Genomic DNA, 57,407 nt, shown 5'->3' with positions numbered 1-57,407 from the left:
TAAGGGAGGTGATCAGTGCTTTACGTGCTGATTCAAAGAAAGCAGCTGTATTTATAGATTCATAGGGGTTTTTATAGAGGTGTGAGTAAGCGTTTACAAAAAACCGAAGGGGGAAACAGGGATGAAGAAATCATTAGCAGTATTGGTGGCTGGCGCCTTAACATTGACTGGACTTGCCGGGTGCAGCAGTGAGGGAACTTCAGGGGATGGAAAGGTAAAAATTGAGTTTTTCCAATATAAATCAGAAGCAAAAGGAACATTTGACAAGCTAATCGCGAAGTTTGAAAAAGAAAATCCAAAAATTGATGTCGTTCAGTCCAATCCGCCTGATGCAGAGACAGTGCTGAAAACACGTATGGCGAAACGCGATCTTCCCGATGTTGTCGCAATGGGAGGAAATTCTTCCTTCTCAGAGCTTTCTCATGCGGGTGCTTTCCAGGATATGTCTAAGGACGAGAACTTAAAGGACATTAAACCTGCCTATGTGCAAATGCTGAAGGATATTACGGGTTTGAAAGAAGTATACGGCATTCCGTATGCAGCGAATGCGGATGCAGTTATTTACAATAAAACCATCTTTAAAGAACTGGGACTTGAAGTGCCGAAAACATGGGATGAGTTTATCGCAGCAGCTGAGAAAGTGAAAGCTGCCGGAAAAATTCCGTTCTACTTCACCTTTAAGGATGCATGGACAACGCTTCCATCCTACAACGTTCTTTCTGCAAACACAGAAGGAGACAGCTTCTTTAAAGATCTGAACAGTGGAAGTACAACCTTTAAAGAGGGCCATAAAGAAGCGGTTGATAAGTTTTTGACATTAATGAATTACGGGCATAAAGACCAAAACGGTAAAGCGTACAACGACGGAAACACCGCGTTTGCAAAAGGCGGATCAGCGATGTATCTGCAGGGAATCTGGGCTATTCCGGAAATCAAAAAGGCGAATCCGAACATTGATCTCGGCGTTTTCCCATACCCTGTGACCAATACTCCTGGTGAATCCAAAGTTGTTTCAGGTGTAGACGTGCTGATTGCGTTATCTTCTACAACAAAGCATAAAGCAGAAGCGCAAAAGTGGATCAATTACCTGACATCTGATGCAACAGCAAAAGAATACTTAAAAGAGCAAAATGCGTTCTCTGCCAAAAATGGCATCACACAGGAGGATCCTTCTCTTGAAGGCTTAAAAGAAGCGTTCGCGAAAGGCGCTGTGACGGACTTCCCTGATCACTATGTACCAATTGCGGTAGGCCTTGAAAAGCAGCTTCAAGTGCTCGCTATGAATAAGAATGCGGATCAATACTTGACGAAGCTTGATACAGAATGGGCAAAAGTGAAAGACCGGAAGTAAAGATCAAGAGGAGAAATGGGGGCTCCCCGGTTTCTCCTTTTTTAAAACGGTACCATGTATAACCTTTCTGCACCTTAAGTATGAATCCAGCCTAGGTAATAAGCCAAGCCACACTTGTGCTTGCCGCAGACAATCTGCCGCCTAGCGCTTTTTAACAAAGGGAGTGAACACAGTTGAAGAAAGAACCTCTTGTCCTGCAGACACCAGGCAGCATACCGGCAGTGAAAATAAAAGAAAAGCGGAGGAGGGTAAAAAGCAAAAATCTGGCTTTCTATTTAATGACCCTGCCAGCGGTCCTCCTGTTTTTTGCTTTTCATACCTTCCCGGCCCTGCAGGGGGTATTCTATTCCTTTACAAATTGGGATGGACTAAGCTTGAAATATGACTTTGTCGGTTTGAAAAATTACCTCAATCTCTTTAAAGATTTCAATATCTTAAACTCTTATTTGTTTACCTTCAAATTTGCAATTGTCTCAACCATTTTGGTCAATGTGTTAAGTCTCCTGATCGCCATGGGGCTGAATGCCAGGATTAAATTCAAAAATTTCTTCCGTGCGGTTTACTTTTTGCCGAATGTTCTTGGCGTACTGATTGTCGGCTTTATTTTTAACTACATTTTCGCCAATGTTGTGCCTCAAATGGGAGATAAGCTTCATATTGGTTTTCTGTCCGTTAACATTCTCGGAAGTGAAAACCTTGCTTGGATCGGGATTGTCATTGTGGCAGTATGGCAAGCTTGTGCATTGAACGTCATTTTGTACTTATCTGGACTGCAGACGGTGCCGCAGGAGCTGTACGAGGCGTCAGCACTTGACGGAGCAAACAAATGGCAGGAATTCTGGAAGGTGACGTTCCCAATGATTGCCCCGTTTTTCACTATCAATATGGTGCTTGCGATGAAGAACTTTCTAATGGTCTTTGATCACGTTATCGCATTAACAGGCGGCGGACCTGGCGACTCAACTCAGTCTATTTCCCTTCTTATTTATAAGGGAGGCTTCCAGGGTGGAGAATTTGCCTATCAGTCAGCTAACTCTGTTATTTACTTTATTGTCATCATGCTTGTTTCTGTCTTTCAGATCAAAGTACTGCAAAAAAGGGAGATTGATATGTAATGAAACTGAGAATAAATTGGCCAGTGACGACCCTGATTGCATTAGGCTCCTTATGTATCCTTTTTCCTCTTTATATTGCAATTTCGATAGCTCTGAAAACCCCTGAAGAAACAGCGAATTCCGTTCTTTCGATTCCCCTGGGGCTTCATTTTGAAAACTTTGCGAAAGCGATCGAGGTTACAAACTTTTTCTCTGCTTTTAAGAACAGTGCCTTCATTACAGTCGTTACTGTTGTTTTTACAGTCCTGACAAATTCTATGGTGGCGTATGCTATAGCACGAAACCTTCACAAGAAGTTTTTCAAAGGACTTTACTATTATTTTATCGGTGCCCTGTTCATTCCGTTTCCAATTATCATGCTGCCGGTTGTAAAGCTGACATCTGGTCTCGGCATGACAAATCCCGGCGGCCTGATCTTTCTTTACATTGTGTATGGTATGGCGTTTAATACCTTCATTTATGTAGGTTATATCCGCTCCATTCCAATAGAGCTTGAGGAAGCAGCCATTGTCGATGGCTGCAGCACATGGGGTGTTTTCTGGAGAGTCATCTTTCCGCTCCTGACACCGATTAATGCGACTATTGCAATTCTGACGTGTCTTTGGTCATGGAACGACTTTATGCTGCCGCTCATCATATTGAATGATCCTGCAGATTCGACTTTGCCGCTTGTGCAGTATATTTTCCAGTCAGAATTCGGAACAGATTACAATCTTGCGTTTGCATCTTATATCCTAGCCCTCTCTCCAATGGTCATCGTTTATGTTTTTGCCCAAAAGTGGATTATCGGCGGTGTATTAAGAGGAGCTATCAAATAAGAGATCCAATCAAGACGACAGCAATTTTAAAGTAATGGGGTTGAAACAGCATGGGAATTTATTTTGATGAAAAACAGCAGCTTTTTCACCTGCAGGGAAAAAACACAAGCTACGTCCTGCAGGTATATGGAGAGGGATATCTGGCTCACCTATACTGGGGAAGAAAAACAAAAAATTACCGGCATTCGAACGAACTGCAATTTGCAGACAGAGCTTTTTCAGGAAATCCGTCAACAGCAAAGGACCGCACCTTTTCGCTTGATACACTTCCTCAGGAATATCCTGGGTACGGAAATACAGACTTCAGAACGCCTGCCTATCAGGTACAGCTTGATAATGGCACAACGGTAACGGATTTAAGGTATGCTTCCCATATGATCCGAAATGGAAAGCCTAAGCTTGATGGTCTTCCGGCTGTTTACACCGAAGAAGACAATGAAGCGGAAACGCTCGAAATTACATTAAGAGATCAGATAGCTGGTATTGCAGCAGTTCTTTCCTACACGGTTTTTCATGAAAGAAATGTGATCACCCGTTCCGTGCGCTTAATCAATGAAGGAAAACATCCGGTTCGTCTTCTGAGAGCATTAAGTACAAATGTTGATTTCCGGGATTCTGACTTTGATTTACTTCAGTTGTCAGGTGCGTGGGGAAGAGAACGCCATGTTGAAAGGCATGTTCTTCGTCCTGGTCTTCAGGCTGTAGAAAGCAGAAGGGGAGCAAGCAGCCACCAGCAAAATCCGTTTATGGCGCTTCTTCGAAAGGGCGCGAATGAAACAAGCGGGGAAGTATTCGGATTTAATCTCGTCTACAGCGGGAATTTCACCGCACAGGCTGAAGTGGATCAATTCAGCAATACCCGTGTTTCAATCGGCATAAATCCATTTGATTTCAGCTGGCTGCTTGAAGAAGGAGAAGCCTTTCAGTGTCCGGAAACAGTTATGGTCTATTCTCATGAAGGGCTTGGCGGCATGTCGAGGACATTTCATGATTTATACAGAACAAGGCTTGTCCGCGGCAGCTTCAGAGATCAAGTAAGGCCGATCCTGGTCAACAACTGGGAAGCCACTTATTTTGACTTTACTGCTGAAAAAATAACAGAAATTGCAAAGGCAGGGAAAGAGCTTGGCATCGAGCTGTTTGTGCTGGATGACGGCTGGTTTGGAAAGAGGAACAATGACAAAACCTCACTCGGAGACTGGTTCGTCAACAAAGAAAAGCTTCCTAAAGGGCTTGATGACTTAGCTCACAGTGTTCAGGAGCTTGGCATGCAATTCGGACTATGGGTAGAACCGGAGATGGTTTCTGCAGAAAGCGAGCTGTATAAAAAGCACCCGGACTGGTGTCTTCATGTACCTGACAGAACATGCTCGGAAAGCAGAAATCAGCTTGTCCTTGATTTTGCGAGAAAAGAAGTCCGCGATGCGGTGACAAAGATGATTTCTGATGTTTTATCAAGTGCGCCTGTTCAGTATGTCAAATGGGATATGAACCGCCACATGACAGAAATCGGATCTGCCGCTCTTCCGGCTGAACGCCAAAGAGAAACAGCGCACCGGTATATGCTGGGGCTTTACGAAATATTGGAAACACTCACTTCTGCTTTCTCAGATATCCTTTTCGAAAGCTGTTCAGGTGGAGGAGGCCGCTTTGATCCTGGTATCCTTTACTATATGCCGCAGACATGGGCAAGTGATAATACAGATGCTATCTCCCGCTTGAAGATTCAATATGGCACAAGTCTTGTATACCCGATCATTTCAATGGGAGCTCATGTATCAGATGTTCCGAATCACCAGGTTCACCGTTTCACTTCTCTTGATATCAGGGGCGATGCTGCGATGTCAGGAAACTTCGGCTATGAACTTGACTTAACAAAACTGACAGAAGTTGAAAAAGAGATAGTCAAAAAGCAGGTTGCTGCTTATAAAGAAATCAGGCACCTTGTGCAATTCGGAGACTTTTACAGGCTGAAAAGCCCGTTCGAGGGAAATGAAACGGCATGGCTTTTCGTAAATATGGAAAAATCCGAAGCAGCTGTCTTTTACTTCAGAGTGCTTGCAGAACCGAATGCATCTTTTGGTAAGCTGCGGCTTGAGGGGCTTGATCCAGAAAGAACTTATGAGGTTTTAGGAACAGATGAGATATACGGCGGGGATGAACTGGCTTACTCAGGATTAAGCATTCCTGCTTCCTTGAATGGAGATTTTCAAAGTCTTTTTTGGCGATTTAAAGGAATATAGATCCAAAAAAAAAGCTGCACATGGGGCTGTTGACAATCTAATAGGAATTCCTAAAACCGATGTCGAATGATTATTCGACATCGGTTTTTATTTAGGGGGTTTTTTTATGATGGGACGTAAAGAAAAGACACAAGGAAAACTGACGGGAGAAGTCATCGTGACCGACTCTACTCATATAAAAGCAAGCGCCGCAAAAGATCAAGTACAAAAAGTGGAAGTAACCCAGACTCCTTCCCAATACCTGAATACGCTTGAAGAAGCAGATGACAAACGAACAGGTCAATCGGGGAGCACTTATTGGAAAAGGATTCGCAGGTTCAAGCTAGGCCTTTGCTTTGGTGAATCAGGGGATTCTTTTTTAAACCTTCCAAGACTTCTCCAGGTATTTCCCTAATCTTGAGATCCCCGCCTAGGAAAAGCAGCCAATTTGTTATTTCGGCCAATTCTTCGGGGTTATGAACATCAATAAATGCCTTTAGAATGGCTGTGGATTGGTAAGGATTCGTATAAGAAATGGAAATTTTTAAAGGGTGGTGTTTTTTGAACTGGGCAATGGCTTTAGGGCCCAGCTCAAGGACAAGGTTGATTTCTTCTTCCTGCTTGCTTAGTTTTTCTAAAATCTTTTTTGAACTTAATCTTTTTTTCGCAGGGTAGGACTTTACATCGGTCAGATTGTCGACACTGAAAACTTTTTTCTTTTCTTCCTTTAAGTCAAAGCCTTCAATCAGCCAAAGGTTTTTTTCATGATAAAGGTGCAGGAGATAAATTGGATAAGTCTTTATTTCCTTCGCTTCTTCAATGGTAATCAATAAATAGCGATCCAAAAGCAGGATTTGAATGAGTTTTTCCAATATGGGGTGTGGGAGATCCGACAGCTCAAGCAGGTCAGGATTATTCGGATTCGTCCCTGCAAAAAGCAAGAGCTGATTTAGCAGAACAAGGTCATCCTGCTGGTTTTCCGAGATGAGTCCAAGTAATTTTTCAGCTAAAGACTGACGGCTTTTCAGATAGGGAAGCTGCTGGTTTCTTGTGGCCATAAAAGCAATAAAAAGAGCTTTGACCTCATTATCAGTAAACCGGACATTGGGAAGGATAGAGTTAGTCATAACAAAATAACCCCCATCCCTTCCGGCTTCAGCAGTAAGCGGCATGCCCATGGCTTCTATTTCTCTAATATCCCGAATGGCGGTCGAACGCGAGATGTTAAATTCCCGCATGATTTCAGAAATGGTAAAGTGAGAGCGGTTGTTGATATACCGCATCATCACATTAATCCGTTCAACTTTTTTCATATAAGCTCCTAAACAGGTTCATTTTTTGACATGATTTAAGACTATAATATACTTAGAAAGTGAAAAATACAAAAGAAGGAAGGGTTTAAAATGGCGAATTATACGCTTGAAGAAAAAGACAGTTTTACCGTTTTAGGGATTGGTACGGAGCTTAAGAGCGACTACACAGACTATGCCGGCATCAACAAGGAAAAGGCAGCGTTTTGGGAGGCTGTCAAACAAGATGGAAGGCTTGACGCTTTAAAAGCCATCGCTGAAAATCAGTATATCTTTGTCGTCAATGAAGCAGTGAACAACAAGCTGATGCATTATGCCGGTGTCATGACAAAGGCCTCTGTGCCGGGAGAGTCCAGACTGATCCAATTTCCTAAAGGAGAATACCTGGTTGTGAAAGGGGAAGGCGAGACGGCTGAAGAGCTGAGTAACACGCTTACTGGGATTGCCTTCGGTCAAGCCTTGCCGGAAGCAAAGGAAGTTGCCTATGTTGGCGGGCCGAATGCGGCAGTTGAGATGGGGGAGCGAGACGGAGCAGCTTTTGGTGAAATGTGGATCCCGGTAGTTCGGAAATAAAGAGGAGGAATGAAAATGTCCTATGTGGTTGATTTTAAAAATGTATCAACAGCTGGTTTAGAGTCTTCACCTGCTGCAGAAGCGCTTGCTGGTTTGCGTGCGCATGAAGCCCGCTACTTTATGAACAAATACAAGCATGAATTCACCGTTGTGCCGGCCAGCGAAAGCCAGGAAACACTCGATTATGTGAACCAGATTTTGAAAGAACGTGATATTGAATTTGCGGCCAAACCTTTAGAAACGTCGCGTTTTCAAGTGGAAAATATCAAATTTGCCTATGTCTTTTACGAGGACGGTCTTGCGGTTAACGTCATGTATACCGTTGACGACCCTAAAAAGCGGGCAGTCGGCTTTAAGCTTTCCGAAGGGATGGAAATACCGAAGGAGCTGGAAGGGAAGTTTAAGTTTGCCAGGCAGAAGTCGAAGCTGGCTGGAACGATTCGCGGTTCATTTTTTGTGATTAAAGGGGAATATTGATTGGAAAAGCATTTTTGATAAGGAGAGCAATACAAACTGTGAATTTTTCTAAAGTCCCGTCCGGCAACGGATTTGGGGCTTTTTTTATGTAAAAAACCATATGCATAAAATAGGTGTTTTTATCAAATTAATATATTTAAAATATTACCTTGACAGTCATAGTAATGTATTGCATAATATTGGTAAGGAGGTGATGAGATGAGCAAGAGCAAAATCACATCCGACCTGCTTCGCGGCCATACGGATACGATGATTTTACGGATCTTATCTGAAGCTGATCGCTATGGGTATGAGATTGTTAAGCTGATTGCCGAACGCTCGGGAGGTGAGTATGAATTAAAGGAAGCCACGATGTACTCCAGCGTCCGAAGGCTTGAGGCAGACGGTGATATCGAGTGGTATTGGGGTGATGAATCACAGGGCGGAAGGCGTAAATATTTCAGGATTACCGAAAAGGGCAAGTCCGCTTATGCCAGCAACATAGAAAATTGGGAGAATGCGAAGCGAGTACTAGAAAAATTATTATAAGGAGAAGTGATGGTATGAACGAGAAATTAACCCAATATGTACAAAGCGTTTTTGCACCATACAATGGAGTGAAAAGTGTTGACGAGCTAAAGGCTGATCTGCTCTCTGATCTGCAGGAGCGTTTCAGTGAATTGAAAAAAGAAGGGAAGGACGATGAAACAGCCTTAGAGATGACGATTGACAGCATTGGCGACATCGAGCAAACGGTACTGGAGGTTGCCAACCTCTCCCGCTCACTGGAACGTCAGGTCATCACAAACTTCAGCTCGAGCAACTTATCAAATAGTGACTTCGCGGGTGTTACCGCACATAAAGGAAAATTTGTGTCAACCGCATTGCGCGGCTCCGACTTTTCCGGAGCGGATCTGACCGGCAGCACTTTTAAGTCAAGCGATGTGCGTGAAGCTAATTTTGACAGCGCAAATTTGACAGACTGCAACTTCTCCACCCTTGATCTTACGAATTCAAGCTTCAGAAAATCCATCCTTGTGCGCACAAACTTCAGTAAGTCGGGGCTTGTCGGAGTGAAATTCAAAGATGTCACACTGACTGATGTCATGCTGACCACGACCGATATTAGAAAGAGCATCTTTGAAAACTGTATCTTTGACGGTGTGGACTTCACATATTCCGACCTGACGGGACTATCTCTGGACGGTCAGACGTTTATCGGCGTAAAGTTTGACAAGGCAGGCCTAAAGGATGTTTCGTTCAAAGGCGCCACACTCAAAAATGTATCTTTCAAGGGCGGTGTCTTTTCTAAGAAATATTACCGTGCCATTAAGTCCATCCGCTTTGATGGCGCATTGATGGATAAACTGACTTACGCCGCGCTAAAAGGCATAGAAGCTGATTTATCAAAAGTTACGATCATATAAGGAGGGGAAGAGTATGCAAAACCAATCCATTCAAGTAAGCGGTTTGCAAAAGTCCTATAAAGATCTTCATGTCTTAAAGGATGTGGATTTCGTGGTCGAAAAGGGGAGTATTTTCGCCCTGCTTGGTTCCAACGAAGCGGGCAAGACAACAGTTGTCAGAATCCTCACTACGCTGCTCAAACCGGACAGTGGAACGGCTTCCGTAAACAGCTTCGATGTCGTATCAAAGCCTGACAATGTGCGGCAATCGATTAGCCTGACGGGACAATTCACCGCCGTGGATGAGGTTTTGACCGGGCGGGAGAATCTGATCATGATTGCCAAACTGCGGCACCTTGATCACCCGCGTCAGGTTGCGGATGATTTGCTGAAGCGCTTCGGTTTGACAGAGGCCGCTGAACGGAGGACGTCCACTTATTCAGGCGGTATGCGCCGCAGGCTCGATATTGCTATGAGTTTAGTCGGAAAACCACAGATTATTTTCCTCGACGAACCAACCACTGGGCTTGACCCCGAGGCGCGCATCGAGGTTTGGAAGCTCGTCAAAGAGCTTGCTGACAGCGGTACGACGGTATTCTTGACTACTCAGTATTTGGATGAGGCTGAACAGCTTGCTGATCGAATAGCCATTCTGCATGAGGGCAGGGTTATTGCCAACGGCACGCTTGAGGAACTGAAAAAGCTATTTCCGCCGGCAAAGGTGGAGTATGTGGAAAAACAGCCTTCATTGGAGGAGATCTTCCTCACAATCATCAATAAAAAGGAGCAAAAATAATGAATAAATATTTTTTCAGTGACATGGGGGTTATGCTTGGACGTTCCATGCGCCATATTTTGCGAAGCATGGACACCATCATTACGGTCACCATCACGCCGATTGCCTTATTGCTGCTGTTCGTCTATGTGTTTGGCGGTGCCATTAAAACCGGTTCGGATCATTATGTGAACTACTTGATGCCTGGCATATTGCTGATCGCGATTGCGAGTGGGATATCTTATACGGCTTACCGTCTGTTTTTGGATAAGTCAAAGGGGATATTTGAGAGGTTCCACTCCATGCCGATTGCGCGTTCCACCGTGCTGTGGGGGCATGTGCTGACTTCGCTTGTATCCAATGCCATTTCTGTCGTCATCATTATTCTCGTAGCGCTCATTATAGGCTTTCGCTCATCGGCAGGGGTGCTGTCATGGCTCGCCGTAGCCGGTATACTCTTGCTGTTTACACTCGCTTTGACCTGGATCGCGGCGATTGCCGGACTGTCTGCAAAATCGGTCGACGGTGTAAGCGCGTTTTCCTACCCCCTCATCTTCCTGCCGTTTATCAGCTCAGCGTTTGTTCCAACCGAGTCAATGCCGTGGGCAGTACGCGCCTTTGCCGAAAATCAGCCGGTAACCTCGATCGTAGAATCCATTCGATCGCTGCTGTCAAATCAGCCAGTGGGTAATGAAATATGGGTTGCTCTTGCATGGTGCGTTGGCATCATCATGGTCGCTTATATCTTTGCCATGATGGCGTACAAGAAGCGCGTATAAGGAATCTAACAGAAAAATAGTCTTGCGTCTAAGTGCATTTGCAGGGAACCGAAAATTTCGAATCTTAATAATGTATAGAAAACATAGCGGACTGTATGAAATGATCATTCAGTGGATGAAAGCGGCTGGGCAGCCATGAAGCATAAACCTTTGCCGGCTAACATACTTCTATTGGTAAGAAAGGGGTGTGCCGGTTGACGAACTTTGAATCGATCTGTGCCCAGTTTGCAGCAATCCTGAAAGGAAAAAGTACGGTAAATCAAGGCAGCTGTTCCGTTTCCTTGCACCGGAATTTTACCGTGTCTGTTCAAGGACGAAAGAGTACCAGTGTGCTGCCGGCTGGCGTCGTATTTGAATCTCTGGATCCAAGAGGCCATGCATTAAACCTCGCTGAAATTGCTCTTCTGCAAGAAGAAATCCCCGCCTTTATGTCATCAGTTGTCCAGCAGAATTTGATCGTGAGCGCCCTGCATAATCATTGGCTGTTTATGAATCCACAAATCATGTATATCCATATCCAGTCAGTCGAGTCCCCTATAAGCTTTGCCGAGAAGATGGCCAGAGCTTTTTCTTATTTGCGGAGCTGGCTGGTGGCAGAGTGAGTTTCTGTATACCTGTTTTTCTTGTTCCTTCCGTTTAAACGAAATAGCCTTTCTTTTTTGTATTCTGCTTGCTTTCCTTCAGTCTAGCGGTTTTTTTGCATGCAAGGAATAGATTGCGGAAGGCATGAAGGATTTTTAGAAAAGGAAAAGAATAGCAATGTAAGCTTGAAATTTTTACATAAGAGAGAGTATTGAGATATGAAGAGAAATGAAAGGGGATATGACATGTTAGACAAATATTCCTATTCATTAAAAGCAGGTGTCTCACCCATTGTCACGGTCTAAAAGAACAGGACGGAAAAATCATGCAGCTCTTTCTGCCGGGTACTGACTGGAATTATTATTATATAAAAATAATCTTGAAAGCGTTCTCTAGGTAGTGTACAGTAAGACTTGTAAGATAATCCAAAACGTTTTGGAGTTGGGTTTTATTGACAACAATCAAGGATATTGCTAAAGTAGCAGGCTGTTCTGTTACGACTGTTTCAAGAGCTCTAAACGGCTACTCTGACGTAAGTGCAGAAACACGGAAGAAAATCATGGAGATTTCAAAACAGCTGAATTACAGCCCAAATATTTTGGCAAGGAGACTTGTCATGAAAAAGTCTAAAACCATCGGGCTCCTTGTTTCTGGCATGAATCGGGATGATGTAAAGGACAACTTTACGTTTCGGGTGTTATGCGGGATTAATGATTGTGTTTCATCTAGAGAGTATGATCTGATTTTATTTAACACCGATTCTTCCAGGCAGCGGGAAAAAACATATACACAACTTTGCCAAGAACGAAGAGTGGATGGTGTGATTGTTCAAGGGATTAAATTAGATGACCCATATCTGAAAGAAGTGATGGAAAGTGATATACCGTGTGTGCTCGTTGATATCCCTGTAGAGACGAGTACAGTTGGTTATGTTACGACCGATAATGTTTTAGGAGCTAACAAAGCAGTGGAACATCTTATTAAACTTGGCCATCGTAACATCGCCATGGTAAATGGATACCCGCAAGCTTTTGTGAGCCAGCAGCGTTTAAAAGGCTATAAAAATACATTAGAAAAACACGATATAGCTGCAAACAGCAAATGGATTCTAGATGGAAAATTTGATGAGAAGAAGGCAGAGAAAGCTGTATCATCCCTGTTATCTTCTTCACCAGAAATTACAGCCATTTTCTGTGCGAGTGATGTCATGGCAATAGGTGCAATAAAAGCTTGTCAAAATCAGGGTTTGTCCGTTCCAAAAGATATTTCGATTGTCGGTTACGATGATATTTTACTTGCCTCCTATGTAACGCCATCATTGACAACTGTGGGTCAAAAGGTTTTTGATATGGGATATGAAGCAGCTGACTTATTAATTGAGATACTAGAAGGGGAAGCTAAGCAAAATTACCGCATGCTGGAAACACAGCTAATACAACGGGAGTCAAGTGCTCCAGTTTGCCATGTTTAATTTCTCCACTTTAAATGGAGAAAAATTTTTTGATCACTACCCGAAACGTTTTGGATAACTTAAAAGTGGAGGTTCAAAAAATGGATTACCGTGTAATAAAAGAAAATGAATTGTTCTTACTAACAGATCAGAGTGGTGACATTCCTGAAAACAACACTTACGGACTAGGATTATACACGAAGGACACAAGGTTTTTAAGCAAATGGAATGTGAAGATAAACGGAGAAAATCCAGTTTTATTAGCCTCTAATGCTGATGAAAATCATATCACAAGCATCATTTTGACAAATCCCCACATTGAAAAGGACGGGAAACAAATCTTATGGAGGGAATCCATCCAGCTTCTGCGTAAGCGCTTTATCTACGATGATGTCTTGTATGAATCTTTATCCGTTAAAAACTACCACCCAAAACCAGTGAACTTTGAATTGGAAATAGAGTTTGATGCCGATTTTCAGGATATGTTTATCGTTCGCGGCTTTCAGACAGGCAGCGTCGGAGAGCGTACTGGACAGCATGCAGAAAAAAATAGGATGACGTTTGGTTATAAAGGTGAAGACCAAATTAATCGTTATACCAATATCACATGGGATAAAGATGCAGTTCGGACGGCAGATAATAAAGCTGCTTTCCATTTTTCTCTTAATCACAATGAAGAAGACCAAGTGATTTTAACGGTTATACCACAAATTGGAGAAAAAAGAAAAGAAATGATTCTACCATTTAAAAAAGCATTACATAGCTTAGAAGCGACTTGTAAAAACTGGGAAGATAAAATGCCTATTATTCAAACGGATTATAAGCCTCTTGAGCATCTTGTAACTCGCGGGATCGCGGACCTTGGGGTTTTATTGACTGATTTAGGGTATGGACAATTCCCAGTAGCTGGACTTCCTTGGTTTGGGGTTCCGTTCGGACGTGATAGCTTAATTGCGGCACTTCAAATGCTTCCTTTTAATCCGGAAGTAGCAAAAGGAACATTGGTAACAATGGCTCACTATCAAGGGAAAAATGTAGATCCATGGCGTGATGAACAACCAGGGAAAATCATGCATGAAATTCGTTTTGGGGAATTAGCGAACACCAATCAAATTCCGTTTACACCATATTATGGAACAATTGATGCAACGCCACTATTCTTAATTTTACTTGTGGAATATGTGAAATGGACAGGAGACCTGACTCTATTCAAAGAGCTTGAAGAAAATATCGAAAACGCACTCAAATGGATTAAAAGGTATGGTGACCGTGATGGGGATTTGTTTGTTGAATACCACCAGGAGTCAAGTAGAGGCATTTCAAATCAAGGATGGAAAGATTCCGATGATTCAAACGTTCACAGGAACGGTGAATATGCAAAATCGCCGATTGCTCTATCAGAAGTACAGGGGTACGTTTATCAGGCAAAAGTCGGATTGGCAGAGATTTACGAATCCCTCAATGAGCTGAATAAAGCAGAAATTTTACATCAGGAAGCACAAGCATTGCGGCAAAAATTTGATGAAGCTTTTTGGATGGATGATGTCTCTTTCTATGCCATTGCACTAGATAGAAACAAGCAGCAAGTTGGGACGATTACTTCTAATCCAGGTCATCTTTTCATGTCAGGTATGCTGACTAAAGAACGAATAGAAGAAGTTTCTGATATGCTTCTTTCTCCTAAAATGTTTTCCGGTTATGGAATCCGTACAATGGGGGAAGGAGAAACAGGCTATAACCCAATGAGCTATCATGACGGAAGTGTATGGCCCCATGATAACAGTTTAATTGTACTCGGGCTAAGTAAGGTTGGAAAACAAGATCAAGCGAACAAGATCATCCAAGGATTAATAGATGCTTCTTTGCATTTCGAATACAATCGTCTTCCGGAATTGTTTTGTGGATACTCCATGTCAAGTGGTAAGCCGGTAAAATATCCAATTGCATGTTCTCCTCAAGCATGGGCGGCAGGTACGCCACTTATTTTTATACAGGCCCTGCTCGGTTTGACCCCAAATAGTTTAGAAAAGGAAATCCATCTCTCTCCTGTGCTTCTTGATCGAATGACATATTTAGAGATTGAAAGGCTTCCTATTGGGAAAGGGACTTTATCTTTGAAAGTTACTCGTCAAAAACAAAACACTTTTGAGGTAATGATCGTTGAGAATACAACCGGATATAAAGTGGTCGTCAAGAATCAATTGCAGACAGTAACACAATAAAAAGGGGCGATTATTAAAATGAAGATTAATTCAACCTATTGGATGTTAAGCGGCTTCATATTCTTCTACTTTTTTGCACAAATTTCAACATTGTCCTTATTTTCCATTTGGTTAGGCCAAACGTTAAATTTAAGTGGGGCTGAAGTTGGTCTCGTTTTTTCCCTTAACGCGATTGCTACACTTTTTATTCAACCTTTGTATGGATTCGTTTCTGATAAAGTCGGTTTAAAAAAACATGTGTTGTGGATTATTGTATTTTTATTAATGTTTGTAGGTCCGTTTTTCATTTATGTGTATAGTCCTCTATTAAAATATAATATCTTTATAGGGGCAATTGCTGGAAGTATTTATGTTAGTGCAACCTTTTTAGCGGGACTCGGTGCAGTTGAATCATATGCGGAAAGAACCGGTAAGAAATATAATTTTGAATACGGGAAAGCACGGATGTGGGGTTCGCTAGGAGCTGCATCTGCTGCTTTATTCGCTGGACAGTTATTTAATATCGATCCTAATATTAATTTTTGGATTGCATCCGTTTGCAGCCTCTTATTGATTGTTTTTCTGTTATTTACAAAAATCGTTATAACAGAGGAAGAACAGCAAAAATCAGAATCATTAAAATTAACAGATGGTTTGATCTTATTAAAGAATAAAACTTTTTGGTCATTTGTCATATATGTATTGGGAGTTGCTTGTGTTTACTCGGTTTATGATCAACAGTTTCCCGTTTACTATGCCTCAATGTTTTCATCAAAGGAATTAGGAAATCAGATGTTTGGTTATTTAAACTCCGTTCAGATTTTTGTAGAGGCAGGAATGATGTTTCTTTCCCCTATTATTGTCAATAAGATTGGGGCTAAAAAAGGCTTGGTTTTAGCAGGTTTAATCATGGCCATTAGAATATTGGGATCTGGCCTGGTAACAGAACCTATAGGCATATCCATAATGAAAATGATGCATTCCTTTGAGCTGCCTATAATGCTAGTAGCCATATTTAAATTTATTGCTTCTAATTTTGATGCAAGGTTATCTTCCACCATGTATATTGTTGGCTACTATTTTATTTCCCAAGTGGGTCAGGCAATTTTGTCTCCATTAGTTGGTTATTGGTATGATACGATAGGCTTTTCAAAAACTTATTTGATATTGGGTCCGAGTGTATTCCTATTTGTAATCGTTTTCTCAATTGCGATATCAAATAATCAATTTAGTAAAGTAGTGTATAAGGAGAATATTAGATAAAGGTGTTAGCTTTGGAAAGGCAAAAGTGGAAATAATGGGGATAACTTCATCTTCTATTCTTTAAGTAAAATAGAAGTATTCGGTAAGGTTAGCCCTGACCATATATATAAAGCTTTTCAACTTAGACAGAGTACGAACAGCGTATAGTGCCAGAATAAAAAAAGTTCATACTTATAGAAATATGGACTATATTTTGATTAATATTTTTTACCCGCATACCGACTGCGATTTAGGGAAGTCGCTCCTATCCCCAAAGACAGTTAGTCTGTCAGCTCAATTATTTTTTGGTCATTCTTATTAAGTATTTTAAAAGCATAATTTCATACAATAAATAGTTCTAAAGCGTGCTGATAAAAAGCAAAAAATCCTTTATGATAACTGAAAGACCCCCTATTTTTTATAGAAGGCCATGAGCATTTTTAGTCATGGCTTTTTTTAATTCGTTATTCATAGCAAATGCTGCTTATTCAGTTGCTGCTTTTATATAGGGGTATTTGTAGCCCAATGGCTTTCGCATTGCTTAACCTAGGGAAAAAGCAAAGGATCTTAGGACGAATTATCCTGAAAGAAAAAGTGAAACACTTTGAGTAATTAAGCATCCTTCGGGGTGCTTATTTTAAAAAATGGACACATACATCTCCTACAGAAATGACCGGCATCGGTCTTTTTTTCTTATAAAAAACACCAGTTTCTTATTCGTTAAAATCGGTTAAAATAGGAACATATATTCTATTTATGAGGGGGAGATTCCGTTGATTCGAGATCGGGAAATATTAAATGGACTTCCATGATGCTTCCTGAACACGTGCAAATGGCCAAGAAAGTGTTTCGGGAAGATCTTAAAACACCCCGGCCATTTTTAAATGAAGATCAAATACTCGAAATGGAACAGCTCTTATTAGAAAGCCTTCAAAACAAGCATTACCTTCATTTTCACGATTTTGGCATGATGGCTTATTTAGCGAAAAGACGGGAATGGTCTTGAAAATGAATCAGCTGGAGAAAACCATTCAGTTAATGGATGAATGGAAAAACAAATTTACGATTTCCTTTTATCCTTTAACAGATGTCAGGCACTTATAGATAAGGAACTTGAAAGGATGGAAGCATCATGAAAGCTCCAATTCCTGTTGCGGAAGAGGACCTTATTTATGAATATATTTACAGGGTCTACCTCATTTCAGAGCTGGAAGAGAATCGCGTAAGCTTCGAGAGGCTGCCATTTAAAATTCCCGAGCCTTATGTGGCCATGATTGATGGGATCTTAAAAGCCCTTCGCTTGGAAGCCAGGGAGATGAAAAAGGAAATGAGGAATTTGAAGATCAAGGTTTTGGAGGAACCGCAAGGCGATGAAATCTTCTTTGATTATTTATACTTCGCCCATGGATATGAGGGCAGTTTTCGCTTCTGGGAAGCAGCTATGCGGCTTGAAGGTTCGCGGAGAATGAAAAAATATATTAATCAATACATGATTTCTTCTTATACACATTAATAAAGACAATTCCCTTTGGTGAAATCCCTTATTTAATCGCTTTCAAATGGATGAAAAGAATGATGTCCATATTGTTACTATGGCGAATAATACGAGAGTCAGATAACCGAGCTTTTTAAGTCTTTTGTTTGGAGAAAAAAACGAGTAGATCACGCCAATGAATAAGAGTGTTACCGCAAGGAACCATCCTAAACTAATTTGAGGATTAGCCCTTTCAGTAAAAACAATAAGAACGAAGAATGGCCAGGCTAAATTTTGAATCAAGTTCCATTTTGTTAGCTTTTTGGTATCTTCCATTTCAGCCCACCTCCTGACTTATTTACTTCCATTATATAGCAATATTTTTTTTGAAGTCCATAAAAAAAAGAAGAGCATGGAAATTGGTCGGTTATGTATCCCTTGGGTTATGCCTTGTAACAACAATATGGACCATAAATGCAAACTAAAAGAGCCAGCTAATTAACCAAAATAAATACTTTTTGTAACTCCCCGATTAGCTCTGACATTCGTTTGAAACTTTCCCATCCTAAAGCAGTCAAATTGCTACACATTAATATAGAAGTGCCCCACTGAATTACCATCATAATTATCACCGTTTTTCAGATTTATTGTTACCATTGTCGCCTGTCGGCACATTTTTAATCGGTGAAGGGCTATTAATTACTTGAATGAAAAACCAATTCTTTAGTAAAGGAGCATAACCTAATTTAAAGTGCAAGGCCAAAAGTACCATTTTATTCAATATAGCTTGAATGTTCGTTTTTCAATGGTATACTGATGAAAAAATATCCATTCTTTGCTAGGGGAGCCGGCAGGCCGGCTGAGATTAAAACACCAGTTTTTAAACCCTTAAAACCTGATCTAGTTTGTACTAGCGTAGGGAAGCGATACGGGGACAGCTGTCTTTCATTGTGCATTCAAGCCCATTTCGCCAACACGCGGAATGGGCTTTTTTGGCTTATTGGAGGGATTCGCAGATGGAGTTTCATGTGATTACAAACGGAAAGCTGTCTTTTAGTGAAATGCTTCCTAAAGTAAAAGAGTTCCATCCATTTATTGATTTTTTGCATATAAGGGAGAAGGAAAAATCATCTAAAGAGCTCTACGAAGGAATTCAGGTTTTCCTGAATGAAGGTATTCCTGCAGCAAAGCTGATTATAAACGACCGGGTTGATCTGGCAATGATAACTGGAATAAAACGAGTTCAGCTTGGCACTCAAGGCATTCCGGTATCAGCTGTAAAATCGAGTTTTCCTGCATTGTATGCAGGCTCTTCAGTGCATTCCTTAAAAGAGGCAAGAGCTGCAATTATCGGAAGAGCTGATATGCTCCTTTATGGACATGTTTTTGAAACAGATAGCAAAAAGGGAAGAGAGCCCCGCGGCTTAGCCGAGCTCTGTGAAGTGGCAGAGCAGTCGCCTGTACCGGTTATTGCAATTGGCGGCATCCGGCCTGATTATGTGCCGGAAATTCTTCTTGCAGGAGCAGCCGGCTTTGCTGTTATGTCAGGAATCTGGGATAGCCAAGATACGTTAAAAGCGGCTTCTGATTACAGATCAGCTGTCGGAAAAGGAGGATTGCTAATATGATAAAGGTTTATGATTGCATTGTCATCGGGGGAGGAGCAATTGGCGGTTCGGTTGCCTATGAGCTTTCAAAAAGAGACCACACAGTGGCAATTGTTGAAAAGGGTGAAGGCGGGAAAGAAGCATCCAGCGCTGCAGCCGGACTGCTTGGCGTTCAGGCGGAATGGGATGAATATGATCCGCTATTTGAGCTAGCAAGAGAAAGCAGAGCGCTTTTTCCTGACCTTTCGCTACAGCTTAAAGAATTGACAGGCATTGATATTGGGTATGAAGAAAAAGGAATTTATAAAATTGCTGAAACTGATGAGGAATTGGAAAAGCTGAAAAAAACGGCACGCTGGCAGGAGGAAACAGGCGAAGAAACGGTTTTTCTTACCGGCGATAAACTAAGAGAAAACGAAAGCAGCCTTTCCAAAGATTTAGCAGGAGCGGTTTTTTATCCAAAAGACGGTCATGTGATGGCCCCCGCCCTGACGAAGGCATATTTGCATGCTGCTGCTGCTTGCGGAGCAGATTTGTACGAATATACAAAAGCCGAAAACATTCTTATCGAGAATCAAAGTGTGAAAGGTATTCAAACGAAAAGCGGCATGATATTCGGCCAAAATGCTGTAATTTGCGCAGGCGCCTGGAGCACGCCGCTTCTTTCGGAGTTTCGGGACCTGAAAACTTATCCAGTTAAAGGGGAAATGATCTGCTTAAAAACAGATAAGCCGCTGCTCCAAGCCCCTGTTTTTAAAAACGGTTTTTATATAGTCCCAAAAAGAGAAGGCCGGTTATTGATCGGTGCAACGGTAGTAGCCCATGATTTTTCCAAAAAGGTAAAAGCCAAAAGTGTAAAGGCACTGCTTGAAAAAGCCCAAAAGATTCTGCCTGCCATTGAAAACGCCTCTATGGAAAGTGTTTGGGCTGGTCTTCGGCCTCAGTCAGTCCACGGTGCTCCCTATATGAAAAAGCATGGGAAAATTGATGGCTTATACGCCTGTACAGGCCACTTTAGGAACGGTATCTTGCTTAGCCCGGCTGCCGGCAGATACATGGCTGATCTGTTTGAAGGAAAAGAAAGCAGCCTTTCTTTTGCTGAAGAGGGGGTAAGACATGCAGGTGTGTATTAATGGGAACTGGACGGATTTAACGGCAGAAATACATACTGTGCAAGAACTTATTCAACATCTCGATCTATCTGAGAGAACCATTGTTATCGAGCAAAATGGAGAGATCCTTGAAAAAAGTGATCATATAAAAAGAATTTTAAAAAATGAGGACAAACTTGAAATCGTAACTTTTGTGGGAGGCGGATAATATGCTGAAAATAGGCCCTTATTCTTTTCAATCAAGGCTGCTTTTAGGAACAGGCAAATACAGTGACTTTGACACTCAGAAAAAAGCAATTGACGCTTCTGAAACTGAAATTCTCACTTTTGCCGTACGGAGAATGGATATATTTGACCAGAGCCAGCCAAATCTTTTGGAAAAGCTTGATTTATCCAGATACTCGCTGCTGCCGAATACTGCCGGTGCCAAAAACGCAGAAGAGGCTGTCCGAATTGCCAGACTTGCCAAAGCATCGGGTCTTTGTACTATGATAAAGGTAGAAGTTATCGGGGATAATCAAACGCTTCTACCGGATCCAGTGGAAACTTTAAAAGCAAGCGAAAGGCTGCTGGAGGAAGGCTTTATCGTTCTTCCCTACACGTCCGATGATGTAGTGCTGGCTAAACGGCTGCAGGAGCTTGGCGTTCATGCCATTATGCCTGGGGCTTCACCGATCGGATCAGGAATGGGAATTATCAATCCGCTGAACCTCAGTTTTATCATTGAACAGGCGAAAGTTCCGGTTATTGTTGATGCAGGGATAGGAAGCCCTTCTGATGCAGCGCTTGCGATGCAAATGGGTGCAGACGGTGTTTTATTAAATACAGCTGTATCAAGTGCCGAAGATCCTGTCAAAATGGCAGAAGCGATGAAGCTTGCCATTGAGGCGGGCAGGCTAGGCTATGAAGCAGGCATCATTCAACGTAAACGCTATGCCAGTGCAAGCAGTCCGAAAGAAGGAATGAGTGTTGTTGACTAACCGCTATTCAAGACAAATTTTTTCTCCCATTGGGGAAAAAGTGTGGATTTAAAATAAAGTTGCGATGTTTATAAAAAAGATGCGAAGCTTTGCCCCTTTGGATATGATTATCTTTTGTGTCGAAAAGAAAAAGAACATCTAAAATCGATAAGTGGATTAAAGAGGGTCGAGGTACTGGCAGTGGGGCAGATTATCAGCCTTGGCTTAAAATTTAAGATGTTTCCTCATTAGGTCGGTCAACAAGATTAAAAAGGTATTAAAAACCGGCAGACAACATGAGTTTTTATCGGATTTGAAACTACTTTTATTTGACTGAATTTTCTGATGTTATTTTGGATATTCGTGAACAATTTCCTTTATTACCACAATAAGAGACGATTATCATGGAGGTTTTTTGTCCTTTATTTCGGTTCTATACCGTTCTAGCAGCATGCTAGATCGGTGATTTGAAATGTTGCCTTCTCGCCTTATTGGTGGGCATGGAGCCCCCATAAGCCGATCAATTCATCAGCTTCGCTTGAAAAGCCCCTACAAGTTCTGCTGCGCTTCAGCCGCGACTGTAGGGGCTTTTTAGTGGAATTAGTCAGCATCGGGCCGGCTATTCTAATCCGGTGCTGATCCCTTGGGGGATCGCGTTCGAACGGGTCACAATACTAATAATTTAAATCTGGTAATTGAAGAAAGGACAGAACCTTATTTTTTTCGTTTAATTAGATAAAAACCAAACAATATGACGAAAATAACAGCTACCCAAATATACCAATTCTTACAAATGCCCCTTTTGCTAATGTGAATGCCGCTGGTCTACAGGGGCTTTCGTCGGCGTTTGGCAGCACCTTTCTACTGATTGCGGGCATCGCTGCAGCCGGTGCCTTATTGAGCATTGCTTTGCGCGAGCCAAGTACCCATATTTAAGTTCACGGAGGGACATGAGGCTCTTTTTCGAGTATACTGGAATTAAATGTGGGTTATATTGCAAATACTGGAGGTTTAAAACTTGTCCATCGAATCAGAACACGATCTCATCGCTCTGCAGAGGATCGGCCGTATCGTCGCAATGGCCCGTGAAGAGATGCTGTCCTCTGTCCGGGCGGGAGTTACAACGGCAGAGCTCGACCGTATCGGCAAAAGGGTGCTGGATGAGCATGGAGCTATCTCCGCGCCTGATATCACCTACGGTTTTCCGGGAACAACCTGTATCTCCGTGAATGAGGTGGCTGCGCATGGCATTCCAGGCCCTCGGGTACTGGAGGAAGGGGACGTCGTTAATATTGATGTGTCGGCGGAGCTGGGCGGATATTATGCTGACACCGGGGCAACGATAGTGGTAGGAACCCGTTCGCCGCACAAGGAAAAGCTGTGTCAGAGCTCGCTTCGCGCGCTGCATCAGGGGCTTCAGAAGGCCAGGGCGGGTGCGAAGATCAGCGGCATTGGACGGGCGATTCACAACGAAGCCCGCAAGGACGGCTTCACCGTGATCCGCAATTTGTCCGGGCACGGCATTGGCCGGGAACTGCATGAGATGCCGGACAGTATTCTGAATTACTATGATCCGCGAGACAGCAGGCTGCTCACGAACGGACTGGTGCTCGCGGTGGAAACCTTTGTATCGGACGGAGCGGAATTTGTAGAAGAGAGCGCTGACGGTTGGGGGATGCTGCTGCCGGACCATCACTACGCCGCACAGTTTGAGCACACGATTGTCATTACCAAAGATAAGCCGCTCATTTTAACAGTGGTGTAAGAAAGCCATTGACGTTCGCAACGTCTTTGGCTTATTTTAGTTTTTAAACAAAGGCGTATGAGGGATGAGGTCTTACACGAACAAGCAGGGAGATAAGATTGAAGTAAAAAGAGCATTTAGAAACTGCAATTCGAATAAAAAAAGAATTACAGAAAATGTCGCCAGCTGACTGTATAAAAATCTATGAACAAAGGTGGGCAGGAAACAAATCCAGCCCCTTTGTTCACTTTATTGGTCAACATCTTTTGTATGAAGCTGTCACTTAACTTTTTGAAAATCCTGGTTCATCTTGTACAGTTCGCAATTTATTCCATTTCTATCGTTAGTTCGGTATTCTGCTTTACCGCTATTTGTGGTAAGGTTCTTCGTCATTCATTAAAATAAGGTTTTTCATTATCACTCTTTTATCGATAAATACTCGATCCCTTTTTAACAAATTCATCTGCCTTTTGTTTCATTCCTTCTTCTATTGAGATTTCCTCGCTTGTTCCTTTTTCAGCAGCTGTTCCCCGAATATCATGTGAAATTCTCATTGAACAGAATTTAGGCCCGCACATTGAACAAAAATGAGCTGTTTTTGCACCTTCTGCAGGAAGCGTTTCATCATGAAACTCTCTTGCACGTTCTGGATCAAGTGATAAATTAAATTGATCGTTCCAGCGAAACTCGAAGCGTGCTTTAGATAAAGAATTATCTCTAACTTGAGCACCTGGGTGGCCCTTCGCTAAATCGGCTGCATGCGATGCAATTTTATAAGCAATGACCCCATCGCGGACATCATCTTTATTTGGTAAGCCTAAATGCTCCTTTGGTGTCACATAACAAAGCATAGCCGTTCCAAACCAACCGATCATTGCAGCCCCAATAGCAGAGGTGATATGGTCATACCCGGGTGCAATATCCGTTGTTAAAGGTCCTAATGTATAAAATGGCGCTTCTTTACAAATCTCCATTTGCTTATCAACATTTTCTTTAATCATATGCATCGGCACATGCCCAGGGCCTTCGATCATAACCTGCACATCATGCTTCCACGCAATGGAAGTCAATTCTCCTAACGTTTCAAGCTCAGCAAATTGGGCTTCATCATTTGCATCCGCTATTGAACCTGGCCGCAGTCCATCTCCAAGTGAAACAGAAATGTCATATTGATTCAGGATTTCACATATTTCTTCAAAGTGAGTAAATAAAAAATTTTCTTTATGGTGAGCCAAACACCATTGGGCCATAATAGAACCGCCACGGGATACTATCCCAGTCGTACGTTTGACCGTTAATGGAATATACCGTAATAAAACACCAGCATGAATTGTAAAATAATCTACTCCTTGTTCAGCCTGTTCAATTAAGGTATCACGATACACTTCCCACGTTAAATCTTCAGCAATTCCATTCACCTTTTCAAGTGCCTGATAGATAGGTACTGTGCCAACAGGTACTGGGGAGTTTCGAATGATCCATTCTCTTGTTGTGTGGATATTTTTCCCTGTTGAAAGATCCATTATTGTGTCTGTTCCCCACCGAGCAGCCCATGTCATCTTTTCAACCTCTTGCTCAATAGAAGAAGTTACAGCTGAATTACCAATATTCGCATTTATTTTAACGTGAAAATTACGTCCAATAATCATTGGTTCACTTTCCGGATGATTAATATTCGCGGGAATGATCGCTCTTCCCCTTGCTACCTCTTCACGAACAAACTCCGGATTCATCTTCTCACGAATAGCAATGAATTCCATTTCAGGTGTAATAATTCCTTTTTTAGCGTAATGCATTTGTGTGACATTACATCTTTTTTTGGCACGTAATGGTGCTTTATTTATATTTGGGAACCATTCAAGATTGGCACGTACATCTCCTTCAAGGAATCCATTATCTTCTGGTTTTATCTCTCTTCCTTGATACTCCTCAACATCATCGCGTTCTAAAATCCAATTTTTGCGCAAAGGCGGCAGTCCTTTTCGAATATCTACTTTGTAATCTTGGTCTGTGTAAGGGCCACTCGTATCATATACATGAAGGGGAGCATTTTCTTCCTCTCCAAATGAAGTTTTTGTTCTACTGAGCTCGATTTCTCTCATAGGGACCTTTATATCAGGTTTGGAACCCTCGACATAAATTTTTTTACTTCCTGTAAATTGGGATTTTAATTCAATGTTCATTTCAGTTGGCTTTTTTTGCATGTAACTTCCTCCCTAAAATTGATAGATAAACGATCCTAGGAGCTACAGCATAGTCATTACAAGTTACCATTAGCTGGGTAAACAAGTAAATGAAAGGCAACAAAAAAGGTTCTGTATACACAGAACCTGAATATCGCCAAAAAGTAGCAGCGTACAAAAGACATTTGACGCCTTCACACCTACTTCCCTACGCTGGTATAATCCAGATCAGGTTCAAAGGGTCAAAGAATTTAAGTGCATTCTTTTCTCAGCCCAAGCCATTGGACACCCCTAGTAGAGCAATTAAACAAAGATATTATGCTTTGTTGTTAAAAATAACATAGTTTTTAGTAATAAGAAAGCCTATTTAAAAATTCCTTTATTCATGAAAATTCACCAGCATAATGCGTGTAGAAAATGGGAGGTGCTTATTTCTTTTCCGCTAGACAATTTTTTTGCCTAAATCAAAAAAGAAGAATTGAAGAAATATCATTATGTTGTTTACTGGCTTTGGAAGAAAATTGAGGATGAAGAAACTAGGGAAATTAAGAAATTCGCCAAACCGTTTAATGGGAAATCAATAAACAGTGCACAGGCCTTACCAGCAAGCGCAATGACGAAATTTACAATCATAATCCAATTGAAAAAATGGAAAAAAACTAAAGTTTTTATTTATTAAAAGGCAGGCATCGAGCCTGCCAAAAAAGTTGCTAAAGCAGCCCTCAAGCATTTGCTTAAGCAAATGCTTTATAGAAAAAAGGCTCAACCGCAGATACGATTGAACCTTAATAAAAATTTTGTCGACGAATTGGTTAAGAAGACACCGTAATCTTCTGTGAACTGTTTGCAGGAATAGTAATTTGTACATCCATGCCTTGTTTGTCATCATTCATATCAATTTGTTGCAGCGACCCCGCTGTCGTTGTGTAAGTACCCTTTTTCATATAAAACGGTACGTGTAAAGTTATTGGACGGTTAAGGCGATTGGAAACAGTTGCGGTTTGGGTGGTAGCCGTTCCATCATTAGGAGAGCTGTACTCTGTCTCAAACGACATAACACCGTCGGTCGTATTTCCATTCTGATAAATAGGCTGCGAACGGTCAGGACTCTCGTATATATAGGAAGAATCAAGGCTGCCGTTGTTCATCTGGAAAGTCCGATATCCTATCCATGGTTTCCCGGTTAATTCAACTGCAGTCGTCGTAGCATATAAAATATTGTCCTGCTTGGTAATATTATCAACATGCGTATGTCCATGCAGGCCAACCTGCATATTATATTGCTTCATTAAATCGATAACCTGCTGGGCACCTTCACCATGCCACAATTGATCGTATTTCAGTCCGAGTTTCTCACCCAAAGCCAGATTTGCAGGTGTCTGAGGATCGTGCTGGAGGTCATATTCTTTCCAGTACTGCTGTACTTCGGGATCAGTGTCTGGCCACTTATCACGATCACGGAAGATCGGGTTATTGTGTGCCAGCAATCCTCGCAGCTGTCCTGCCTGTGCAGTTTGTGCATTATTCGCCAGATCTTCTTTCATCCACTGCAGCTGTTCGCTTCTCACTTGACCGCCCCACGTTGGAACAGATACTGTTCCGGTACCGCTGCGGTCAACTTTATCCCAGTCAAAGGTATTAAGCCCAACAAAATGAGCATATGGTCCATAATCAAATGAAAAATATTGCGGTCCAAAATAATTGTGCCAATATTTCAATCCATCTGTTAGGGTAGCGTCTTGTGCGTATCCATCATGGTTGCCTGGAACGATATAAACAGGTACATTCAGCTGCTTCAGCATCCGGTACACTTCTTCATATTCATATTGATACTCTTTCGGATTCATCTGTCCGAACATTAAATCTCCTGTAAGCACAACAAAATCTGGTTTTTGTAAATTAACTTCGCGAATTGTTTTTTGTAGATACAGCCATCGCTTATTCGGATCGGGATCCCAGAAACCAGCTTCCGTAGCATTTGCCGGATCATTTTCGTTACGCGGTGAACCTACATGAATATCAGTAAGGTCAAGAAAGGAAAAATTCTTTTTTAAATCTTTTACCACTTTTACTGAATGAGCCTGATTATCTGTCACTGTCGAACCGCCAGCGGTATATGCAACTTTAAGATCGTAAAGCTCCTCCGGTACATTTGTAGGGATGTTTACTGTTACATCATAAACAGTGCCGTCTTTTTCCCAATAGGAAGAACTCGGCTTAGAAGAAACAACAGGAAGAGAATATTCATTTTTAACCGGGGTTTGCTCCAGGCTGCCCAGGTTAATTTTCCATCCACTTGGAGACTTGCCATGTGTATCTACTTTAATAGTAAGTTGTGTTCCCTGCTTTTTAATGGCAGGTGTCGATAAAAGAGGATAAATAATATTATTTATTTTTTTACCTCCTGTAAATGAAGACTGGAACTGTGAATAATGAGTAGTGTTCCCGATTCCTCCATCCTGTGAACCTGCGACAGCACCATGAGTAATTTGAGGGAATACAAGATAAAAAGCCAAGGACGAAAGAACCAAGAAACGTAAATACCTAAATCGATTCTGATTGTGCATTTGCTATCACCCTTTCTTAGTTGCTACAACCAGTGTATCTTGCTTTTATGTAGCCTCTATTAAAAAAGGATTTCATATTTTAACAATTCTATTAATATTGTTATTTTTTTGTGCAAACAGACTAACCGAAAATTCATCATTTCTTTCATCAAGAAAAATGCGTAGAGTCTTTCTATTTGTAGATCAACTAATCGGTGAAGGGCTATTAATTACTTGAATGAAAAACCAATTCTTTAGTAAAAAAAAGGCGATATAAAAATTAACGGGTTCCGTTATCTATCGCAAACATTAAAAATGTAAGGAAAATGACTATCAAAATGTATATTAATTTGATAGTCATTTTTTATTGATATAGAGCCATTTCTATATAATTTGCACTGAAATTTTCATAGGAAAATGTATATCAAATTGTCAGGGTACAATGGATAGTGTACCTATACAAGTACGTATACATTTTTATTTACAAAATAACGGTACAATTTTGATTAAGAAGGAATATTGGAATATGAGAACAAATGTTTTATAATGAATTTTGAGTAATATATTGTAAAATAATTGAAAATGGAGGATTATTTATGTATGTAACAATTTCCGATTTTATCAAAGAATGGAATAAAGAAGCCATACTTACTCAAAAAGTTTTAGATGGCTTGACAGATGATTCATTAAAACAACAAGTTTATCCTGAAGGACGTACTTTGGGTAGAATTTTGTGGCATTTCACCACAAATGTTCCAAATTATTTAAACAAATTTGTTGTTAAAATGGATAAGGTTGAAAATGCTGAAAATGTTCCGACAACAGCAAAAGAAATCGCTGAAACTTTCAAAAAGGTAAGTGCTCAAGCAGCCGAGGCTATTGAACAACAATGGACAGATGGCTCTTTGAAACAAATTCAAATTGCGTTCGGAAGAGAAGAAACAAATGCTTCAATTCTGATGGGCTTAATTAAACATATTGTTCATCATCGTGGACAAGCTACAATTCTTATTAGACAAGCAGGATTAAAACCATTCGGGGTATACGGACCACCGAAAGAGGATTGGATTCCTTTAGGAATGGGCAATCCACCACTTTAATATTATTGTGTTATAAAGCTTTTGGAAATAAATAAAAAGCAATGGATCTTGTTCAATGAGAACGGAGCTTTATTTAATTTACAAAATAGAGTACAAAATGTGGTACAAATAGTCGTATAAATTTGATTACATTTTTGTAATTAATTGAAGCTTTTGCGATAGGAAACGGAACCTGTTAGGGTTAACCCCTTCTCTTTTTCCTTACGTTATTGGGTATTAGCCTTATTGGGGGCATCGAGCCCCCATAAGCCGACCAATTCAGCAGCTTCGCCCTGAATTGAAAAGCACCTACAAGTCTGCTGCGCTTCAGCCGCGACTGTAGGGGCTTTCTAGTGGAATAGTCGGCATCGAGCCGGCTATTCTAATCCGGTGCTGATCCCTTGGGGGATCGCGTTCGAACGGGTCACAATACTAACAATTAAAATCTGGTAAGTGAAGAAAGGACAGAACCTTATTTTTTTCGTTTAGTTAGATAAAAACCAAACAATATGACGAAAATAACAGCTACCCAAATGTACCAATTCATACAAATGCCCCTCTTGCTAATTATTTTTGTATGACTCCTAATGACCGTTCATACCAAAGATCGGTTCATTATGTTATGTGCCCCACTCCGTATTAAATAATTAAATTTTATAGACGACTAATATCTTTGTATTTGATGCATCATTGGTAAACTGAATGTCCACAACCATTGTGTTGTTTTGCTTAAACCAAAGGTTAGCCTCTTCTTCACTGTTGAAAATTATCATTTGATGAAGGATATTTCAGAAAAATGTGGAATCTCTTCTCTTAATCTATCATTTTACATCTGGTGGTGTGTGGAAAAGTTAGAAGGAGGCCCAAATGAACGAAACTGCACTGGAGCATGCTCTAGAACTTCAGTTATTTGACCGATTGAAGCCGGAGTTAACATCGTTCTGTTATAGAATGCTAGGATCGATCGAAGACGCAGACGATGCCGTTCAGGAAACCTTTATTCGTGTTTGGCAAAGTTGGAACTCATTCAGACAGGAATCCTCTTACAAAACATGGGTCTATCGGATTGCTTCAAATATATGCCTGGACAAGCTAAGACAAGCTAAACGCCGCACTCGTCCCGTTGACTTTTCCGACCCCGAGGCATCAATTATCGCACCCAGCGAAACGTTGCCTGACTCATCCTGGATCTGGCCTGCGCCCGCATTTTCGGAAAATCCGGAAGAAATACTCATTCGAAAAGATACCCTTCAACTCTGTTTTATTACACTCTTGCAAATCTTGCCTCTACGTCAACGTGCAGTTCTCATATTGAAGGACGTATTTGAGTGGTCCTCCAAACAGATTGCAGAAACGTTAGGATTGTCACCAGCAGCAGTTAACAGCGCCTTGCAAAGAGCCACAGAAACGATGGATCGAGCGAAACTCCGTTCCGAAGAATACAGCTTGATGGATGTCGAGCCTGATCAAGAACTGCTCTCACGGTATGTGGAAGCTTTTGAACGATTTGATATCCATGCACTTGTAGCCTTGTTTCATGAAGAAGGCCATATGTCTATGCCGCCTTTTCCTATGTGGGTATGCGGCAAGGACGATTTGTTCAAGTTTTTTTCGCTTACACGCTGGCATTGTGACGGGTCCCGGTTTTTGCCGACTACGGTGAATGGCGGTTACCCTGCTTTTGCGCAATATGTGCCGAGCAGCGACAAAACCTGCTTGGTTCCCTGGGGAATTCACGTCATTGTAATGAAAGACAAGAAGATATTCCACATCCAAAATTTTATCAACACAAAATTATTTTCCCGATTTGGACTTCCTGAACAATTAGACCGATGAATATTGCAATCGGATTTCGTCTAAATAAATGAGAATCAAAAACAATAATTGAGTGAGGTGCTTCAAAATGGAAACAAGTAATCAAAAAACGAGAGTAACCGTCCAGGCAGTCATTCAAGCGCCAGTAGAAAAAGTATGGAGGTATTGGTCTGAACCGGAACACATCGCGAAGTGGAATCAGGCTTCAGAGACATGGCACTCGCCAAGAGTGGAAAATGATTTGCGGGTTGGCGGCAAGTTTCTTACAAGGATGGAAGCGAAAGACGGCAGCATGGGCTTTGATTTCGGCGGGGTATATGATGTAGTGAAGCAGCATGAGCAAATTTCATACACACTGGGAGATGGGAGAAAAGTGGATATCACCTTCGTCAATCAAGGAAATGAAACGAAGGTCGTTGAAATTTTTGATGCTGAAAGCACCCATTCCATTGAAATGCAGCAGGCGGGCTGGCAAGCGATTATGGACAATTTCAAAAGATATTCAGAAGTATTTTAATTATCAATCCAAATTCTGAGATGATTGAAATGGTATTGACCTGTTTTACGATTCGGAAGACAAAGGGAAAAATAATTGAAATAAAAGGGGCTTATTGGACAGCCCCTTTCCTTATTAAAGTACAGTTTCTTCATCCTTGTTTCCTTCTTCACCTAAAGTTTCTCCACGCCAATGGGGTAAAATAACCGAATATAAGAGGGAGGCAGCCGTTTTGGCTGCCTTTTTCATGGATCACCACACAAAAAAAGATAGGAGAGGCATCAGGCCTGTTCCTATCTTTTGTACTTAAAACGGGATAACGGATAAACCGAGAGCTACGAGTATCATTACACCCGTTGCACCACAGGCCCATTTCAGAAAGCCTCTCTGAAGGTCTCCGAAGTCTTCGCCCACCATTCCGACTAATAGATAAGTAGATGGTACCAAAGGGCTTAATAGATGGACCGGCAATCCTAAAAGGGAAGCACGTCCGATCATGGCTGGATCAATGCCGTATCCGGCAGCGGCTTTAGCGAGCAGTGGAAGCATCCCGTAATAAAAGGCATCATTGGACATGAAAAAGGTAAAAGGTGCAGAGATTATGGCTGTAATAAGCGCAAAATGGGAGCCTAGTCCATCAGGTATGTGAGTAATCATGGAGTTTGCCATCGCATCCACCATTTTTGTACCGGAAAGGATACCTGTGAAAATACCTGCAGCAAATACCATCGTGACAACAGATAAAGCATTATCAGCATAGTTCGCAAGTCGTTCTTTTTGGTCACGGAGTTTAGGATAGTTCATTGTAATCGCGATTGCAAAGCCTACCATAAATAATACTGTTGTCGGCAAAAGTTCTTTGATCAAGGCAACAAGAAGCAGGATGGTCAACAGATAGTTCACCAAGATCAGTTTTGGACGCTTTAAGCTGACCGCGTCAGCATCAATGGCAGCCGCCTGCATGGCCATCGTGCTGTAATCAATTTCCGCTATACCGATGCGTTTGCGCTCTTTTTTTCCCAGAACATAGGACATGAACAGGACAAATATGACTCCTCCGATCATGGATGGGATGACGGGAGTAAAGATATCAGACATTTCCAGTTTTAAGGCGGTCATGGCTCTGGCTGTAGGTCCGCCCCAAGGCAGGAGGTTCATGACCCCTGAAGCGGAAACAGCGATTCCTGCCAGGATGAGCGGCCTCATCCCGATTCTTTTGTACAAAGGGAGCATGGCTGAGATGGTAATCATGTACGTTGTTGTACCGTCGCCGTCTAAAGAAATCAATAGAGCGAGCACTGCGGTACCGATGGCGATCTTTACAGGATCTCCTTTTGCAACTTTTAAAATGCTTGAGATAATGGGATCAAATACACCGGCATCAATCATAATGCCAAAGAAAAGAATGGCAAACAGGATCATGATCCCTGTAGGCGCTACACTTTTTATGCCCTCAAGCGCCATCGTTCCGATCTCTTTGCCGAATCCGATCGCCTGTACTTTCGTATCTCTTATTTGGTTAAAGACAACGGAATTCTGAACATGGAGGATCTGCGTTTCGCTTTTGACCATCTCAATGGCCTGTTGATATTCCCCAAGCTGCAAGAGACCATAAAGCACGTATAGTTTATTGGTAAACTCATGGGTTTGCGAGCGAAGATCTTCGGAATACCGTTTTACTTCAGAGAGGGTAATGATAAAGACAACAACAATGTTAATGGGGATAATAATAATGAAAAATCGAATTAAACTGAGGGAGTTAAATTGGATAAATCATCATAATGATATGTAAACCCATTGTTCAATGAAAAAGAGCTGCTCTACAGCAACTCTAAAAAATTTTAGTTTCGATTTACTTCTTAACCACATTTTCTTTTGGTATTTCTTCAGTCATTTTTTGATCATTTTCTTTTTCCGGCAGTTCTCTTCTTATGGGAAATCCCCAAGGATTAAACTGACGTCTCCTGGCATTCTCTTCTATATTAATATTTGCATCTCTTTTTTCAGTTTTAATGTTTGTATCCTTATTTTCTTCTTTTACTTCACCAATCAGCTTCTCATCATTTGCTTCAATTGGGAGTTGTCTTCGAATTGGAAATCCCCAAGGGTCACGCTCCTGTTTTTGTTCAGGGTCACGCTCCTGTTTTTGTTCATCTGCAAAAATAACCTGATTGGCTTTTACAATTAATTTGTCAACGTTGAGTACCTGTTCTTTCCGTTTTTTAGATGGCATAAAAGAATTTGCCCTCCTTTCCTATAAACGTCTAGTCTTTTTTATCGTATGTAGCGGAATTTTAGAAGTATAGACTAATTCATTACATATCTTATTTTTTTGGGTTTTGGATATTCCAGCTTAGATGAAGTTGAGTTACATTTGAAAACTGTAATTTCTTTTTGTATCATTTTTCATTCTCCATAAAAGTCAAATTGAAAAACAAAACCTGGAAAGTCCTGTGTCTGTAAAGGTTAAATTCTTCCTGTACTTCTTAGGCGAGTATTTTGATATTGCGCCTACAAACATTCATGCGTACATCATAGGAGAACATGGCGACAGTGAGCCTCCTTTATACAGTTCAGCTATGCTGGCGGAGTGCCGGTCTTAACGAGAATAGAACGTGATACGCAATATTCCCTTCAGGATCCTGATGAACTTTTTGTGAGTGTCAGAGATGCGGCCTATCAGATTATTAAAGCCAAAGGAGCCACATATTACGGCATTGCAATGGGGCTTGTCCGGATAACAAAAGCCATTTTGCATAATGAAAATGCTGTATTAACGGTGTCTGCCCATTTAAGCGGGGAGTACGGGGAAGAAGATGTGTATATTGGTGTTCCTGCTGTCATCAACAGGAGAGGGATCAGGGAAGTTGTGGAGCTAATCTTGAATGATGAAATGAAGAACAGGGTAAGTTTGCGGAAAGTGCAGCCGTATTGAAAGGGACGCTTACTCCGCATTTTGGGGAAGTGGCTCAGTGAACCTTAAAGGGTGTTTAAATAGAAAAATTTCTGTTAAAAAGCTGCAAAATGCAGCTTTTTCATTTGTTCCATTATGCTAAACCAGGTGTATTAATAGAAGTCGAATAAGTTAATTGGTAGTCCCTTTTGTGCATTTCTTCAATAAAATTCGTGAGGTTATTTACATGCTGGAAGGTAAGAGGATATTTGTTGATGGAGTTTAGCTGGCTGATTTTATCGTATTTGGTGAGAAAATCATCCAATGATTGAATAAAGGCACCTGATTGGGCAGTAAGGTGTCCTTTTGCAAGGCAAACTGTTTCTGTCGCTTGTTTATTTTGCTCCAGCAAATGTTTGACGTGATTGGCGCATTCCTTTTGAAAATTTTCATCTTTAAAGGGAAACATATAAGTCCCATTTTCAGCCGTCATTTGTTACGCACCCCGCAATTCGGATTTCATCCCGTTGATGAGTGAAGCCAGCTCGTCATCTTTTTCGAACATTTTTTCTACATTAGCTACATACTTTGTCAATAAGCTTCTGAGATGCTTGACTTCGTTTTCAATGCCTGCGATAAGGTCCTCAATTGGCTGAGTAACGCTTGCAGGCACCTTATCAAATAGCATATCAAATTGCACACTTTCTGCCGTTCTTTCTTCACCAATAAATGACCAGAATCCCTTATCTTTCCCGACTTCAACCATAAAAGCACCAGGATTTGATTCTTTGTCAATGATTTTTTGAAGAAGTTTCTTTTTGTATTCATCCTGAATATCCGGAATTCCCTCATTAAGGTACTGTTTCAAACTTTTAAGAACCTTTTCTTTATCACTTAAACCTAGCTGGCATTGAGCCAAAAACGAATAGAGCATAGCAGGATTAAGCTTTATTTCTTCTCCTGAAATGACATCGGTGGCTACATAAACGGTGTTCAGGTTATAGGCTTCTTGTGAATACAATTCAGCTAATAACTCCAAACTGTGCAACCCCACTTGCCCTTTGCTTCCATAAATGGAACCTGTTTGATAGGCTAATCCAGGACTGGTCAGAAGCATGCCTAATACACCGGCTCCTGATATAAGTCCTGCACTCCCAGCCAAAATTTTTCCGTCAGCAGTTGATGTGATGATACCAAAAGCTTCTTTCGTATTGGCAATCGCATTTTCCACCCCGGATAACCCCATATTTTGATCTGCCCATTTCAAGCTGTTTAAAAGACCTGAAACCCCTAAATTATAACGAAGTTCATCTAACTTAAGAGGCAGAAAATAATCAGCTATTGACGCTAGGGGGTAGGTTCCTGCATCGGGAAAATCAGGTGTGTTTGGGTCGCCCAAAACAGTGATTTTGTGTCCAATGTATAACTTGCCCATAAAGTTTTGTTGTGGAGAGGTTCACCTTTTACACGGGTATGGCTGATTTTTGGGATTTCTGAACCGTAGTATTCTTTGGCGTATTTGATTAGGTTTTTTTCTGAAATAGTTTCGATATCATTTAAACCTGTATGCTTAAAGATAAACCCTGCAAAATTCCGATCAAACTTATACATCTGATAAACATTTATAGGAGCATCATTTAAACCTCTAATATTATCAAAACCCTTTGTATAAAGAGCCAAGCCAACCACATTTCCGCCGCCTAAGGAATATCCATCTCCATATTTTTTTATTTCGATGTTACCATTAATAGTTCTATTTTTTATGTCTTTTTGTACATTCTTATACATTTTTTTGGCATCATTTAATTGATCAAAAGAAGAACCTGCTCCAATTCCAGCAGCATCTGCCCAAACGTCGTTAAAATCTTGAGGTTCAGTTCCTTTAAATAAATAGTAAACTTCATTAATTTTTTTTATCATAGAAATGGATAGCAGCACCATCAAAACCGGATTTTTTTCCAATATTTAGTTCTGTATTTTTGTAAAGTTTAAAATTAGGTATTTCTGAATCATGCAATTTTAGTTCTTTTGTAATAACATCCTTTATTGATTTTTCGGTAATTCCTTCTTTGCTGTCTAATTTTGTATTTTGCACCAATATCATTAGTTTGTTTCTTACATTATCATTCAAGTAGGGTTTACTTTTCATATCTTATCTCCTAATTTTATTTTTGGGAGAATTTAATACTTTGAGCAAGTTTTTCTACAAAGTTCATTTGATCAGAATAGTCGTAACTGCATTTTTTCCCTTCAAAGCAGACTGTTGAATAGTCTATTTTTATAGTTCGGTTTGAATTTTTATCAATTATAAAAGCAGCAATCATATTTGGCCCATTTTTTTGAGGATCTTTTCTTTTTTCATTTATTTCAAAATCTGTGTTCGTTGCTGCTGTATAAATTAATTTATCTGAGAATTCTTTCTTTATTATTTGCTGATTATACGCTACATCTCTTAGTGTTTCTTTTGCTTTTTCATCATTAATTTTCTCATCATTGTAATATAGAATTTGTAAAGTATTCACATAATCTTTGGAAACACTCTTATCAGTAGTTGCATTCCAAAGTTCCATATAATTTTTGTGAACCTCATAAGAACTAGGGCTATTATTAATATGGAATTTTTCGGGGAATAGCATCGTATACTGATCAATCTTCGAAGTAAACTTATAAAATCCATCCTCCGTCTTACTCTTCTCATCAATAAATTCCCGTGTAAATTTACTTTGTTCTGCAGCGGATTTTCCTTGGTTCATGGCATTCACGACGACAAACCCTCCTACTCCAATAAACAAAATAATGGCCAAACCAAAAAGGGCTCTTTTCAAGAAGCTCACACCTTTACGTTTACTTATTCCAGTTCAAATTATATCACCTGGCCTCCTCCGTAAATGTCTTTTATGTAAATCAATACCATTTCCTTACAGCATTTACCCTTTTGGCACAGGGGGGAACGGGTTTAAAGAACTATTTTACAGAAACCTTCCATCTTATAACCTATAATAGGGGGGTCCAAGATCTAAAAAATTGATTCATTCAATTTTGAACTTAAAAAAGACAGGTCTCAGCCTGTCCCTATATCCCATATGAAATTACCTTACAGGTTCCTTTTCATTCCTTCTTTTAAAGAAATCATTCACAAACATAAGTGGAAGTGAAATTGCTGTCCCAATAAGAAGTACCTGAAATCCTTGAGGATTTGCATGCACGAGAGAATACAATAGACTAACCCAGACCATGACGAGAAGCAGCATATGAAAGTAATGATATTTTGTCATTTTCTGCACCGCCTTCATGTAATATTTCTTGCTGGTTTTAGTTCCGTTAGTTTTTCATTTCCTGTTTAATACCTTATTTCCTTCAGAATTATGTTAATAAACCTGAAAAGTCAGATATATGAAATTCGCACGATTGTTGTACAAAAATATCCAGTAAAGCAGGGAATAGGAACGTCAAGTCAAATAAAAAAGAAGGACTATAACCCGAAGGAGTTAAGTGAATGATCAAAAATACGAAAACAAAACGGTTCTGCTTCCTGACAATGACAGGGATAATGAAAAAGAGATGGAACAGATGATCAGCATTTTATTTAATGGATTAAACCATTCTAAATAAACTTTATGATGAAGGAGAATGCGAGATGAAACCTCAAGTATTAATTGTCGGTGCCGGACCAACTGGACTTGTTTTAGCGCTTCGCCTTGCAAGGCACAGAGTGCCATTCCGGATTATTGAAAAACACTCAGGGCCGGGTGAAGCATCACGGGCGCTTGTCGTGCATGCTCGTACACTTGAATTTTATCAGCAGATGGGCTTTGCGGAGGAAATAGTCAATAGAGGGATTAAAATCAATGCGATTCATTATCGTAAGGGGATTGATGAAAAGGCTGAAATTAACTTTTTGGATCTCGGAAAAGGTTTGAGCCCTTTCCCTTTTGCACTCAGCTATCCGCAGGATGATCATGAAAAGCTGCTCACTGAAAAACTCGCAGCCGCGGGAGTAGAAATTGAGTGGAATACAGAACTGATTTCCTATAAAGATGATGGTGAGCGGATTCAAGCGGTTATTAAGAAAAACGGAAAGGAAGAGACTTCTGAATTTGCGTACCTGTGCGGATGTGATGGAGCTCACAGTACGGTTCGGAAGGGACTTGATTTAAAGTTTCCAGGCGGGACATACGAGCAGTTATTCTTCGTAGCTGACGTAGAAGCTGATATAGGCAATGCTTCTCAAAACACGCTGAATGTCTATTTGGATTCTGAAGTATTTTATCTGTACATGCCTGTGAGAAGCTCCGGAATGGAGCGGATTGTCGGTATAATACCAGCTGAGCTGAGCGGCAGGGAGTCTATTCAGTTTACTGATTTTCAGACGTTGATTGAAAAAAGGACAGGAATAAAAGTAAAGCATGTCAACTGGTTTTCTACCTATAAAGTGCATCATCGGGTAAGCGAGCATTTTAGCAGAGGACGGGTTTTTATTGCGGGCGATGCAGGGCACATTCACAGCCCGGCAGGCGGTCAGGGGATGAACACAGGTATTGGCGATGCGGTCAACTTATCCTGGAAGCTTGCAGCGGTGCTGCTTGGGAAAGCGGATGAATCGATTCTGCCATCCTATGAAGAAGAGAGACTTGCTTTTGCAAAAACACTCATTTCTTCGACAGATAAAGCATTCACAAATATTATTGGCAATGACCCGACAAGCCGGCTGCTGCGGACAGTCGTCATTCCTCATATTGCGCCCTTTTTGCTCAATCATTCTTCTGCTGCAAGGAAGGCAGCCTTTAATGCTGTTTCTCAAACACGGATCAATTACCGGGACAGTGAAATAAGTGAAGGGACCTCAAACAAAATTCATGGAGGAGACCGGCTTCCTTGGACTAAAACAAAGCACGGGGATAATTTCGAGCCGCTTCAGTCGATGGACTGGCAAATTCATGTATATGGCGAAGCGAAGGAGTCACTGAAGGAATGTGCAGCGGATTCTAACATTTCGCTTCATGAATTTCCTTGGGCTGAAGGAATGGGAGATACAGGATTGAAACGAAATTCGCTTTACTTAATTCGTCCTGATGGATATATTGCATTGACTGAAGCGGGGCAGGATGTTGGGAAACTGAGGCAATACCTTTCTAAATTTAAGATTTCTTCTATTAAATAAAGTAAAGCCAGGGCATTAGCCTGGCTTTTTTGTCATTTAATAGAGGTAATCACCTTCAAGGCGCTGACAGGATCCTCTGTCTGCGGCTTCGCTTCATATACTTCTTCGCTGCTTTGCCAAATAGCTGAATTTGCTTTTTTCTTAAAGTCTGCGAGGATTCTTCCAAACTGATGAGGAATTGGAAGAGAATTGAACTCCAGGTAAGTCACCATCTTTTTAGCGTTCGATTGCAAATCTACCTGATCCTGGGTGCTTGCTTCCATGCTCATGTACCATCTGCCTTCATTCCACGTTAAGTACTGGGAACCTGCTGCTCCTTCCATTAATCCTTTAATGCTGTGTCCTAAATCTGTATTTTGCTGAGATACTTTTTGGTAGCCGATTTTCGGCTCAGCCGTTTTGGATGAATCGTATTTCGTGCCTGTTAAGATGACGAGACGGCTGCTTGAGCCAAGCTTATTTAATGCCTTATCGTTTAGCTGGAGAGGTTTATCGGCTTCGAAGATGATTACACTGTATCCTCCAGGTTTATAATCGATGGCAGCACTATAATATTTCTTCGTTTTTGGCAAATAAGAAGGCATTTTGTAAGGAATATTAGATTTTATTTTTGCTGTAATGTCTTTTTTCAGTTTTGCTAAAGAGGTGTATCCCTGCATATTTTGATTGGATTGGGAAGCGCCAGAAGAAGAATGGTTGTTTTCCGATCCAGATTGAGAAGTCTGATCTTCAGGCTGATTGGCAGCGGGCTTTGAAGTGTTATTTTCCGAAGGCTTTTGTTCGGATGAATTTGCATTCTGCCCCGAACTCGTTTTGTTATCATTTGAAGTACAGCCGCCTAGGATCAATGCCGGAACAAGAAGCAAGGAGGCAGCTACCTTTTTATTCATTATTAAAACTCCTTTTTTTGGTATTTGTTTATCTATACCCAATGGGCTGAAGAAAAGAACCAGAATCATCCATTGTATTAATTTCTAACTTTTTGACCTTGACTGCTGGAACATTTACAAGATACAATTGATAAAGATTATCATTATCACCATAATTGGAGTCGATACATATGACCAGAAATATAATAAATCTAAAGAACAGTCTGATCGCCATCGGCATACTTATTGTGCTAGGGGTTATCGTTTGGCAGGGGATCTATTTTCAAGGTAATCCCGATCCGGAAGCGAAGAATATTTCCCCGGGAGCAGCGATCATTAATACTTCCATTCTTGTCTTCAGAGAAGGTTTGGAAGCAGTTTTAGTCTTATCCGCTATCATTTCCGGTTTGGTACGCAAAAAACAGGATAGTTATTGGAAGCCGATTTCTGCGGGTGCAGGAGTATCTTTTTTAGCAACAATTTTGACCTGGTTTATCGTAGTTGGTATCATTTCAGCTGTTAATACGTCGCAGCTTAATATCCAGGCAGCTACAGGGATTTTGGCTGTCGTGGTTCTCATGATCATTATGAACTGGTTCTTTCATAAAATTTATTGGACGGGCTGGATCAGTCTGCATAATCGAAAAAAGCAGAAGCTGACAGGAAACAAAAAGGAGAACGTCCAAACCACTGCTTTTTGGTCACTGTTCTTATTAGGTCTAACCTCTGTTTACCGGGAAGGATTTGAGGTTGTTCTTTTTCTTCAAAACTTAAGGTTAAAGGCAGGTTCACTTGTTGTCTTGCAGGGAGCATTAATTGGGCTTGGATTAACGTTGATTGTAGGAGTTCTGACGTTCCTGGCACAGCGGAAGCTGCCTCATAAAAAAATGCTGGTATTTACTGGGGGACTTCTGGTAGTTGTTTTAGCTGTAATGGTTGGTGAAACTGTCCAGGAAATGCAGCTGGCTGGCTGGATTAGCACAACGGAAATAAATGTACATATACCTGATTGGGCAAGCGTATGGTTCTGTATTTTCCCTAATGTAGAATCACTGGCATCGCAGGCCGTTTCTGTCATTTATGTACTGGGCTCCTATTATGCCGCACGTTATCTTACGAAAAAGAAAGCAATGAAACAGCTTTCTACAACAGCATAAAAATAGAAAAGAGAGCAGGCGATTATGTCTGCTCTCTTTTCTATTTCGATAATTTACACAGAAACCTTTAATACGCCCTGGCTTTGAAACCGGGGCATTTCTTATTTTTAGAAAAGCTTTATCTTCTCTTTCTTCCCCCCCAATGAGTCGAAATGACTCAAATGTTTCCTTTTTAAATCTAATCTTTCTTACAAATAATTTTCGATAATTTTCCTATTCATACCCTCTAATAACAATATATTGTAAGTTTTATAAGTCTATTTCATTACATTTAACAACTACTTAAAACCTATATCATTTATACTGCAGTATCTATTTTCCTATTTTTCTTTTTGGAGATATAAATAGCTTTTTATCCGTTTTCTTTGGTGATATGCTAGTACGAGATTACGAAATTATTAATAATATTACAGAAGTATTACGGAGGGAAATTCCTTGAGAAAAATCAGTACCATCCTTTTATCTGTTTTAACCTTAGTCCTTATGCTCGCTGTGTCAGATGCAAAGGCATCCGCAGCCTCAGAACCTTTCTTCGGCAGAACACTTTCAACTGAGAACATTTACAAAGGTGCTACCGATAAATATCCTGTAGCAGGCTCTGCAAAAAGCAGCGAGGAGCTTCTTGTTCTTTCTTCATTCACAAACAGTGCCGGAGAAAGCTGGTACCGTGTGCGTTCCAAAAACGTTACAGGCTGGGTTCTATCTTCAAAGGTAAAAAGCTATGGCATCAATGGGGTTGAAGTAACCTCTTCAGGAACAAGCGCCGCTGTTCGTAAAGGTGCTGAGGATTCCTATTCAGGAAACAGCACACTGTCCTCTTTTGAAACGGCTTTTGTCATTGATTCCATTGTAAATAAAAAAGGCGAAAAATGGGTTCGCGTAACAAACTTTTTAACAGGCAGTATTGAAACAGGATGGCTAAGGCTTGATAATATTAAACCTGTATCAATCAAAACAAATATCAGCACAAAGATCGTTTATCCTAATATGGGTGTCTCTTCAACATCAACGCTTAATGACGCTAAGGACTACCTGAAATATGGGGCTCCGGTCCGTATTATCGGAGCGTTTGACAATACGGGCAACGAATTCCCGAATGTGAAAATTGCCTATGGAACCAATTTCTCTAAAACAGGCTGGATCGGCTATGTGTTCACCCAGCACGCTTACCGCGATGCCATTGGTGAATCATTTGATTTGCCAGCTGCCTCAATGATCAAATCAAGTGCTGCTGATTCTTCCCGCACTGCAGCTTCCTTGAAAGAAGGCAGCAAGGTTACTGTTCTTGATGTTTACGTTAATGAGTCTTCCTTCTGGCTTAGAGTACAAGCCTCTTCTGGAGTAAAAGGCTGGCTGAAAATTCCTAATGAATATTTAAACTAATTGAGACGTTTCAAAAAAAGCAGCGGGCTTCCGCTGCTTTTTTTGAATTCTGTATCAGGTCTATCTCACCAATTGTCCATCAGCAAGAATCTATTGCTACGTAAACAGCCGAACCAAATAAGAAAGCAATATCCCGACAATGCCAAAGTCAGAATCTCCAAATGTAGTGCCCTCAAAACCAAGCGAACCTAAAACTGGAAGCAGTAAGGCAGGCAGGAAGGAGATTAATAGTCCGTTTACAAATGCTCCTATCACGGCACCTCTTCTTCCACCCGTAGCGTTTCCAAATACTCCTGCAGCGGCGCCTGTGAAAAAGTGAGGGATTAGTCCAGGAATAATAATTTTTAAACCGAGTGCCGGAAGGATAAACATGGACACTATGCCTGCGATAAAGCTAGATAAAAAGCCGATGATGACAGCATTTGGAGCAAACGGAAAGACAGCTGGCACATCAAGTGCAGGCTTTGCTTCTTTTACTACTTTGTCCGCAATTCCTTTGAAGGCAGGAACAATCTCCGCAATTAACATCCGAACCCCTGCTAAGATGATGTATACCCCTGCTGCAAATGTAATGGCCTGCATAAAGGAAAAGACAAGGAAGTTCGTTCCTCCGCTAAGCTTTGCTTCCACAAAGCTTTTGCCTGCCAAAGGAGAGACAATTAAAAAGAGGATTGTCATGGTTAAACTCATGGCTACAGATGTATCCCGCAAAAAGCCAAGGGATTTTGGCACCTTAATATCCTCGGTTGACTTCGATTTGTTTCCCGCTCTTTTAGCGACAAAGGCTGAAGCGAAGTAGCCAAAGGATCCGAAATGGCCGACTGCAATGGTGTCATTTCCTGTAATTTTCCTCACATACGGCTGAAGGATGGCTGGCATCAGAACCATAAGAGCCCCTAAAATGAGAGAGCCGATGATGACGAGCGGAATTCCCGTAATCCCGCCGGTTGAAAATACGGCAGAAAGCAGGCATGCCATAAACAGGGTATGATGACCAGTCAGGAAAATATATTTGAACGGAGTAAATCTTGCAATCAGAATGTTTACAATCATCCCAAACAGCATGATCATGGCTGTTTCTGTTCCAAGGGTTTTTTGGGCTATGGCAACAATCGCTTCATTATTCGGGATAATCCCCTGAATACTGAAAGCTTTCTCAAACATTTTTCCGAAGATATCGAGTGAACCAATGAGGATTGTTGCACCAGATCCAAGAATGACAAACCCCATAATTGTTTTCAGCGTTCCTGAAATGGTGTCTGCTATATTTTTCTTCTGAAGAAGCAGTCCGGCTAAAGCAAATAAACCTACTAGTATGGCTGGGGTCCCCAGCACATCTTTCATAATAAAATCGATCATCCTAATCCATCCCCTTTATATAACTGCCCTTTTATTGAAGATGTTTCTCCAGTACAATTCTAAGCTCGTTATTATCAAGAATATTGGTCAATCCTTCAACTGTTCTGGTACCATCATCCAATGATTCGACCAAATCCTTTGAGCCTAAATACAAATCTGCCTTTTCTGATTTGCTGGTTGTTAAATCAGTATGAGAGACTTCTGCCTGAACACCTAATTCATTCAGGATCGACTTTACGTTCATTTCAACAATAAAACTGCTTCCAAGTCCATTTCCGCAAACTACTAATATCTTTTTCATCTCTTATTTCCTCCTATTTGGTTGAATATTTTTGAATGACCTGTAAAACCTCATCTGCCGTTTCAGCCTGAATCAGCCTGTCAATATTGCCAGGTTCTGAAAGCATGGATGAGAATTGCGACAATGCTTTTAAATGGGTATCGTTGTCAATGGCTGCCAGCACAAACAAAAGATTAACCTTGTGCTCTGGTTTTTCTGAAAAGGCACAGCCTTCCTTTATCCGCAGAAAACTCATCCCGATTTTTTTTACTCCGTCTTCCGGGCGGGCATGCGGCAATGCGATTTTTGGAGCAATGACAACATAGGGGCCGAGTTTTTCTACATTTTCTATCATGGCATCAACATAGCTTTCTTCAACACTTCCGCTTTCTAAAAGAGGCGCAGCTCCAAGCCGGATAGCATCCTTCCAGTTATCTACACAATCGCAAAACTGGATGGTTTCCTGAGTTAAAATTTCATGTAACATTGGTTTCTTCCTCTTCTCTTTTTTGGCATTCTGATTTGTTCTTAAGTAACGGGCCAGCTCTTCCTGCAGTCCTTTTTCATCGGTAATGACGGAATGTTTTTTAATGATGGTCATCAATGCTCCGATTTTATCCAGTTCTAGATTATCTGAAGATGGCTTAATGTGAGAAAGGAGGTTTGTTTTATCTTCATGGCTTAAAATAGGACTTACAGTGAAAACAGGGACGTTGTGTTCCTCAATTTGGGTCGTGGTGATGACAAGATCGATTTGATTAAGGCTGCTGGTTTCATATTCTCTTTTTGTCATTACCTTGACGATATCAAGGGAAGGAATCAAACCTTCCAGCTGCTTTTGAAGGATTCGGGATGTTCCGACTCCGCTGGCACAAACAACAGCTGCTTTTTTCCGTGTATCTACTGTAACGCCTTCTTCTTCAATCCAGCCCCCGAAGTGCATCGCCATATAGGCTATTTCGTCCTTTGAAATTTCTTTCCCAAGAATTTGTTCAAAGTGATGGACCACCTTTTCTGTCAGCACGTATATGTCTTGGTATTTCGTTTTAATGAGAGAAGACAGCGGGTTCTTCATCTCAATCCCATACTTGATCCGATAGTAAGCAGGCTTTAAATGGAGAAATAAGTTTTTCTCCAGTTCAGTTCTTTTTTCAAAAAGAACACATGCATAGGCTTCAAAGTCATCAACCATTTGGCTGATCACTCTCTTTAAATTAACAGTCTCTTGATCATTTTCCGGATCGCTTTCGTACCTGCTGATATTGCTGCCAAGAAGGTAGGTAGCCATGTAATAAATTTCATCTTCCGGAATCTTTAATGAGTAAACGCTTTCAAATTTATGGCAGATCGTTTTAGCTGCTGAAAATTCTCTCGATTGGCCAATGACCTCTTTTTCAACTGTATCCATAGATACAAATTTACCTTGAGAAATACGTTTCATAAGGGAAACAATGTGAACGCTCAAGCTGCTGATCACATCATCCGTATATCTGACACCAATGACTTGTTCTGCTTCATTCAAAAGGTGCGTAATCTCTGCCGTATTTAACGCAGGAAAGATCGTTTGGGCAGTCTGACCGGTCTCCTTCATGCTTGGCTGATTTTCTCCTATTAACTGCTTCCAGCCAGGATGGTTCATCAGCTCTGTCAAACAGGATGCCAGCAAGGCTCGTTTTTCTTGCTCTGAACCTGAGATACTGTATCCATTCTGCTTATGAAAAGTAAGTTTTACGTTGTAATTCTCAAGCAATTTCTTAATTTGCCTAATATCCATTAGCATTGTACTTCGGCTGACCTGGAACCTTTCCAGAAATGTCTCCAAACAAATCCGGGTGTCCCTCGTCAGAATCATGACCGCTGCCAAAATCCGTCTCTCTTCTGGAGAGTATTCATAGGCATGCAACATGGCGTTTTGTTCAAATGTGTTTCGAATTTTTGCCCGTGTTTCATCATCCAAATAAAAGCCTGCAGAACGCACATAAATCAGAGGTTCAAAACCATTGGCTTGTAACCAGTCATTAATTTTCTCTACATCGTAATAAACGGTCCGCTTTGAAATATTTAAATCCTCCATAATTTCAGAAGCGGGAATATAACGTGGTGCTAAGGCTATTTTTCTCAAAATCTGCGATGAACGATAATCCAATGGAATAGGTGCCCTCCTTCCCAGCAGCAGAACTTTGCAAATTATCATACTCATAAGATGAATTTCACAGCTTATGTCTTTATTATACTTTGATTTATTGGAATGATAAGTCCGGATGTTGAAAGGTCAAGTTTGCAAAGATTGGACATTTGCAATCCGTTAGTTTTGAAGCATTGCCTGCAGGGCAGGTTATTGGAAGGAAGAAATAGAATATTTATAGAGAGAAATGCATGACCTTATAGAAAGAAATGATAGGGGGTTTTCATTTGGACAAAAACAAATATTCAGCGATTGCGCATCAGCATCATTCTATTTTTAATCCTCTTCCTGCATCAAAAATAGACAAAATAATCAAACTTCTTTCTTTGCATGCCAGTGACAATGTGATTGATATTGGGTCTGGAAAGGGCGAAATCCTTCTTCGTATTATTGAAAGATATAAAGCGAAGTGTACAGCCATTGAACAGTTTGAGGGATATGCAGAGAAACTGAGACTGTGTGCAGGTAAAAGAGGGATTTTAAAGAAAATTGATATCATACAAGAAGATGCCAAAGAGGCCATAAAATCTGTCAGCAAGCCATTTCATACAGGGATCTGCATCGGTGCTTCCCATGCTTTAGGAGGATACCGCAAAACTATCGAGGCACTCACAAACCTGGTTGAAAAGGGCGGATACATAGTCATTGGGGAGCTCTATTGGAGAAAGCATCCGGATGAGGAATACTTAAAGGGGTTTGGTGCAAAGGAAAAGGATCTGCTTTCTCATGCAGAAAATATTTTTACCGCAGAGGAATACGGACTGACACCAGTATGGGCAGCAACTGCAAGTGAAGATGACTGGGATTGTTATGAATGGCAGTATTCGAAGTCTATTGAAGATTATTGCTTTCATCACCCTGAAGATCCTGACTCGAAAGCTATGCTTGAGAAAATCAGGAGCTGGAGAAGGCTCTATTTAAAATGGGGAAGAGATACACTTGGATTTGGTTTGTATCTTTTCAAGAAGAAAAGTGACTAGATTCTAAATAGAAGAGTGGGAAGGCGAATGTCAGCTATTCAAAAAGATGTTGTTTTACTAGATTTTTACCGTTCAGAATATGAATCGAATTTAATAGAGTATTACTTGCCGCCTGAACAGCAAATTTACACAGCAGCTCCTTTGGATGCAGTTGAGAAATGCAGCACGGAAAGTGATCGATATCCAGTTGTCATTCTTCATAATGGTACTCTTGCCGGATTTTTTGTCCTGCACGGATGGGAAGGAGTAAAGGAATTCAGCACCAATGAGAAGGCTATTCTCCTGAGATCCTATTCGGTTAATGAAGCATTTCAAGGGAAGGGGATAGCTAATCAATCAATGCAGCTTTTGCCTTCGTTTATCACAAAGCATTTTCCAGAAGTAAATGAAGTGATTTTAGCAGTGAACCATAATAATCATAAAGCTCAATATGTTTATCAAAAAGGCGGCTTTGAAGATAAAAAGTTTCGTGCGATGGGTAAAAAGGGAGAAATGTTTATTTACCATATGAAAATTTAAATAGAATGGAGTTACATTCATTGAACTCATGCGATGAAATATTGACTGAGCCTGTTATATTAGCCTTCTGTTATGATCAAAAATAAGACTGAATTGCCAATACGAAACAACACGTGGTATGGAATTGCTGCGCAGATTTTCGGGTAAAATCCTAATTAAAAGCGGGTGAAATGATGAAGATTGGTACCGCGCGCAGGATAGCTGCTGAGTGGGTCAGGAAGTTTGCGGCTAATAAAAGCAGCTTTCGGGGAGCTTATTTTGCCGGCTCGACCATCGAGCTGCCGGAAGATGCTGAACTCCCTGCAGCATCTGATGTTGATGTGATGATTGTCCTTGATGAGGACGCTGCACCGCTTAAGCTTGGAAAGTTTTTTTATCAGGATGTTCTGATCGAGGCTTCCTATCTTTCTTGGAAAGAGCTTGTTCCGGTTGAACAGGTCATGACGTCTTACCATTTAGCAAATAGTTTTCGCAGGAACACGATTATAGAGGATCCGACTGGGCATTTGCATCGCTTGCAAAAAGAGACGGCTTCACGATTTGCAGAGAGAGAATGGGTGCTGAAAAGATGCGGGGATGCTAAACAAAGAATTGTAAGCGGTCTGAATTCAATTGACGAAGCAGCACCATGGCATGATCAGGTAACCTCATGGCTGTTTCCGACAGGTGTAACGACACACGTTCTCTTGGTTGCTGCCTTAAAGAATCCTACCATCAGGCTTCGTTATTTAGCTGTCCGAAATGTGCTTAACTCTTATGGCCAAGACGCAATCTATACCGATTTATTAACACTCCTGGGCTGTGAGCAATTGTCATCAGAACGAGTGGAAATGCACCTGGATGAATTGGCTTTTACATACGATAAGGCTGCATCTTTAGCAAAAACTCCCTTTTTCTTCAGCAGTGAAATCACCCAAGAAACAAGGCAGATTGCGATTGATGGAAGCCGTGAACTGATCCGCTCGGGCTTTCATAGAGAAGCGGTCTTTTGGATTGCTGCAGTGTATGCAAGATGCCATAAAATTTTGGCAGCTGACGCGTCGCCTGAAGTGCAAGAGGCGCTTGCACCAGCATTTGAAGCCTTGCTTGAAGATCTTGGGATTGCATCCAGCAGTGACTTGCTAAGAAGACGGGAAAAGGTATTTCGGTTCTTGCCAAAACTGATGGATACAGCGGAAGCGATCATGAACGAAAATCCATTCATTCAAAAGGGAGGCTGAGCGAATCATTCAGCCTCACATAACCTGCTTTCAACTACTTGATCCAGCCATTCACTGACTAAAGGATGGAATAATTGATTTTGTTCTATGTGGAGATTATGACCGGCCCGATCTAGGGCAACAAAGGTAGCATGAGGAAACTCTTCTGTGAGCTTCCACTGATCCTGATATCCCACTACATGGTCCTGTCTGCCGGTTAGAATTAGGGCAGGTTTAGTATATGGCTGATCAGGACCTTCCTTATTTATTTCGAGATCATACTGACGCCGGATCCGTTCCAAAAAAGAAGTATCTGCCGCTTGAAGGCCGGAAAGGATCTCTTGCTCAAAGCGGTTCCAATTGTAATAATCCTGTACGACTTGAATAGAGGTAAAGTCCTCTTAATTTTGCTAAACATAGCAGCGGCATTTTTATTTTCCATACTGTAATGGTAGTGAATTACCTAAGCATTTTCAAGTACAAGGAAGACAGGGGAGTATGATAACATAAGGTTAAAAATTCCATATGGAAGGGTGATCTTGTGATTCTCCGTTCTGTAAAACCATCAGACTACTATGCGATTTCCCCATTAATAAATAAATGGTGGGGCGGCAGGCAAATGGCTGATATGCTTCCGAAACTATTCTTTGATCACTTCACCTCGACTAGTTTCATTGCTGAAGAGGGAGGAAAAACGATTGGCTTTCTAATCGGATTTCTCTCTCAATCACATGCAGATGAAGCCTATATTCATTTTGTGGGAGTAGATCCGGATTATAGAAAACAGCATTTCGGCAGGCAATTATATAACCGATTCTTTCAAACGGCGAAAGAAGGCGGAAGGAATAAGGTGCGGTGTGTGACATCTCCGGTTAACAGAACCTCCATTGCATTTCATGGGAAGATGGGATTTGAGATGGAAGCAGGGGACAGGGTGGAAGATGGGGTGCCGATTCATACAGATTATGATGGGCCAGGGCAGGATCGGGTGCTGTTTTTGAAAAAACTGCCTTTTTAATTGGCTGTTTTCGCAAACTTTTGTATGGGGGCGCATTTATTCCGAGGGAGTTTCCAACCTCAAATTATGAGCAAAAGGATGGTCCGGAGATCTAATGAGAGTAAGGATGTCACTTCTCCATCAATTTGGATACCAGTTATGAAAAGGTGACTATGTTTCAAAGTGAAAAAACAGAAGTGAGTGCTCTGGAGAACTCATCTCTGTTTTTTTGCAATTTACTTCTCCATCATCCTCAAGAGGAATTCCGTTTTCGGCATCTGATAGTCATCGTTATGATGAATATCCAGCGTCATTAAACCGGACAGCACGATAAAATAATTAGAGATGATTTCGCGGTAATCCCCTTCGACGATTTCTCCGAGCTGCTGTCCTTCAAGAATTAGGGGTTCCAGCAATTTAATATATTTTTCCATTGAGTAATCTGAGAGCAGTTTTTTAACTGCTTCAGGAACTTCATCTGAAGTTCTCGCATGGTGAATGAGAAGGAAATAGAGCTGGCCGTCTTCCTCTAAAATAATGTCTGTCAGCACCTTCAATTTCTCCATCGGTGAACCAGGAATTTGATAAATTTTCCGAATTCCGGTGACAGAATCATTCATAGCCCGTTCAATAAGTTTTATGAACAGCTCATCTTTTGAAGTGAAGTACCGGTACATGAGACCCTGACTGATCCCTGCTTCCGCACTGATCATACTCATTTTTGTTCCGATAAGGCCTCGGCGGGCAAAAATCTTTAAAGCCGCTTCCATGATCTGCTCTTTTCGGTCATCCCGTTTTTGCTTTAATTGCTCTTCATTTAGAGGGGACAGTGTTGATGCACTCCTTCTTATTATGTTTGATAGCATTATTGATTATTTTACCAGATCCTGTGCCCGATAGATTGGAATATCCCCCGATATAAGAGAAACGATTTCCGCGAGAATTTTATCAACTGGCTGATGATAAGCTCCCCGAAGTTCTTCCAGCAGCTCAATCCCCTCAGAAGAGGACTCCAGAACAGAGGTTACAACGTTCTCATTGAACAGCTTGGAAGACGGAACAGAAAGCGTATTGACAGCCCAGTACAAACCATATAGATCAAATTTTTTCTGTTCAGTCGTAAATTTTAGCAGGAAATCCATAAATTTTTGAACAAAATCGATTCCCTTAAGAGGTCTGTCACTTTTGTATTCAACATTCTTCCATTGAAGGTCAGCAGCACAATTCAGCCACCAGGCCGGAGAGATATTTTTCTGAAAAGCAAAAAGCAAACGGCGTTCCAGGTAAGGCTCTGGCTGCATCTTTTCACTGATTAAAAAACGCTCAAGTGTTTCAGCTTCCATTGCTGCAACCGTCATGCCCTGGCCGAATATCGGATCGAACGTGCATATGGCATCACCAAGAACGAGAAGACCGCTCGGCCAATTCGCTATATCTTCATAATGGTGACGGATGATCTCAGGGATGCGGAAGCTTTTGGGAGGTGTGATGGGTTCAAGATCTTTTACTGTATCTGCAATGATAGGTGAGGAAAGATCTTTAAGGGCTTGTTCAAATTCCCCTGTTTCATAAGGAGGATAGTTCCCGCCAGGTCTTCCGAGAGCCAGCTCGGCAATTTGGTTTTCAATAAAGGAAAAAACACCAGTCATAGTCCCGTTTTCCGGATCTCCAGCAAGGTTGATCACGTCCAATTGATCAGCAAGTTCTCTTCGGTGGGAGGGGAGCTTATATCGCCGTGTGCTGTACCCGAGCTTTATTGTCAGGACATCAGGACAGGGGACATCAAATCCATGCTCTGTCAGCCATTTCTCTGTCTTGGAAGTCCTGCCGCTTGTATCTGCTGTCAGATCTGCTGTATACGTTAGTTCATCCTGAGTTTTCCTGTTGCGGACAGCTACACCCAGGACATGTTTTTCTTCCGAAAATAAGAGGCCTGTTACTTGGTGGGCTGGGAAGAAGCAGATGTTCGGTATCTTTTTTACACGCTCCCGAATAACCCATTCAAGCATCTGCCTGCTGAATTTGATATCATTTCTGGGGTATTTAAGCACAATGGCTCCATACTTATTTTGCTGATGTACGGTTTTATTCAGTGAGGAAGGAGCACCCTTCAAAATAAGGTCCTCTTCAAATCCAGGAAAGAAATGGTTGGTAATTTCTTTGCCCCGAAATGTGAAGCGGTGAGGATGATAGGCTTGAGGAGTGCCTGGTCTTTCATCAGGTCCATCAGGCAGCTCATCTTTTTCGAAAATATAAACCTCTCGATAAAAATCGGAAAGTACTCTAGCTGCAAGAAGGCCTCCAAATCCTCCGCCGATCACAATCGCCCGTTTCATTTTTGCTGTCATCCATCCATTCCCCCTTTAATTTTCTAATACCGTTTTTAATGCTTCTAGATCTTTTTTTCCTGTAAGAATCGCTTCTGAAAATTTTTCATCTGACATCCCCGGAAGCTGATAACCGGTTAATAACACTGTGCATCCAGCACCATTCGGAATTACCCTCATCGCATCAATAATTTCAACGCCTGGATCAGGAGATGTGACATGATCCAAAATCAAGTAGGGATTCTTCTTCGTTACCTGTATGGAAGATAAGGAGTAAGGTGTCTCCATCACCCAGCCAGTTTCCTCTTTTTTAATGGACGTACAATAGGAAACCCATTTTGGAAAATTTCCTAGATCATGCGCAAAATCATAAACTTCTTCTGCCGGAAGGCTGATTGATACGCTGATGGTTTCGCAAGCGATATAGTTAGTCATTTAATAATCACTCCCTTGTTTTAAAAATGAATGACTAGTTCATTCATTAACTTATGTTATTTTTTGTAAAATGTCAATGAGGAAAAATATATTTTTTCTTTTTATAAAACTAAAAGGTGTTATATAATGAATGTGAAACTAAAAGGTGTTATATTTTGAATGCAAAAAGGAGAGAGCATATGGAACAGGATATCAAGCAGGTTGCTGTTTTCAACGCACCTATACAGAAGGTCTGGGAAAAAGTGACGACTTCAGAAAGTATCGCTTCATGGTTCATGCCCAATGATTTTGAACTAAAGGAAGGACATGAGTTTCATTTACAATCACCGTTTGGCCCATCTTCCTGCAAGGTGCTAAAAATAGATGCCCCAAATGAGCTCGTTTTTTCATGGGATACAGAAGGCTGGGTAGTTTCTTTTCTTTTGAAGGAATTGGAGAGCGATCAAACAGAATTCACCTTAATTCATAGCGGCTGGAAAAACGCAGAAGATCTTATCGGGAAAGCCAATGAAAAAACCTCTATTATTCGTGATAGAATGGCCGGCGGCTGGATAAGTATTGTTAATGAGCGCCTGCGCAATACGGTGGAGAGCTAAGTGTCTGCCTTAAAGCATGATGTGTTTCAGGCGATTGCTGATCCGACGAGGAGACAGGTTCTTAAGCTGCTGGCGGAAAAAGAATTGCCAATTTCCGAAATCACATCTCATTTTTCGATCAGCCGTACAGCTGTATCCAAGCATCTGCGAGTTCTTTCTGAAGCTGATTTAATACAAGGCCAAAAAAAAGGCAGGGAAAAAATTTATAGGCTCCACCCTGAGCCCCTCATGGAACTGAAGCAGTGGCTATCTTACTATGAAAGGTTCTGGGAGAATAAGCTGTCGCAGCTGAAATTCGCGGTTGAAAATGAAGAACAAGAATATGAAAGGGAATCGCAGCGTTGAGCGATTTCCTTTTTTCATTTGGTTAGGCTCTTTTCTTAAACCTTGTTGCTCATGACCCTATATTTATTCCTGGAAACCATTGGCAGGGCAAAAACTTTAAGAAAAGATGCCCCGAAACTGATATTCATGCGTTTTTAAGCTCATGCGAACAGCATTTTGAGAAAACAGCCTTTGGTTAAAAATATTTTCAGCATCTTAGGGGAAATTAAGGAAAAGAACTTGCGAGGAAATTTACATGAAGCCTTTCATTTACACTTTCATGCTGCTTGCTTCCATTTTTATTGCAATGCCTGTTCATGCCTTATCGCTTCCTTGCAGTCTGGTTTTAAATCCAGCAGGGGATCAATTTCCGAATGCAAAGGGGGCTGCTCTTCTCTATAAGGCGAAAATGACGCCTAGCTTTCCCCGGACAAGTATCAGTATTCTTGCCGTGCATCTTCCAAGGCCCTCCTCACTCGGTAACTATGACAGTTATGAAGGATTTGCATTTATACCAAATGAGATTTCCTGGCGATTTAGGCTCTATTCGACTCCTGAAAAAGAGGATCCAACATGGGCAGGCAGGTTTGACTTAATCACTTCTGAAATGACTCAAGCAAGGGTACAGGTGCGTCTTTCCAATTCGAAAACAGAAAAATTAGGTTCAAGCATCTTAACAGGATCAGTTAAACAATGTCTAAAAAGATGAAATTTCCTATCCCTTCATAAATAAAAGAGCGTATAATGAAAGCAGCACCGACTGACTTTGTTTTTTGGATAAAAAAGGAAGGATGGTGAGTTGCGATGAAAAATCGTGAGAAAAAACGGAAAAAGAGACTCGAGCTTTTAAAAGATTACCTTAAAAACAGGCTGAAAAATTTAAATCCTAAACTGGGTAAGAAACCAGTTTCTTAAAAAAATAAATAAAGGTTAAAGAAGCATCTTTTTATGACAGATGCTTCTTTTTTGAGTTCTTTTAAACCTTGTTGATTGGAGCGGGTGCTGAGACTCCTGCTTAGAAAAGCGTGTCAAGGGAGACCTCGCAGGAGCAAAGCAACGAAGAGGGTCTAAGGTAAGCCCGCTAAAGCTTGAGTGCCTGATTGCTGCAATCAACAGCCAAGTTTAACATTATATTTTTTTAAAAAAATATAATATTAAGCAATTCCATTTTTTTTATCAATATAAAGAGTTATAATTTAAACGTTGCAGTTGTACTGGAGGGAATAACATCAATGAAATTATTTGCACTTGATATGGATGGGACCACTTTATCTTCTAAAAATGAAATAAGTCCTGAGAATATTCAAGCTATAAAAAAAGCACAAAGTCTTGGACATAAAGTAATGGTTTTATCCGGCAGGGCGCCGGAATCAATCAACAAACTTTTAGATAAATATGATATTCATCTTCCGATTGGCGGAAGTAATGGAACAGCAGTGTTTGCAGATGGAAAATTGTTAGAGTTAACTTCTTTAACTGACTCACAAGATCGAATCATAGCTGAAGAAGCCGAAAAGGAAGTTGTTCCTTTTAAGATCTATACCAATAAAGGTATTTATTTTCACAGTGAGTGGTCAGTCAGGTTAGAAAAAGTTCTGTCTTCGGGTGCTGTACCTGCTGAGCATTATGAAGATGAAAATTACGAGAAAATGATAAGAATTCCAAATACATCTGAAGAAGCCCTAATTTTCGATGACATCAGAACCTTATTGATGGATGAGGAATTAACCATACAGAAATTTTTTATTTTGGTATTGGATCCGATTCAAAGGAATCGGATATTGACTTCAATGAAATCCATTGAGGGTGTGTATGTCACAACTTCTTCTCCTTTTAATATTGAAATAATGAATATCAACGGGAACAAGGGAAATGGCTTAAAAGTAATGGCAAAGTATTTAAATATTCCTTTAGAAGATACGGTTGCTATTGGGGATCAGTATAATGACATTCCTATGTTCAAAGCTTCTGGATTTTCGATTGCAATGGGGAATGCGCAAGAAGAAATTAAAAGAATGAGCGACTATATAACGTTAACCAATGATGAAAATGGAGTTGCCCATGCTATTGATTATGTTTTAAGTTCAAATTATTTAACGTCTGTCAGTAATAAGATTAAGGATCCTATTTTTTAAGAATGGAATAAGAATAATTACGGGAAACTCGTCGATCATTGACGAGTTTTTTTATACCATTTTTCCATATTCATTTTCGATTGACTTAGAAAGAGCTTATTGCAGGGTTCGGTTTGAGTGTGCGGTTTCGAATTTCTTAATTGGCTTTCATTTTTGGATTCAGTTGATTGGCTCCGCGTTTCTTCTGTATTTAGGAATGACTGCACTTAGATCGAAGCCGGTTTTTGTGCAGGGTAAAACAAAAAGAATAAGTGCATTTAACGGTTTTCTTTCGAGTTTTTTGCTAACGTTGACCAATCCAATGACGATTTTAACCTTCGCAGCCATCTTTGGTGCCTACGGTTTTGCTTCTGAAAGCAATCCTCTCTCTGCGCTGCTTATTGTTTCAGGAGTATTTTGCGGTTCTTCTTTATGGCGGCTGCTCATATCAACCGGAGCTGGCTTGCTGAAGAACCGGACAAACGGTAAATCTTTGGCTCTTATGAACAGAATATCCGGTGCTGCTATTCTTCTTTTCGGAGTCTTTTTTCTTTTGAGATCACTCGTGTAATAAAAAAGGGACATCTAAATCGCAAACAATTTAGATGTCCTCTTTTAACATGCTCCTTTCTATTATGGGAATTCAGCCTAAACCTTTAATCAATTGTGAAATGTACTTATATTATCGTGGCAGTAATTGTGATAGCTTTAAAGTATAATATGGAATAATAGGAGCTTGTATGAAACAGTTCCAAACACAGGATCAAGGACTGAATATGAAAGGTAACGAAGATGAATATAATAAAGGATTTTTTGCTGCAGCTAACGTTTATGGTCTTACCTATATTTATTTACTTTACACTTATTACGGAAAAGGTAAAGAGTGATAAAAATAGAAAAGTAATTATGTTCATTTTATGGGGAATATCAATCATTTTTTGCATGTCCTTTCCAGTGAGTTTTGGTCAAAATGGCCGTTTAGATTTAAGAATTATCCCTCTATTACTTGGGAGCTTATACGGCGGATTTTTGCCATGCATCTTCCTATCAGCAATTATTATCCTTTATCGGCTTTATTTTGGAATAAGTATAGGATTTTATAATACTGTACTTGTTTTGTTATTATCAGTGCCTGTTATATTGTTTTTTCTAAAATCGTTTGCCAGTTCGAAGAAAGATAAAAGGGTTAAGATTGTTGTTTCTCTTTCCTTTTGCTACGGTCTTATTGGTCTTGCTGTTTCTGGTATTTTAAGAGGTTTTTCCTTAGATTATCTTAAAGTACAAGCTATTTATCTGATTTTTGTAGTGGCAGTTACTTTTCTTTTTACTATGTT

General features: G+C 40.8%; 57 protein-coding genes, 3 pseudogenes and 2 riboswitches (1 of these 62 only partly in view). Of the genes and pseudogenes, 41 read left to right on the top strand and 19 right to left on the bottom strand.

Annotation, left to right across the window (positions count from 1 at the left end; translation table 11 throughout):
* Positions 1 to 121 precede the first annotated feature (121 nt).
* From ACOT8F_RS12005 to ACOT8F_RS11985, 5 genes are all read left to right on the top strand, one after another.
* Positions 122 to 1,351 carry an ABC transporter substrate-binding protein gene (locus ACOT8F_RS12005; protein WP_421652148.1) on the top strand — a complete coding sequence of 410 codons (1,230 nt, stop codon included), beginning with the start codon at positions 122 to 124 and terminating at the stop codon, positions 1,349 to 1,351.
* 278 nt (positions 1,352 to 1,629) lie between these two features.
* On the top strand, positions 1,630 to 2,466 hold the full coding sequence (locus ACOT8F_RS12000; RefSeq protein ID WP_421652190.1) for a carbohydrate ABC transporter permease: 837 nt from the start codon (positions 1,630 to 1,632) through the stop codon (positions 2,464 to 2,466).
* Positions 2,466 to 3,284: a carbohydrate ABC transporter permease gene (locus ACOT8F_RS11995; protein WP_421652147.1), complete on the top strand. Its 819-nt coding sequence runs from the start codon at positions 2,466 to 2,468 to the stop codon at positions 3,282 to 3,284. The genes ACOT8F_RS12000 and ACOT8F_RS11995 overlap by 1 nt, the downstream gene beginning before the upstream one ends.
* 50 nt (positions 3,285 to 3,334) lie before the next feature.
* Positions 3,335 to 5,527: an alpha-galactosidase gene (locus ACOT8F_RS11990; protein ID WP_421652146.1), complete on the top strand. Its 2,193-nt coding sequence runs from the start codon at positions 3,335 to 3,337 to the stop codon at positions 5,525 to 5,527.
* Between the two features lie 106 nt (positions 5,528 to 5,633).
* Entirely contained in the window at positions 5,634 to 5,921 is a 288-nt protein-coding gene (locus tag ACOT8F_RS11985) for a hypothetical protein (RefSeq protein ID WP_421652145.1), read from the top strand.
* On the opposite strand, the gene ACOT8F_RS11980 is transcribed toward ACOT8F_RS11985, so the two are convergent.
* Positions 5,845 to 6,819, bottom strand: a complete 975-nt coding sequence (locus tag ACOT8F_RS11980; RefSeq protein WP_421652144.1) for a helix-turn-helix transcriptional regulator — start codon at positions 6,817 to 6,819, stop codon at positions 5,845 to 5,847. The two genes, ACOT8F_RS11985 and ACOT8F_RS11980, sit on opposite strands and share 77 nt — an antisense overlap.
* 90 nt (positions 6,820 to 6,909) lie before the next feature.
* Between ACOT8F_RS11980 and ACOT8F_RS11975 the strand changes: the two genes are divergently transcribed.
* The 12 genes from ACOT8F_RS11975 (at position 6,910) to ACOT8F_RS11920 (ending at position 17,793) form a co-directional block, all read left to right on the top strand.
* Positions 6,910 to 7,389, top strand: coding sequence for a GyrI-like domain-containing protein (locus tag ACOT8F_RS11975; RefSeq protein WP_421652143.1), 480 nt, complete (start codon positions 6,910 to 6,912; stop codon positions 7,387 to 7,389).
* A gap of 15 nt (positions 7,390 to 7,404) precedes the next feature.
* The gene (locus ACOT8F_RS11970) at positions 7,405 to 7,866 is read left to right on the top strand and encodes a DUF8821 family protein (protein WP_421652142.1); all 462 of its coding nucleotides are present in this window, start codon (positions 7,405 to 7,407) and stop codon (positions 7,864 to 7,866) included.
* A gap of 198 nt (positions 7,867 to 8,064) precedes the next feature.
* Positions 8,065 to 8,394, top strand: a complete 330-nt coding sequence (locus ACOT8F_RS11965) for a PadR family transcriptional regulator (protein WP_421652141.1) — start codon at positions 8,065 to 8,067, stop codon at positions 8,392 to 8,394.
* Between the two features lie 14 nt (positions 8,395 to 8,408).
* Positions 8,409 to 9,272, top strand: a complete 864-nt coding sequence (locus ACOT8F_RS11960; RefSeq protein ID WP_421652140.1) for a pentapeptide repeat-containing protein — start codon at positions 8,409 to 8,411, stop codon at positions 9,270 to 9,272.
* Positions 9,273 to 9,285: 13 nt separating this feature from the next.
* On the top strand, positions 9,286 to 10,047 hold the full coding sequence (locus ACOT8F_RS11955) for an ABC transporter ATP-binding protein (protein WP_421652139.1): 762 nt from the start codon (positions 9,286 to 9,288) through the stop codon (positions 10,045 to 10,047).
* The gene (locus ACOT8F_RS11950; RefSeq protein WP_421652138.1) at positions 10,047 to 10,805 is read left to right on the top strand and encodes an ABC transporter permease; all 759 of its coding nucleotides are present in this window, start codon (positions 10,047 to 10,049) and stop codon (positions 10,803 to 10,805) included. The genes ACOT8F_RS11955 and ACOT8F_RS11950 overlap by 1 nt, the downstream gene beginning before the upstream one ends.
* A gap of 194 nt (positions 10,806 to 10,999) precedes the next feature.
* Complete coding sequence (locus ACOT8F_RS11945) at positions 11,000 to 11,407, top strand: DUF1259 domain-containing protein (RefSeq protein ID WP_421652137.1); 408 nt, start codon at positions 11,000 to 11,002, stop codon at positions 11,405 to 11,407.
* 431 nt (positions 11,408 to 11,838) lie between these two features.
* Entirely contained in the window at positions 11,839 to 12,858 is a 1,020-nt protein-coding gene (locus ACOT8F_RS11940; RefSeq protein ID WP_421652136.1) for a LacI family DNA-binding transcriptional regulator, read from the top strand.
* A gap of 80 nt (positions 12,859 to 12,938) precedes the next feature.
* Complete coding sequence (locus ACOT8F_RS11935) at positions 12,939 to 15,059, top strand: amylo-alpha-1,6-glucosidase (protein WP_421652135.1); 2,121 nt, start codon at positions 12,939 to 12,941, stop codon at positions 15,057 to 15,059.
* An 18-nt stretch (positions 15,060 to 15,077) separates the two neighbouring features.
* Positions 15,078 to 16,301 carry an MFS transporter gene (locus ACOT8F_RS11930; RefSeq protein WP_421652134.1) on the top strand — a complete coding sequence of 408 codons (1,224 nt, stop codon included), beginning with the start codon at positions 15,078 to 15,080 and terminating at the stop codon, positions 16,299 to 16,301.
* A 787-nt stretch (positions 16,302 to 17,088) separates the two neighbouring features.
* Positions 17,089 to 17,286 carry a YolD-like family protein gene (locus tag ACOT8F_RS11925; RefSeq protein ID WP_421652133.1) on the top strand — a complete coding sequence of 66 codons (198 nt, stop codon included), beginning with the start codon at positions 17,089 to 17,091 and terminating at the stop codon, positions 17,284 to 17,286.
* A gap of 126 nt (positions 17,287 to 17,412) precedes the next feature.
* Positions 17,413 to 17,793 carry a YhjD family protein gene (locus ACOT8F_RS11920; RefSeq protein WP_421652132.1) on the top strand — a complete coding sequence of 127 codons (381 nt, stop codon included), beginning with the start codon at positions 17,413 to 17,415 and terminating at the stop codon, positions 17,791 to 17,793.
* A 42-nt stretch (positions 17,794 to 17,835) separates the two neighbouring features.
* On the opposite strand, the gene ACOT8F_RS11915 is transcribed toward ACOT8F_RS11920, so the two are convergent.
* A complete protein-coding gene (locus ACOT8F_RS11915; protein ID WP_421652131.1) occupies positions 17,836 to 18,090 on the bottom strand; it encodes a hypothetical protein in 255 nt (84 codons plus the stop codon).
* A 494-nt stretch (positions 18,091 to 18,584) separates the two neighbouring features.
* Positions 18,585 to 18,693, top strand: a riboswitch (TPP riboswitch).
* A 77-nt stretch (positions 18,694 to 18,770) separates the two neighbouring features.
* Between ACOT8F_RS11915 and ACOT8F_RS11910 the strand changes: the two genes are divergently transcribed.
* The 6 genes and pseudogenes from ACOT8F_RS11910 to map all read left to right on the top strand — a co-directional run bounded on the left by ACOT8F_RS11910 (position 18,771) and on the right by map (position 23,197).
* A complete protein-coding gene (locus ACOT8F_RS11910; RefSeq protein ID WP_421652130.1) occupies positions 18,771 to 19,382 on the top strand; it encodes a thiamine phosphate synthase in 612 nt (203 codons plus the stop codon).
* On the top strand, positions 19,379 to 20,494 hold the full coding sequence (gene thiO / locus ACOT8F_RS11905; RefSeq protein ID WP_421652129.1) for a glycine oxidase ThiO: 1,116 nt from the start codon (positions 19,379 to 19,381) through the stop codon (positions 20,492 to 20,494). Before ACOT8F_RS11910 ends, thiO begins: the two co-directional genes overlap by 4 nt.
* The gene (gene thiS, locus ACOT8F_RS11900; protein ID WP_421652128.1) at positions 20,478 to 20,681 is read left to right on the top strand and encodes a sulfur carrier protein ThiS; all 204 of its coding nucleotides are present in this window, start codon (positions 20,478 to 20,480) and stop codon (positions 20,679 to 20,681) included. The genes thiO and thiS overlap by 17 nt, the downstream gene beginning before the upstream one ends.
* 1 nt (position 20,682) lies before the next feature.
* Positions 20,683 to 21,453 (top strand): thiazole synthase, encoded by a 771-nt coding sequence (locus ACOT8F_RS11895; protein WP_421652127.1) that lies wholly within the window; start codon positions 20,683 to 20,685, stop codon positions 21,451 to 21,453.
* A gap of 116 nt (positions 21,454 to 21,569) precedes the next feature.
* Positions 21,570 to 21,821: pseudogene (locus ACOT8F_RS11890) on the top strand (TnsA endonuclease N-terminal domain-containing protein); the annotation flags it as partial.
* A 629-nt stretch (positions 21,822 to 22,450) separates the two neighbouring features.
* A complete protein-coding gene (map, locus tag ACOT8F_RS11885; protein WP_421652126.1) occupies positions 22,451 to 23,197 on the top strand; it encodes a type I methionyl aminopeptidase in 747 nt (248 codons plus the stop codon).
* A gap of 404 nt (positions 23,198 to 23,601) precedes the next feature.
* Here map and thiC read toward each other — a convergent pair whose 3' ends face one another.
* A complete protein-coding gene (thiC, locus tag ACOT8F_RS11880) occupies positions 23,602 to 25,380 on the bottom strand; it encodes a phosphomethylpyrimidine synthase ThiC (protein WP_421652125.1) in 1,779 nt (592 codons plus the stop codon).
* A 167-nt stretch (positions 25,381 to 25,547) separates the two neighbouring features.
* Positions 25,548 to 25,662: riboswitch (TPP riboswitch) on the bottom strand.
* 509 nt (positions 25,663 to 26,171) lie between these two features.
* Positions 26,172 to 27,926 carry a metallophosphoesterase family protein gene (locus ACOT8F_RS11875; protein WP_421652124.1) on the bottom strand — a complete coding sequence of 585 codons (1,755 nt, stop codon included), beginning with the start codon at positions 27,924 to 27,926 and terminating at the stop codon, positions 26,172 to 26,174.
* A 575-nt stretch (positions 27,927 to 28,501) separates the two neighbouring features.
* Here ACOT8F_RS11875 and ACOT8F_RS11870 point away from each other — a divergent pair.
* The 3 genes from ACOT8F_RS11870 to ACOT8F_RS11860 all read left to right on the top strand — a co-directional run bounded on the left by ACOT8F_RS11870 (position 28,502) and on the right by ACOT8F_RS11860 (position 31,316).
* Complete coding sequence (locus ACOT8F_RS11870; protein WP_421652123.1) at positions 28,502 to 29,005, top strand: DinB family protein; 504 nt, start codon at positions 28,502 to 28,504, stop codon at positions 29,003 to 29,005.
* An 846-nt stretch (positions 29,006 to 29,851) separates the two neighbouring features.
* Complete coding sequence (locus ACOT8F_RS11865) at positions 29,852 to 30,820, top strand: sigma-70 family RNA polymerase sigma factor (RefSeq protein WP_421652122.1); 969 nt, start codon at positions 29,852 to 29,854, stop codon at positions 30,818 to 30,820.
* A 67-nt stretch (positions 30,821 to 30,887) separates the two neighbouring features.
* Positions 30,888 to 31,316 carry an SRPBCC family protein gene (locus ACOT8F_RS11860; RefSeq protein ID WP_421652121.1) on the top strand — a complete coding sequence of 143 codons (429 nt, stop codon included), beginning with the start codon at positions 30,888 to 30,890 and terminating at the stop codon, positions 31,314 to 31,316.
* A 285-nt stretch (positions 31,317 to 31,601) separates the two neighbouring features.
* On the opposite strand, the gene ACOT8F_RS11855 is transcribed toward ACOT8F_RS11860, so the two are convergent.
* Entirely contained in the window at positions 31,602 to 32,990 is a 1,389-nt protein-coding gene (locus tag ACOT8F_RS11855; RefSeq protein WP_421652189.1) for a CitMHS family transporter, read from the bottom strand.
* Between the two features lie 157 nt (positions 32,991 to 33,147).
* A complete protein-coding gene (locus tag ACOT8F_RS11850) occupies positions 33,148 to 33,528 on the bottom strand; it encodes a hypothetical protein (RefSeq protein ID WP_421652120.1) in 381 nt (126 codons plus the stop codon).
* Between the two features lie 241 nt (positions 33,529 to 33,769).
* Between ACOT8F_RS11850 and ACOT8F_RS11845 the strand changes: the two are divergent.
* Positions 33,770 to 34,271 (top strand): annotated as a pseudogene (locus ACOT8F_RS11845) (L-lactate dehydrogenase); the annotation flags it as partial.
* Positions 34,272 to 34,342: 71 nt separating this feature from the next.
* Here ACOT8F_RS11845 and ACOT8F_RS11840 read toward each other — a convergent pair.
* From ACOT8F_RS11840 to ACOT8F_RS11820, 5 genes and pseudogenes are all read right to left on the bottom strand, one after another.
* Complete coding sequence (locus ACOT8F_RS11840; RefSeq protein ID WP_421652119.1) at positions 34,343 to 34,681, bottom strand: hypothetical protein; 339 nt, start codon at positions 34,679 to 34,681, stop codon at positions 34,343 to 34,345.
* A 3-nt stretch (positions 34,682 to 34,684) separates the two neighbouring features.
* On the bottom strand, positions 34,685 to 35,434 hold the full coding sequence (locus tag ACOT8F_RS11835) for a hypothetical protein (RefSeq protein ID WP_421652118.1): 750 nt from the start codon (positions 35,432 to 35,434) through the stop codon (positions 34,685 to 34,687).
* A gap of 101 nt (positions 35,435 to 35,535) precedes the next feature.
* A pseudogene (locus ACOT8F_RS11830) lies at positions 35,536 to 36,292 on the bottom strand (DUF6792 domain-containing protein).
* Between the two features lie 61 nt (positions 36,293 to 36,353).
* A complete protein-coding gene (locus ACOT8F_RS11825) occupies positions 36,354 to 37,013 on the bottom strand; it encodes a hypothetical protein (protein ID WP_421652117.1) in 660 nt (219 codons plus the stop codon).
* Between the two features lie 264 nt (positions 37,014 to 37,277).
* Entirely contained in the window at positions 37,278 to 37,463 is a 186-nt protein-coding gene (locus ACOT8F_RS11820) for a hypothetical protein (RefSeq protein ID WP_421652116.1), read from the bottom strand.
* Positions 37,464 to 37,825: 362 nt separating this feature from the next.
* Here ACOT8F_RS11820 and ACOT8F_RS11815 point away from each other — a divergent pair, with 362 nt between their 5' ends.
* Positions 37,826 to 39,349 (top strand): FAD-dependent monooxygenase, encoded by a 1,524-nt coding sequence (locus ACOT8F_RS11815; protein ID WP_421652115.1) that lies wholly within the window; start codon positions 37,826 to 37,828, stop codon positions 39,347 to 39,349.
* Between the two features lie 32 nt (positions 39,350 to 39,381).
* On the opposite strand, the gene ACOT8F_RS11810 is transcribed toward ACOT8F_RS11815, so the two are convergent.
* On the bottom strand, positions 39,382 to 40,239 hold the full coding sequence (locus ACOT8F_RS11810; protein ID WP_421652114.1) for a hypothetical protein: 858 nt from the start codon (positions 40,237 to 40,239) through the stop codon (positions 39,382 to 39,384).
* A gap of 170 nt (positions 40,240 to 40,409) precedes the next feature.
* On the opposite strand from ACOT8F_RS11810, the gene ACOT8F_RS11805 reads away from it, so the two are divergent.
* On the top strand, positions 40,410 to 41,375 hold the full coding sequence (locus tag ACOT8F_RS11805) for an FTR1 family iron permease (protein ID WP_421652113.1): 966 nt from the start codon (positions 40,410 to 40,412) through the stop codon (positions 41,373 to 41,375).
* A 435-nt stretch (positions 41,376 to 41,810) separates the two neighbouring features.
* Positions 41,811 to 42,758 (top strand): GW dipeptide domain-containing protein, encoded by a 948-nt coding sequence (locus tag ACOT8F_RS11800; protein ID WP_421652112.1) that lies wholly within the window; start codon positions 41,811 to 41,813, stop codon positions 42,756 to 42,758.
* A gap of 96 nt (positions 42,759 to 42,854) precedes the next feature.
* Here ACOT8F_RS11800 and ulaA read toward each other — a convergent pair whose 3' ends face one another.
* Genes ulaA through ACOT8F_RS11785 form a run of 3 tightly spaced genes read right to left on the bottom strand, consistent with a single transcriptional unit; the run spans position 42,855 to position 46,543 of the window.
* A complete protein-coding gene (gene ulaA / locus ACOT8F_RS11795; RefSeq protein ID WP_421652110.1) occupies positions 42,855 to 44,117 on the bottom strand; it encodes a PTS ascorbate transporter subunit IIC in 1,263 nt (420 codons plus the stop codon).
* A gap of 31 nt (positions 44,118 to 44,148) precedes the next feature.
* The gene (locus tag ACOT8F_RS11790; RefSeq protein ID WP_421652109.1) at positions 44,149 to 44,418 is read right to left on the bottom strand and encodes a PTS sugar transporter subunit IIB; all 270 of its coding nucleotides are present in this window, start codon (positions 44,416 to 44,418) and stop codon (positions 44,149 to 44,151) included.
* 13 nt (positions 44,419 to 44,431) lie between these two features.
* Positions 44,432 to 46,543 carry a BglG family transcription antiterminator gene (locus ACOT8F_RS11785; RefSeq protein WP_421652107.1) on the bottom strand — a complete coding sequence of 704 codons (2,112 nt, stop codon included), beginning with the start codon at positions 46,541 to 46,543 and terminating at the stop codon, positions 44,432 to 44,434.
* A 266-nt stretch (positions 46,544 to 46,809) separates the two neighbouring features.
* Between ACOT8F_RS11785 and ACOT8F_RS11780 the strand changes: the two genes are divergently transcribed.
* From ACOT8F_RS11780 to ACOT8F_RS11770, 3 genes are all read left to right on the top strand, one after another.
* A complete protein-coding gene (locus tag ACOT8F_RS11780; protein ID WP_421652105.1) occupies positions 46,810 to 47,562 on the top strand; it encodes an SAM-dependent methyltransferase in 753 nt (250 codons plus the stop codon).
* Between the two features lie 27 nt (positions 47,563 to 47,589).
* Complete coding sequence (locus tag ACOT8F_RS11775) at positions 47,590 to 48,081, top strand: GNAT family N-acetyltransferase (RefSeq protein WP_421652103.1); 492 nt, start codon at positions 47,590 to 47,592, stop codon at positions 48,079 to 48,081.
* A 170-nt stretch (positions 48,082 to 48,251) separates the two neighbouring features.
* A complete protein-coding gene (locus ACOT8F_RS11770; RefSeq protein WP_421652101.1) occupies positions 48,252 to 49,301 on the top strand; it encodes a hypothetical protein in 1,050 nt (349 codons plus the stop codon).
* Between the two features lie 5 nt (positions 49,302 to 49,306).
* On the opposite strand, the gene ACOT8F_RS11765 is transcribed toward ACOT8F_RS11770, so the two are convergent.
* On the bottom strand, positions 49,307 to 49,618 hold the full coding sequence (locus tag ACOT8F_RS11765; RefSeq protein WP_421652188.1) for an alpha/beta fold hydrolase: 312 nt from the start codon (positions 49,616 to 49,618) through the stop codon (positions 49,307 to 49,309).
* Between the two features lie 203 nt (positions 49,619 to 49,821).
* Here ACOT8F_RS11765 and ACOT8F_RS11760 point away from each other — a divergent pair, with 203 nt between their 5' ends.
* On the top strand, positions 49,822 to 50,298 hold the full coding sequence (locus tag ACOT8F_RS11760) for a GNAT family N-acetyltransferase (protein WP_421652100.1): 477 nt from the start codon (positions 49,822 to 49,824) through the stop codon (positions 50,296 to 50,298).
* A 215-nt stretch (positions 50,299 to 50,513) separates the two neighbouring features.
* Here ACOT8F_RS11760 and ACOT8F_RS11755 read toward each other — a convergent pair whose 3' ends face one another.
* The 3 genes from ACOT8F_RS11755 to ACOT8F_RS11745 form a co-directional block, all read right to left on the bottom strand.
* A complete protein-coding gene (locus ACOT8F_RS11755) occupies positions 50,514 to 51,047 on the bottom strand; it encodes a TetR/AcrR family transcriptional regulator (protein ID WP_421652098.1) in 534 nt (177 codons plus the stop codon).
* A gap of 102 nt (positions 51,048 to 51,149) precedes the next feature.
* Complete coding sequence (locus ACOT8F_RS11750) at positions 51,150 to 52,625, bottom strand: NAD(P)/FAD-dependent oxidoreductase (RefSeq protein WP_421652096.1); 1,476 nt, start codon at positions 52,623 to 52,625, stop codon at positions 51,150 to 51,152.
* Positions 52,626 to 52,640: 15 nt separating this feature from the next.
* Positions 52,641 to 53,039: an SRPBCC family protein gene (locus tag ACOT8F_RS11745; protein WP_421652094.1), complete on the bottom strand. Its 399-nt coding sequence runs from the start codon at positions 53,037 to 53,039 to the stop codon at positions 52,641 to 52,643.
* Between the two features lie 179 nt (positions 53,040 to 53,218).
* Here ACOT8F_RS11745 and ACOT8F_RS11740 point away from each other — a divergent pair, with 179 nt between their 5' ends.
* The 7 genes from ACOT8F_RS11740 to ACOT8F_RS11710 form a co-directional block, all read left to right on the top strand.
* Complete coding sequence (locus ACOT8F_RS11740) at positions 53,219 to 53,635, top strand: SRPBCC family protein (RefSeq protein WP_421652092.1); 417 nt, start codon at positions 53,219 to 53,221, stop codon at positions 53,633 to 53,635.
* Positions 53,636 to 53,980: an ArsR/SmtB family transcription factor gene (locus tag ACOT8F_RS11735; protein ID WP_421652090.1), complete on the top strand. Its 345-nt coding sequence runs from the start codon at positions 53,636 to 53,638 to the stop codon at positions 53,978 to 53,980.
* Between the two features lie 235 nt (positions 53,981 to 54,215).
* The gene (locus tag ACOT8F_RS11730) at positions 54,216 to 54,668 is read left to right on the top strand and encodes a YoqH family protein (protein ID WP_421652089.1); all 453 of its coding nucleotides are present in this window, start codon (positions 54,216 to 54,218) and stop codon (positions 54,666 to 54,668) included.
* Between the two features lie 523 nt (positions 54,669 to 55,191).
* Positions 55,192 to 56,094: a Cof-type HAD-IIB family hydrolase gene (locus ACOT8F_RS11725; RefSeq protein ID WP_421652088.1), complete on the top strand. Its 903-nt coding sequence runs from the start codon at positions 55,192 to 55,194 to the stop codon at positions 56,092 to 56,094.
* A gap of 163 nt (positions 56,095 to 56,257) precedes the next feature.
* Positions 56,258 to 56,644: a LysE family translocator gene (locus ACOT8F_RS11720; protein ID WP_421652086.1), complete on the top strand. Its 387-nt coding sequence runs from the start codon at positions 56,258 to 56,260 to the stop codon at positions 56,642 to 56,644.
* Positions 56,645 to 56,813: 169 nt separating this feature from the next.
* Positions 56,814 to 56,960 carry a hypothetical protein gene (locus ACOT8F_RS11715; RefSeq protein ID WP_421652193.1) on the top strand — a complete coding sequence of 49 codons (147 nt, stop codon included), beginning with the start codon at positions 56,814 to 56,816 and terminating at the stop codon, positions 56,958 to 56,960.
* A protein-coding gene (locus tag ACOT8F_RS11710; RefSeq protein ID WP_421652187.1) for an ATP-binding protein crosses the window boundary here: on the top strand, positions 56,905 to 57,407 show its 5' portion. Its footprint extends 709 nt past the window's final position; only the first 503 of its 1,212 coding nucleotides appear in the window; its start codon is at positions 56,905 to 56,907; its stop codon lies beyond the right edge, outside the window. The genes ACOT8F_RS11715 and ACOT8F_RS11710 overlap by 56 nt, the downstream gene beginning before the upstream one ends.

The sequence above is a fragment of the Chryseobacillus diguaensis genome, from assembly GCF_049220665.1.
GTDB lineage: Bacteria > Bacillota > Bacilli > Bacillales > Bacillaceae > Metabacillus_B.
This window is presented reverse-complemented; position numbering and strand designations above follow the sequence as displayed.

Excerpts from the sequence above, each read along its gene's own strand:
- ACOT8F_RS12005 (WP_421652148.1), top strand. The coding sequence starts at position 122 with ATGAAGAAATCATTAGCAGTATTGGTGGCTGGCGCCTTAACATTGACT.
- ACOT8F_RS12000 (WP_421652190.1), top strand. The coding sequence starts at position 1,630 with ATGACCCTGCCAGCGGTCCTCCTGTTTTTTGCTTTTCATACCTTCCCG.
- ACOT8F_RS11995 (WP_421652147.1), top strand. The coding sequence starts at position 2,466 with ATGAAACTGAGAATAAATTGGCCAGTGACGACCCTGATTGCATTAGGC.
- ACOT8F_RS11990 (WP_421652146.1), top strand. The coding sequence starts at position 3,335 with ATGGGAATTTATTTTGATGAAAAACAGCAGCTTTTTCACCTGCAGGGA.
- ACOT8F_RS11985 (WP_421652145.1), top strand. The coding sequence starts at position 5,634 with ATGATGGGACGTAAAGAAAAGACACAAGGAAAACTGACGGGAGAAGTC.
- ACOT8F_RS11980 (WP_421652144.1), bottom strand. The coding sequence starts at position 6,819 with ATGAAAAAAGTTGAACGGATTAATGTGATGATGCGGTATATCAACAAC.
- ACOT8F_RS11975 (WP_421652143.1), top strand. The coding sequence starts at position 6,910 with ATGGCGAATTATACGCTTGAAGAAAAAGACAGTTTTACCGTTTTAGGG.
- ACOT8F_RS11970 (WP_421652142.1), top strand. The coding sequence starts at position 7,405 with ATGTCCTATGTGGTTGATTTTAAAAATGTATCAACAGCTGGTTTAGAG.
- ACOT8F_RS11965 (WP_421652141.1), top strand. The coding sequence starts at position 8,065 with ATGAGCAAGAGCAAAATCACATCCGACCTGCTTCGCGGCCATACGGAT.
- ACOT8F_RS11960 (WP_421652140.1), top strand. The coding sequence starts at position 8,409 with ATGAACGAGAAATTAACCCAATATGTACAAAGCGTTTTTGCACCATAC.
- ACOT8F_RS11955 (WP_421652139.1), top strand. The coding sequence starts at position 9,286 with ATGCAAAACCAATCCATTCAAGTAAGCGGTTTGCAAAAGTCCTATAAA.
- ACOT8F_RS11950 (WP_421652138.1), top strand. The coding sequence starts at position 10,047 with ATGAATAAATATTTTTTCAGTGACATGGGGGTTATGCTTGGACGTTCC.
- ACOT8F_RS11935 (WP_421652135.1), top strand. The coding sequence starts at position 12,939 with ATGGATTACCGTGTAATAAAAGAAAATGAATTGTTCTTACTAACAGAT.
- ACOT8F_RS11930 (WP_421652134.1), top strand. The coding sequence starts at position 15,078 with ATGAAGATTAATTCAACCTATTGGATGTTAAGCGGCTTCATATTCTTC.
- ACOT8F_RS11925 (WP_421652133.1), top strand. The coding sequence starts at position 17,089 with ATGATGCTTCCTGAACACGTGCAAATGGCCAAGAAAGTGTTTCGGGAA.
- ACOT8F_RS11920 (WP_421652132.1), top strand. The coding sequence starts at position 17,413 with ATGAAAGCTCCAATTCCTGTTGCGGAAGAGGACCTTATTTATGAATAT.
- ACOT8F_RS11915 (WP_421652131.1), bottom strand. The coding sequence starts at position 18,090 with ATGGAAGATACCAAAAAGCTAACAAAATGGAACTTGATTCAAAATTTA.
- ACOT8F_RS11910 (WP_421652130.1), top strand. The coding sequence starts at position 18,771 with ATGGAGTTTCATGTGATTACAAACGGAAAGCTGTCTTTTAGTGAAATG.
- thiO (WP_421652129.1), top strand. The coding sequence starts at position 19,379 with ATGATAAAGGTTTATGATTGCATTGTCATCGGGGGAGGAGCAATTGGC.
- thiS (WP_421652128.1), top strand. The coding sequence starts at position 20,478 with ATGCAGGTGTGTATTAATGGGAACTGGACGGATTTAACGGCAGAAATA.
- ACOT8F_RS11895 (WP_421652127.1), top strand. The coding sequence starts at position 20,683 with ATGCTGAAAATAGGCCCTTATTCTTTTCAATCAAGGCTGCTTTTAGGA.
- thiC (WP_421652125.1), bottom strand. The coding sequence starts at position 25,380 with ATGCAAAAAAAGCCAACTGAAATGAACATTGAATTAAAATCCCAATTT.
- ACOT8F_RS11875 (WP_421652124.1), bottom strand. The coding sequence starts at position 27,926 with ATGCACAATCAGAATCGATTTAGGTATTTACGTTTCTTGGTTCTTTCG.
- ACOT8F_RS11870 (WP_421652123.1), top strand. The coding sequence starts at position 28,502 with ATGTATGTAACAATTTCCGATTTTATCAAAGAATGGAATAAAGAAGCC.
- ACOT8F_RS11865 (WP_421652122.1), top strand. The coding sequence starts at position 29,852 with ATGAACGAAACTGCACTGGAGCATGCTCTAGAACTTCAGTTATTTGAC.
- ACOT8F_RS11860 (WP_421652121.1), top strand. The coding sequence starts at position 30,888 with ATGGAAACAAGTAATCAAAAAACGAGAGTAACCGTCCAGGCAGTCATT.
- ACOT8F_RS11850 (WP_421652120.1), bottom strand. The coding sequence starts at position 33,528 with ATGCCATCTAAAAAACGGAAAGAACAGGTACTCAACGTTGACAAATTA.
- ACOT8F_RS11840 (WP_421652119.1), bottom strand. The coding sequence starts at position 34,681 with ATGACGGCTGAAAATGGGACTTATATGTTTCCCTTTAAAGATGAAAAT.
- ACOT8F_RS11835 (WP_421652118.1), bottom strand. The coding sequence starts at position 35,434 with ATGGGGTTATCCGGGGTGGAAAATGCGATTGCCAATACGAAAGAAGCT.
- ACOT8F_RS11820 (WP_421652116.1), bottom strand. The coding sequence starts at position 37,463 with ATGACAAAATATCATTACTTTCATATGCTGCTTCTCGTCATGGTCTGG.
- ACOT8F_RS11815 (WP_421652115.1), top strand. The coding sequence starts at position 37,826 with ATGAAACCTCAAGTATTAATTGTCGGTGCCGGACCAACTGGACTTGTT.
- ACOT8F_RS11810 (WP_421652114.1), bottom strand. The coding sequence starts at position 40,239 with ATGAATAAAAAGGTAGCTGCCTCCTTGCTTCTTGTTCCGGCATTGATC.
- ACOT8F_RS11805 (WP_421652113.1), top strand. The coding sequence starts at position 40,410 with ATGACCAGAAATATAATAAATCTAAAGAACAGTCTGATCGCCATCGGC.
- ulaA (WP_421652110.1), bottom strand. The coding sequence starts at position 44,117 with ATGATCGATTTTATTATGAAAGATGTGCTGGGGACCCCAGCCATACTA.
- ACOT8F_RS11790 (WP_421652109.1), bottom strand. The coding sequence starts at position 44,418 with ATGAAAAAGATATTAGTAGTTTGCGGAAATGGACTTGGAAGCAGTTTT.
- ACOT8F_RS11775 (WP_421652103.1), top strand. The coding sequence starts at position 47,590 with ATGTCAGCTATTCAAAAAGATGTTGTTTTACTAGATTTTTACCGTTCA.
- ACOT8F_RS11770 (WP_421652101.1), top strand. The coding sequence starts at position 48,252 with ATGATGAAGATTGGTACCGCGCGCAGGATAGCTGCTGAGTGGGTCAGG.
- ACOT8F_RS11755 (WP_421652098.1), bottom strand. The coding sequence starts at position 51,047 with ATGGAAGCGGCTTTAAAGATTTTTGCCCGCCGAGGCCTTATCGGAACA.
- ACOT8F_RS11750 (WP_421652096.1), bottom strand. The coding sequence starts at position 52,625 with ATGACAGCAAAAATGAAACGGGCGATTGTGATCGGCGGAGGATTTGGA.
- ACOT8F_RS11745 (WP_421652094.1), bottom strand. The coding sequence starts at position 53,039 with ATGACTAACTATATCGCTTGCGAAACCATCAGCGTATCAATCAGCCTT.
- ACOT8F_RS11740 (WP_421652092.1), top strand. The coding sequence starts at position 53,219 with ATGGAACAGGATATCAAGCAGGTTGCTGTTTTCAACGCACCTATACAG.
- ACOT8F_RS11730 (WP_421652089.1), top strand. The coding sequence starts at position 54,216 with ATGAAGCCTTTCATTTACACTTTCATGCTGCTTGCTTCCATTTTTATT.
- ACOT8F_RS11725 (WP_421652088.1), top strand. The coding sequence starts at position 55,192 with ATGAAATTATTTGCACTTGATATGGATGGGACCACTTTATCTTCTAAA.
- ACOT8F_RS11715 (WP_421652193.1), top strand. The coding sequence starts at position 56,814 with ATGAAACAGTTCCAAACACAGGATCAAGGACTGAATATGAAAGGTAAC.